This window comes from Klebsiella sp. GN_Kp190 (assembly GCF_040061795.1).
Lineage (GTDB): Bacteria > Pseudomonadota > Gammaproteobacteria > Enterobacterales > Enterobacteriaceae > Klebsiella > Klebsiella michiganensis.
The window spans coordinates 56,214-113,884 of the sequence record NZ_JBEAFN010000005.1 but is presented as its reverse complement, the minus strand read 5'-3'; the positions used below and the strand labels follow the sequence as shown (position 1 = coordinate 113,884).

Here is a 57,671-nt window from a genome sequence, read left to right as displayed (position 1 = left end):
TAACCTTCGGATCGCTGCCTGTCCCGTGCCCGTAAGTTTTTTTGATCGACGCGGCCACCATTTTCACCAGTTGGCCATAGGGGCCACTGTGTGAACGTTTGACGATGCTTTCGCTGGCAGCATCACCGAAGCCTGTCTCTATCACCCCCGGCTCGACGATCGTGACCTTAATCCCAAATCCGGCGACCTCCAGGCGCAGGCAGTCTGACCATCCTTCGAGCGCGTGTTTTGTGGCGTGGTACCAGGCACCAAGGATGCTGTACATCTTCCCTCCCATCGAGGAGATGTTGACAATATGCCCGCTACGTCTGGCCCGCATTGCAGGGAGCAGTAGCTGCGTCAGCCGTGCGGCACCAAAGAGGTTAACCTCAAATTGATAGCGTGCTTCATCAATACCGATCTCTTCTACGGGTCCATACAGGCCAAAGCCTGCATTATTGATCAGGACATCCACTCCCCCGGTTTGCGACAGAATGGCGTTTACACAGGAGACAATCTCCTCATCCCTGGCTATATCCATCCGTAACGGCTGTGCGCCAAGTTCGGCCAGATCGGCCATTTTATCGATGCTACGGGCGGCAACATATACCTGGTAACCATCCTGAATCAGGCGACGGGCAATAGCTTTGCCCATCCCTGACGATGCGCCGGTGACCAGCGCGGTTTTCTTTTCCGGAGCGAACATAAGGACCTCGTTTCATGGACTGGCTACAGTTTGCCTGCAGACAGGCTCTTTTCATCTGGCCTTATGCGCCAGTACGCTTGCTAACGGCGCCATTCGCTTCAGATCAGAAAGGAAGCCGCCTTTTGTGGAAACGACAGGAGGTAACGCGATTCTTATGGCAAGTTGGTGCTTAACAACCGCGTCATCTCGTTTGTTTAACCTGAGGAGTTCTTTCCATTAAGACGCATGCTCCCTCTGACGGTTTCCGGCGTCTGTCCGGTCCAGGCCATAAATGCGCGATAGAAGGAGTTTGGATCTTCAAAGCCAAGCAGGAATGCAATCTCATAGCCGGAGAGATGGGTATGACTCAGATAGTGCCGCGCCAGGTTCTCCCGGCAAATATTGACCAATGTACGAAAATTTCCTCCCTCACTTTCAAGTCTGCGCTGAAGCGTACGTTTGCTCATACCGAGACGCTCCGCCGTTTTCTCAATAGTGGCTTCGTTACCGGGAAGAAGCTCAAGAAGTACCGCCTGTACGCGTTCAGTTGTTGAGGCCGTTTCATCTAACGTGCTGAGACGGCGGCGCAGCTCTGGTTCAAATATTTGCCACATTCCTTCGTTCACCGTTAAAAACGGGCGGAGGGCATCAGCGGCGGAAAAGCTGATGGCCGGTTTTTCTCCATACGCTACGGCGGTACCGAAAAAGCGGGTAAGGTGGCCGTCCTGTATTCTGGCGGGAAGCTGAGGGAGCGTGACTTTCACTGCTGTGACCGGTTCGCGAGTGGCAAGTTTTAGCAGCCGCAGTAAGAAAGCAAGTTCTGCTATCTGCAGGGACGGAGGAATGTTTGTCGCTGACAGCCAGCGCGGTGAAACGGTAAGGATGCCGCTGTGTTCTACAACTATTTCCAGAACCATTGGGGCAATGAGTTGCTTATATCTGGCCAGTCGCTGAACTGCCTGCATCATGTTGGTGCTGCATAGTGCGGCGAAAAGCGGGGGATCAAAGATTTCAGCAGAGACTCTTTCTACCAGTGGTAAGGGAAAAGCAGGATCGTTTGTTTCTACCTCAAGGGCGCGCCAGAAACGAATATACTCCTCGATATTAAGGCCGCGCTCTGTCCTCGAAAACGTGTCGTCGGGCAATCCTGCTTTGCGTAGTAGATGTTGAGGCTCTAAACCCGCATCTTTTAGCAGCGCTTTCCAGCCGATATTGAGAGAGAAAGTACGGTTATGTGCCATTGTCAGGTTTCCGCAGGATGAGTGTTGTCAGGGAGCGAATCTTTTCCCGGAGAAGAGCATAACGTTTCAATCCTGGCGGTAACATTCATAAAGCGCCACAATTGTGGCAAATCACGCCAAATGAGAGGCGGCTGTACACCTTCCCGGGGTCATCGGGTCATCCCTGGGCGGCCTCTCCAGCCTGGGCCCTGGATTCATTCGCGTTACCAGCTCGCCAGCTGGCGAACATCGTGGCGTGAAAATAAAGCTTGCTATCAATCGCCATCTGTGTGATCAATAGCAAGTTGATTTACTACACAGATGCGGTAATAAACGGTTTAGCGAAGCAGTTCTCATCTCAAGCGTTATCCATAGATAATCCTTCTTTAGACTCTCCTTATCGTGATTAATTAAGCTCTGTGACGCGAATAATGTTAAAGTTTTTTGAACCTGCGACAACGATGACGGTCTAAACCCGAGTAGACAGGCTCAGAAGCTGGCGCAAACGGTGATAGTGAAGGAAAGTCCTTGTATCTCCCGTTTAGCGTGAAAAGTGCATAAGAGATAGCGTTATCCCAAAGCACACGATTATTTTATTGAAATCTACCGAACATTACGTGCCCTCGGGCAAACTAAGAAATTAACAACATTAAAAAATCGCTGGTGCAGTAATAGAGTTCAGTCTGAAGTGCGCTTCAGATGTTTCTATAAGAAGTAATGACAATGATGTCATTGTTATTCTCACCATTCAGAGCAGCGTTTTTACGCTGTGACAGAAAAGCCGGGAAGGCGTTTTCTGTGAAATATGGCTAAATGTCCCTGCGGTAGAGAATGTTGTAGCAAAAAGAGGCTAACATCATGATTGACCACATTCATTTCAGATGCCCATGCTGTCATGGGTCACAGTACAGAACATCCACCTACGATGTTTCTGAAAAAAATCCGTTTGGCGCGAAATGCATTTTTTGTAAATCCGCAATGATTACATTTGATAACATCGCACCGCATATTTCCAGAAACTCGGCATCGCTGGCGTTACGGAAGTAAGAAAAGGTCCCGAAAAGGGCCTTTGATATCTGCAAATACCCTAAATAATTCGAGTTGCTTAAAGGCGGCCAGGGCGTGAGCTTCAAGAAGCATAGATAACGCCTTATCCCGGCGGCCCGTAAGGGCGAGGCTCATGGATGAACCGAGTAAACACATAAGCCGCTTGAAGTATGACGGGTATAGTAAGCATTATTACCATTTTGATCGGGCTGCCTGCGGGCAGCTTTTTAGTTTGTTTAAATTTAAATCACGCCGTACTTTTCTTCTCTTTGCCGATGTGCGTCAATGCGCAGCTACGCAATTCTTACGGAAATCTTGTTGCGTTCTATAATTCTTAAACCAGAACTAATCAGGTATTTCTATGCATATACTACCGCCCGTCCGTCCGGAAGAGAGTATCCAGCGCTTAACGGCGCTCCTGACGCCAATTGCTGAAAAAATGGTCGTTGTGCCGCGGAAACGCATGACCTGGACGCATAAAAATCAACCGCAGTTGTTCCTTTTCCTTGACGGCGAGCTCTCCATACTCCGGGCCTCGGACGGTCTGTTGATTGTCACGGTTTACCACCCACACCTGTTTGGTATTGCCGAGATGATCCAGCCGGTACGCGGCCATCAGCTGCGTGCGGAAACCGAATCGACAATACTGCGCGTTGATGCGCAAAAAGCGATGGAAACCTTTCGCCAGCACGGCGTTTGGGAAGACGTCGCCTCACTGTTGTCGTACCACACGGCTTATCTTTTCTATCGCGACGCGCTCGTCGTACAGCAGCGAACCTACGCCGTTATCCGCAATCATTTGCAGGAAATGGGCCAGCTACCCGAAGAGACCCGGATGCGGGTCTCTATCCTGGATTATATCCAGGAACGTACGCACTTATCACGCAGCAGTGTATTAAACGTGTTGTCGGCGTTAAAAAGTGGTAATTATATTGCTTTTAAACGGGGAGGGTATTTGACGGGGGTGAATAAATTACCCGAGCGTTTTTAGCGCTGGCAGTTTGTCCAAAATTAAATAATAAAACGATTATCAGCGCGACGTTAATATTCTATTGTAGGCCCACTTAACTTTTGACGATGACATTTATTCGACAACGGGTCGACAATGGGATGATTATGAAGAAGACGCTTATTACGTTAATTATTGCTCATACTTTTACGGCGACTGCCGCTTTTGCTGCTGCGGAGACAGGGACCTGGTACGCGGGGTCTAAATTTGGCTGGTCGCACTACGGCGACTCCAGCACCGATCGGCAAGTCGATGTTGACCGTGATAACGTCGGCGGCGGTGTGTTTACCGGCTATCAGATTAACCCCTGGCTGGCGGTTGAAGGTGGATATGACTATTTAGGGAATATGGGCATCAATGGTCGCCATGGCGCAGCCGGTTCGCAAATGAAAAGTCAGGGGCTACAGCTTTCGTTGAAGGCCAGCTACAGCCTGACCAGCGACTGGGATCTGTACGGCCGGGCCGGCCTGATGGGCTACCGTGCGGAATCCGATGTGAATGGAAAAAATCGATTTGATACGGGCGTGCGTCCGGTGCTGGCTTTCGGTACCGAATATGCCTTTAATGACAGATGGTCGGGGCGCCTGGAGTACCAGTGGGTCAACAATGTGGGTAACGAAAACCAAATTGGCGTGAGCAGCGATGTGAGCTCCATGATGGCCGGCATTAGCTACCGCTTTGGGCAATAAACGCATCGTACTGGAAGAGTCTCCTTTGAATAAAAGGGGCTCTTTATCTGCTAATGGTATACCTATGGTCATAATTACAGTATAGAACTGGTAGCCACAGGACCCAATAAAGTGTGATCGTGATCAACATTGATAATCGCCAATGCCTTTAAATATGATACAGGGAAAATAAATGTAATATATTAATGGTGATTTTATGGCAATTAAGGATTTTTTTAAACAGACCACACCTGGACGCCGTCGTTATGGCGTAGCGTTATTTGTCGGGGTAGTGGCAGGGATTATGTCGGCATTTGTTAAATGGGGCGCTGAAGTTCCTTTACCACCGCGTACTTTCTCCGGTGGCAGAGATGAATTTAACCCACCTTATCTTTTCTTACGCGACTATCTGGGCATTGACCCGACGCATACGGTTTATACTTTTTCCGAACACATCATCAATCCGGTGATGGTTACGCATATTATATTCTCATTGGTATTTGCCGTTGGCTATTGTGTCGTCGCGGAGGTCTTTCCGAAAGTTAAATTATGGCAGGGGGTATGGGCCGGGATTGTCGCAACTATCGCCGTACACTGGATTTCCTTTCCGTTACTGGGCCTGACCCCCTCTTTATTGAATATTCCTGCCGATGAATATGTTTCGGAACTGGTGGGGCATATTTTTTGGTTCTGGGCCATTGAGATGATTCGTCGCGATCTTCGCAACCGCATCACCCACGAACCGGACGCTGAAGTGCCTCTTGACGCGCCGTTCAGATAATTAATCCCCACAGAGCCCGCGATCTCGCGGGTTGTGTGGGGCGGGACGTAGAGATCAGGACAGAGATGAAGGCATTGTATTCAGCGCGAAGTTGAGGATCTTCTCGCCATCAAATGAGGCATAGGGCAAGCTTTCAATCACGGCAATTTCTTGTGGTAAATGCAGTGCGCTAATAAATTGTTCAACCTTATACTGGATATGCGGCGCAACCAGTACGCCATCATAGGCAGGCGCGACGCTAAAGAAATTTTCAACCCCAACGGCGCTGATTAATAAATCTAATTGCCGATCGTCAGCAATTTTTTGCATTTTGCGGGCAATAATCCCTGCCGTTTCGCCAAACAGACAGCATATTAATAGTTTTTTCACGATTTAACCCTCGGTGAGATAGCGAAGCTACACTATTCCTCCTTTACTCACGAAAATGCGCGATGTATCAATATTTGAGGTTAATTTCTGCGGATATTTTTATTATGATGGAGAGCATCACAGATGCGAAAAACGTATGCCTCTGTGATGCTGTGAATGGCAGGGATGACTCTCAGGCTACCTTTTTTTACGTGAAATCAGGAAGCGATCGCCGGCTCGCGTGAGCTTCGTTCCATTTGTACAGTACTCGATAGCAAAATTAAAAAACTCATCAGAGTCGAGCTCGAAATCCAGTTCGAGTTTAATGGCGTCGCCGGACTGCAGAAGCTGCTTTGCCTGTTCCAGATTGCTGGCTTTTACTGTTCCCATCTCTTCACCTCGTTTTAGTGCTGGTGGCGTCCGGGGGCTATCCTACAGGCTTTGTTTTACGAACGCGTGACACGGCTTATTATTTGCGCTTTCTGCCGTTCGCCAGCCGTTGCCATCGCTATGGATAAGCCGATAGCGATGGTCCGGGGTTCAATCTCAGTCGACGTTATTGAAGTAGTCCCGCGCCGCCGCCTCAACGTTCTTTGCCTCAATGCCCGTTTTCTCGGTGATTGAGGCAATAAACGGTTTGAACTTCTCCGTCATCACATGACCTCCGTCCCAATGAGCGACATAAAAACGGCACTGATAACGATAAAAGTGGAGAGTTTTGTCTCCTAACGTGTAATACATATGAATCTCCGGTTCAGTATGTCGGGTGGACAACAACAAGCGATGAGCAAAGCACGCATCAACGGATTCTATCCTCCTCCCAATTTGCGGAAATTTCCAGCATGCCGTACAAAACCATCTGGAATACGTAGGGAGAGGCATTCTCCAGCCCCGTGCTATGCAACGCCTTACGCAAAATTCAGCGCAACTTCAACGGCTTCACGCCAATCTCCGACAGGCGACTTGAAAAACTCAGATGAACTATCGATACTGTATAAAAACACAGTATTATAACGGGTGAATCTATTATGTTGTTCTATGAACCGGTTGAGTTGCGTCAGATTGTGTCGATTCCGCTGTTTAGCGACCTTGTCCCATGCGGTTTTCCCAGCCCTGCGCAGGATTATATTGAGAAGGGAATCGATCTCAATGAGCTTTGTATCAGCCATCCCGCGGCAACCTATTTTGTTATGGCGACAGGCACCTCAATGGTGGATGCCGGCATTTATGAAGGTACGCTGCTGGTGGTGGATCGCGGCCTGAAAGCGAAACATGGGGATATCATCATTGCCTCAGTCGACGGTGAATACACGGTTAAGCGTCTTTGTACGCACCCCATCATGCAGCTCTTGCCGATGAACCCGGATTTTCCGCCAATTGTGCTGCGCAACGACGGTGAAGCGCTGGAGATTTTTGGCGTTGTCACTTTCAGCATCAACAGGCTCCGCTGATGTTTGCCCTGGTCGATGTGAATTCATTTTACGCCAGCTGTGAAATAGCCTTTCGCCCTGACTTACGCGGGCATCCGGTGGTGGTGTTAAGCAATAACGATGGCTGCGTCATCGCCAGAAACCACGAGGCGAAACTGCTGGAAATTCCAATGGGCGCGCCGTATTTCAAAGTGAAATCACAGTTTGAACGTCATCAGGTAGCGGTGTTTAGCAGCAACTATGCCCTTTATGGCGATATGTCCCATCGCGTCATGACGATTCTCGAAGAACTGGCGCCCGCGGTGTATCAATATTCCATTGATGAAGCGTTCGTAAATTTGACCGGGATCCATCGTTCTGAGGAGCTTGAGGCATTTGGTCGCCACGTGCGTAGTACATTACTCCAGAGTACCGGCTTGACGGTAGGGGTCGGGATCGGGCCGACGAAAACCCTGGCCAAGCTGGCGAATTATGCGGCCAAAAGGTGGCCAAAATTCGAGGGCGTTGTTGATCTCTCATTGCCGGCCAGGCAGAGAAAACTGCTGGAGAAGGTTGCCGTCGGTGAAATCTGGGGAGTGGGGCGACGCATTGCGAAAAAGCTCAATGACATGGGGATTACGACGGCTCTTCAGCTGGCCGAGACGCCCGCTCCGCTGATCAGAAAACATTTCAGCGTTGTAATGGAGCGCACCGTGCGGGAGCTGAGAGGCGAGTCGTGCCTTGAACTGGAAGAGTATATGCCGACTAAACAGCAAATTATCTGCTCGCGTTCCTTTAGTCAGAAGGTAATTGAATACGGGGCGATGCGCGAAGCCGTCTGCAGCCATGCGGTCCGCGCCGCCGAGAAGCTGCGCGCGGAGCACCAGTACTGCCGCTATGTTTCGGTCTTTGTGAAGACCAGTCCGTTCGCCGGTCATGAAGTCTATTACAGCAAAGACGCCGGCACGAAAATTCACATCCCGACGCAGGATAGCCGGGATATCGTCGCTGCGGCGTTAAAATGCCTGGATACTATCTGGCGGGAGGGATGCCGATATCAAAAGTGCGGCGTGATGCTGGGCGATTTCTTTAGCCAGGGGGTGGCGCAGTTAGGCCTGTTTGACGACTATCAGCCGCGAGCGAATAGCGAACAGCTGATGACGGTGCTTGATTTAGTGAACCGACGTGAAAAAGGCCAGCTCTGGTTTGCCGGGCAGGGAATCGAGCGCAGCTGGGAGATGAAACGGCATATGCTGTCGCCAGCCTACACCACCCGATTCAGCGATTTGCTGCGGGTGAAATTGTAGGCTGGTATGAAAGGGAGTGGTTATCCGGAGCAGCGCTCCGGACGACAAACCGTCAAACATATCGCGCAGCGCTTATTGCAGGCCCGCCAGTTCATCGGCGGTCAGCGCTAAAGTTTGCGTTGTTCCGCTTTCGGCAGACTGCGCTGCGGCTTCCAGTACCGCCATGACGGCGAGCGCTTCTAAGGGCGATACCGGGTTGCTGATTTTGCCGGTCAGCGCATCGCGGACGTGAATATAGTACTGGCGCTGATCGCCTCGTGGCGCGCTGATTTCACTGGCGCGCAGGTTGGCATCAAACACCACCAGGCTATCGTCGTCTTCGCCCCAGCTTTCGCTGCCCGGGACCACGCCCGCCAGCAGCTGGCTCTCCTGCTGGTCAGCGCGTTGTTTGACAACGCTACCTTTATCACCATGGACGGTAAAGCGGGATACGCCGCCCGCGACCAGCATGCTGCAGTGCAGAACCACTTTGTGCTGCGGATAGTTCAGCACCACGTGCGCCCAGTCGTTGATTTCCGCGCCTTCACGCAGGGTGGCGATATTCCCCTGCACCGACTGCGGCAGGCCGAACAGCTGCAGGGTCTGGTCGATCAGATGCGGACCTAAATCAAACCACAGGCCGCTGCCCGGTACGTTCTGCTCCCGCCAGCGGACGCGCACTTCCGGGCGGAATCGATCGAAATGGGATTCAAAATGTTTAACTTTGCCGATGAGCCCCTGTTCGATAACCTGCTTCACGCCCAGATAATCGCTGTCCCAGCGGCGGTTATGGAATACCGACAATACCCGCTGTTTCTCTTCCGCGAGGGCAATTAGTTCGCGAGCCTCCTGCATATCGAGGGTAAAGGGTTTGTCGACGACAACGTGCTTGCCGGCGTGTAAAGCCAGACGGGCAAGCGGAGCATGGGTTGCGTTAGGGGAGGCGATAACCACCAGATCGACATCCGGATGCTGGATGGCCTCTTCAGGCGATGCGATGACGGTGACGTCTGGCAGGTCACGTTTCACTTTCTCTTCATCACGCGAGGCGACAATCGCCAGATTCAGGCCGTCGACGGACTGGATCAGCGGGGCGTGAAAAGTTTTGCCGACGAAGCCGTAGCCAATCAGGGCAATATTAATGTTCTTACCGGTAGTCATAAGCATCTCCGCGTTATTAAGCATCAGCGATATGGAGCTGTATTGAGTCGTTATCCTTCAGTTCGTCCCAGGGGCGATCGAGGAAAAGCTGATGGATGTCGGCGAGTCCGGCAACCAGCCAGGGCTCGCAGTGATTCAGTTTCATATGATCGGCAACCAGCCAATGTTCCGCGCTGGCCGCCAGCATGGCGCGCTTGACTTCAGCATCCGCCTCCTGACTGGCGCTGAGGCCGAGGTCGGCGTGGAGCGCGCAGGTGCCGAGAACAGCGATATCCGCCCGATAGCGTTCCAGCAGCGAAACCGTAGCGCTACCGGCAAACAGGCGCTGCTGCATATCCCATTTCCCCCCCAGCAAAATAAGCTGAATATCCGCACGGGTGCTGAAGTGCTGGGCAATATCTAAAGAGGGGGTGATGACCGTCATTGGACCCTGTATCTGGGTGGCGACGGCCAGCACGGTGCTCCCGGCGTCAAGAAACAGCGTGGATCCGCCGGGGATCTTCTCCGCCACCATTTTACCTAAGCGCTTCTTGGTATCCGGTAGCAGGGTGTTCCTGTTCTGCCGATTCATGGCGGAGAGATTGAGCGCGATAGCGCCGCCGTGGTTTTTCTGGGCGAGCCCCTGTTTTTCGAGGTCGCTAAGATCGCGGCGCAGCGTATCTGCAGAAACCTGCAGTCTGTCTACCAGCTCACTGATCGTGATCTGGCCTTTTTCACTAAGGATCTCAATGAGATATTTTTGCCTGGCCGTTTTATGCATCGTTTGAACCCGCAAAATGCTGCAATAACTTGCATAATACAGCATTTTGCGGAAAAAGAAATCTTCACAACGCGCGGCCGCGGGGATGAGTTAATGAAGACTTTTATACGGGATGGCTCGATCAAGGGCTGAAATCACCGTTTGAATCCACGTGACGTCGAGGCGATAAGTCGGGATTGCAGAAAAAGACAAGCGATGAATAGTCTAAAATGATACCGAGAAATAACTTGAGTTAATGAGTGTGTTTATATCAAAATTCACTATCAGCAGCGATAGCGCTGGTTTTTGCTAGCGCTTCGTCGTGAGCTGGACTTGCTGGCGACGGTCCGGTTGGCAGAAATATAATTCATATGGATGGCATGACGTTTTCTCACTATTTCCGTTTGGGTTGAATGCTGAAAATATTAATCCCGGATGGGCACCTCGAAGTTAATTGGTGAGGGGAATGCCCGTCACGCCAGATAGCTATTTTACTTAAAGTTCGTTGAGTGCCCGTTCTCAGGTCAAAAAATAATGTTTATTTATATCGTGTTTTTTAAAACGACGATAGCTGTACTGTGCGTATCGTTAGCTATCTGGATAATACTTGATTTACTTTCGTCAGCAGGCTAAATCGATGTTGAATATTGTTATTAAAAATAATAACCAGTTCTTTAATTTGGGATTTCATTTTTTATTGCAAGCGCTCTTCCCGGAATACTCGTTCTCTACACAGGTCACCGCATCGCTTAACGAAGAGCTCGTGCGTGATGCAGACGTCGTCGTACTGGATTTATGTCGCGGAGAAGAGTTCGTATGTCATCCAGAGTTGTTAAATCGTAAACCGGGATTGCTGATCGGCGTGGTTGCCAGGCTAAATCATCGAGGGAGAGGCGCTTTGCCGCTCTGCTTGAAGGAGATAGTTTTTGTTGGGCGCGATGAGAAGCTCTCTCAGGTTATTGCGAAAATTAAACTTTCATGGGTTCTGACGCCTCCGTCAGCAAAAGAAAAGCTGGCGCTCCGGTGCGATAGTTGCCCGCAGAGGACGCTTTCCCCGCAGCAGAGAATCATCGCGGCGGCAATTTATCAGGGGTTAACGGTGAACACGATTGCCAGAAAGCTATCGCTTTGCAATAAAACGGTTTTTGCCCACAAGCGTCTCATTATGTCTAAATTCGATCTACGCAATGATTTAGACCTCGTACTATTGCTGCGTCATCTGGATAACGCACGCCGGGTTGCGAAAGATAATTCTTAAACTTGCAAACCGGCAAGATCGCTCTATTCTTATTTTGCTTACTAAAATGGAGGAAAAAGCAATGTGTACTAATTTGCATGACAACGCTCGTCAATACGCAGAAGAGAAAAAATGAACGGCTCCTGCTAGCCTGCCTTCCCGTCAGCCCAGCGTCTGGCGGCAGGTGATAATGCAGGCTAGACACCGTATTGCAAAGTTCATCAGCAACCCGCCGCCGGCGGGTTCTTTTTTTCAGCCCTCCCGCTTTTCGCCAGTGAATTCAGCAGCATGCCCTGATTAGCTCTTGCGTAACCGTCGCGTAAGGCTAGACTACGGAAATGTGCATGAGTTAACGGAGGTCCAGTGGACGCCATTAAGGGATCGGAACTGAACGTGCCGGATGCCGTTTTTGCATGGGTGTTCGACGGGCAGGGCGGCGTAAAGCCGTTGGTCGACAGTGACACCATTGATAAAGAGCATCCTTGTTGGCTGCATCTCAACTATACCCATGTGGATAGCGCGGAATGGCTGGCATCGACGCCGCTGCTGCCCAATAACGTGCGTGACGCGTTGGCCGGGGAGAGCACTCGTCCGCGAGTGACGAGGATTGGCGATGGGGCGTTAATCACGCTGCGCTGCATCAATGGCAGTACCGATGAGCGCCCGGACCAGCTGGTCGCGATGCGTCTTTATATGGATGAGCGCTTGATTGTCTCCACCCGGCAGCGCAAAGTCCTGGCGCTCGACGATGTACTCGGTGATTTGCGCGAGGGCAACGGTCCGGTTGACGGCGGCGGCTGGCTGGTGGAGGTCTGCGATGCGCTGACCGATCACGCCAGCGAGTTTATCGAGCAGCTTCACGACCGGATTATCGATCTGGAAGATGATTTATTGGATCAGCAGGTTCCGCCGCGCGGTTTCCTGGCGCTGTTGCGTAAACAGCTTATCGTCATGCGCCGCTATATGGCGCCGCAGCGCGATGTGTATGCCAGATTGGCCAGCGAGCGTCTGCCGTGGATGACGGACGATCATCGGCGCCGGATGCAGGACATTGCCGAACGTCTGGGGCGAGGTCTGGATGAGATTGATAGCTGCATCGCCCGCACGGCGATTATGAGCGATGAGATCGCGCAGATTATGCAGGAGTCGCTATCGCGAAGAACCTATACGATGTCGTTGATGGCCATGGTTTTTCTGCCCAGTACCTTTTTAACCGGTCTCTTTGGCGTCAACCTCGGCGGCATTCCCGGCAATAGCTGGCATATGGGTTTTGCCATTTTCTGCCTAATGTTAGTCGTTCTCATTGGGGGTGTTACATGGTGGTTGCATCGTAGTAAATGGCTGTAAAGAATCGTCTTTTGTCGCGATGATGATGGTGAAAACCCGGCAATGTTTGAGCGAAATCAATAAACCATCTACCCATTCAGGGCAATATCTCTCTCGCAGGTGAATGCAACGTCAAGCGATGGGCGTTGCGCTCCATATTGTCTTACTTCCTTTTTTGAATTACTGCATAGCACAATTGATTCGTACGACGCCGACTTTAATGAGTCGGCTTTTTTTTGCGCTCTGTTTCTCAGCTTCTACGCTTAACGGGTGTACCCGCCCACAACCGGGAGTCAATATGCGTAATGAACAGCTGAACTCAATTCCCATTCCGCCGGAACCCAACGATCCGGTACCGGTCCACGATCCCAAACCTCGCCCGCGCCCGTTACCCGACCCGCCGCCTGACGATGAGCCGATTAAATTGTCGCATCGGGAGCGGAGATCTGCGACGATACGCGCCAGCAGATTGTCCGCCCCTAAATGTAATGCGAGAAATAATTGTGACCGCTTTTTCAACTCTGAATGTTTTGCCCGCCGCCCAGCTAACTAACCTGAATGAACTGGGGTATCTTTCGATGACCCCGGTTCAGGCCGCGGCTTTGCCGGCGATTCTTGCGGGTAAAGATGTCCGCGTGCAGGCAAAAACCGGCAGCGGTAAAACGGCGGCATTCGGCCTCGGGCTACTTCAGCACGTTGACGCCTCGCTGTTCCAGACGCAGTCGCTGGTGCTGTGCCCAACCCGCGAGCTGGCGGATCAGGTCGCCGGCGAGCTGCGTCGGCTGGCGCGCTTCATGGCGAATATCAAAATTTTAACCCTCTGCGGCGGCCAGCCCTTTGGCGCCCAGCGCGATTCGCTACAGCATGCGCCGCATATTATCGTTGCTACGCCGGGGCGGTTGCTCGATCACCTGCAAAAGGGCACCGTATCGTTAGATGCCCTACAAACGCTGGTGATGGACGAAGCGGACCGCATGCTGGATATGGGCTTTAGCGATGCCATTGATGAAGTGATCCGCTTTGCGCCGGCTTCGCGCCAGACGCTGCTGTTTTCCGCTACGTGGCCGGAAGCGATAGCGGCAATCAGCGGCCGCGTACAAAACAACCCGCAGACTATTGAAATTGACGCCGTTGATGCACTGCCGGCTATCGAGCAGCAGTTTTTTGAAACCTCGCAACACGGCAAAATCGCGCTGCTGCAAAAGCTGTTGAGCCAGCATCAGCCCGCCTCCTGCGTGGTGTTCTGCAACACCAAAAAAGATTGTCAGGCCGTCTGCGACTCGCTAAACGCCGCCGGGCAAAGCGCGCTATCGCTGCATGGCGACCTTGAACAGCGCGATCGCGACCAGACGCTGGTGCGCTTTGCTAACGGGAGCGCGCGCGTGCTGGTGGCGACCGATGTTGCTGCGCGCGGGTTAGATATCAAGTCGCTTGAGCTGGTGGTGAACTATGAACTGGCCTGGGATCCAGAGGTTCATGTACACCGTATTGGTCGTACCGCCCGCGCCGGTGAAAGCGGCCTGGCGATTAGCCTCTGTGCGCCGGAAGAGGCGCAGCGTGCAAATATCCTTGCCGAAATGCTGCAAATGAAGCTCAACTGGATGAGTGGGCCGACGAATAGCAGCGTTGTGCCACTGCAGGCAGAGATGGCCACGCTATGCATTGATGGCGGCAAAAAAGCGAAGATGCGCGCGGGCGATGTGCTGGGGGCGTTGACCGGTGATATCGGTCTTGAGGGCGCAGATATCGGTAAAATCGCCGTTCATCCGGCGCATGTCTACGTTGCCGTGCGTCAGGGCGTCGCGCATAAAGCGTTTAAGCAGCTACAAAACGGGAAAATTAAAGGTAAAGCCTGCCGGGTTCGTTTGCTGAAATAAGCGCGGAAAAGGCGTCTCAGGCGCGTGCCTGAGACGCAAAGACGTTATTTTACTTCCACAACGTTCAGGCGCAGCTCATCCAGCTGCGCGTCATCTTCATCCGGCTGCCAGCCGGCCGGCTGCATCGGAATCTCTTCACGATCGAACGCCAGATCGCCGCCGTCAACGACCGCAGAGCCGTGCTGAATGCCTTTAAAGTCGAACAGGTTGACGTCGCTGAGATGGGAAGGCACCACGTTCTGCATCGCGCTAAACATCGTTTCGATGCGCCCTGGATAGCGTTTGTCCCAGTCACGCAGCATGTCGGCAATGACCTGGCGCTGGAGGTTGGGCTGCGAGCCGCACAGGTTGCACGGAATAATCGGAAAACCTTTCGCCTGGGAGAAACGCTCAATATCTTTTTCCCTGCAGTAGGCCAGCGGGCGAATCACGATATGTTTACCGTCATCGCTCATCAGCTTCGGCGGCATCCCTTTCATCTTCCCGCCGTAGAACATATTCAGAAACAGAGTCTGCAGGATGTCGTCGCGGTGGTGGCCGAGGGCGATTTTGGTCGCGCCCAGCTCAGAAGCGGTGCGGTAAAGAATGCCGCGGCGCAGACGTGAGCAGAGCGAACAGGTGGTTTTACCTTCCGGGATTTTTTCTTTAACAATGCCGTAGGTATTTTCTTCAACAATCTTGTATTCAACGCCCAACTGCTCAAGATATTCCGGCAGGATATGTTCGGGGAAGCCCGGCTGTTTTTGATCGAGGTTGACCGCCACCAGGGAGAAGGAAATTGGCGCGCTTTTCTGCAAGTTGCGCAAAATCTCCAGCATGGTGTAGCTGTCTTTACCGCCGGAGAGGCAAACCATGATGCGGTCGCCTTCTTCAATCATATTAAAATCAGCGATCGCCTCGCCGACGTTACGGCGCAGGCGCTTCTGCAATTTGTCGATATTGTATTTTTCTTTCTTTGTAACTTGCTGATTATCAAGCATTATAAACGTTCTCTGAAACGAAAAGGCATGTAAGGGGCAAAGTTAACTTCACGGTGCAAGCCCGGCGTCAGGCATTGATAGCCGAACGCCGTTCATTTCAACCATCCCTGTACTGTCGACTTTGAACACCATTTATTGCGTTTTCATGCCCCATCTGGTTAACAATGGTTAGCACCGGCTTACAGCAGCCAGCAGGCAAAAGTATGTCGCGTATGGTACGGATTCCGACGACGAATGCCAGCGCGTTTTACGGCGGCTTTCCATCTGCTAACGATAGTGCGGCGAGTTTTGGCCTCAATCCCCCCTCCGGGCAGAAAGACAAACGTCGTTTTCAGGCTCGCCAGCGTCACACGCCCGGTGATGGAGAGTATCTGGTAAAAGGGTGCGAGAATTTATTGTTCGCGATAATCAAAAAGCGTTGGCAAGGTACCTCGCTTTTTTTTAAAGCAGGGGCCTTGTTCCTGCTTTTGCCATAATCCGCCAGGATCGCGATATAATTATTTGCATCCTGATAATTACACAGCGAAGGTATTTGGCGCAGGTGAATAACAGCGGTAAAGTTTGAGTAAAAATAACCTGATGCACACTGATTCCCTACAACGCCAGAGCAGTTAGATTTTTTCCTGATAATAATCTGAATATGTGCCTGCTCAATGGGGTTTTTCCTTGCAAAACGAAGCGCTTATCCAGCCCACATTCTTATTTCTCGGATTATGAATAAGGCAATTACAAAAATTGACAGTTGCCTGATGTTTTTATGAGATTTAAACTTTCACTGCAACTTATGGATTAACTTTGATTATGGGAATAAAAATGAAAAAAAGTACCGTTGCAGTAATGATGATAGCGACTCTTTCAGGATCAGCTTATGCCGAGTCAATGCAGCTAAGCCCAAATTTTTCTGCGGAAAGTTTTACTGTATCGACGTCTGCAGGGATGCTGAGTGGGAAATCACAGGAGAGAGTTTATGACGCGGATACGGGACGAAAGGTCAGTCAACTTGACTGGAAAATAAAGAATGTCGCCATTGTGAAAGGTGATGTCTCATGGGATGCCTACTCCTTTTTGACGCTGACCGCCCGCGGCTGGACGTCGTTGGCTTCAGGCTCAGGACATATGGATGACTATGACTGGATGAACGATAACCAGTCCGGTTGGACAGATCATTCATCTCATCCCAGCACCAATGTCAATTATGCCAATGAATACGATCTCAGCGTGCAGGGCTGGCTTTTCCAGGACGACAATTATAAAGCGGGCGTAATTGCGGGTTATCAGGAAACGCGTTTCAGCTGGACGGCTACCGGAGGTTCTTACAATTATGATAACGGTGCGACGACTGGCAATTTTCCGACCGGTGAGCGTGGGATAGGATACAGCCAGAGATTCTCCATGCCCTATATCGGTCTCGCGGGTCAATATCGTATCAATGACTTTGAGTTTAATGCCTTGTTTAAATTCAGTGATTGGGTCAGAGCTCATGATAACGACGAACACTATATGCGTGAGTTGACCTTTCGCGAGAAATCAACTAATTCGCGTTATTATGGTACATCGGTTGATGCCGGGTATTACATCACGCCTCATGCCAAAGTTTTTACTGAATTCACCTATAGTAAATATGAAGAGGGTAAGGGAGGCACTCAGATTATTGATACCTATAGCGGTGAATCAGCTTCAATTGGAGGAGATGCTGCCGGCATTGCAAATAAAAACTATACCATCACAGCCGGACTTCAATATCGATTCTAAATCATTACCGCCCGTGGATATAGCAAGCAAAACTCGCTAATCCCGGAGCGCGCGATAATCAGTATGGAGTGTCTCCCGCTCTGAGGGCACTCCATTATCCACGGCCATATCACCCGAATGCTTCAGAGGATGGATTGTGGCAAGCACAAAGGGATCGCCCAGGAATTGCTAAAAACCGAAGGTAAATGCAAGGTGCTTATCCTCGTGTGCCGGCATTTCATTTATCTCCTAGTATGCTCTACCTGTGGCGCAAAATCCGCCACGAACAAAGATACGATTCACGAATGCATCAGGTAACCTTCAGGTAGGGGCGCGAAAAGATGAGTTTGTCCGGGCAAAGAGAAGGCAATTGAACCGAAAGGGAAATGGGCAGGCAATGATGATGCCTGCCGCCGGCAATTATTTAGCGCAATAGACGCGCGCTTCACGCGGAGTATAAATACCCAGGGTGACAAAACCCAGCAGGCCGTTGACAAAAGTCTGCTGCACTTCAGTACGGACTACTTTGTCGGCGCCGCCGCAGACTTTGGCAGCATCAATTTGCTTCGACTGGCCAATGCCGCTGACAAAGAAGTGGTGAGTGGTGACCTGCTGAGGTTGAACGGTGACGCCAGGATTTACCGAGAAGCTCTGCTGGGCGCAACCAGAAATAGCGGCTGCGGCGAAAACTACCATAATTAACTTTTTCATTTCATCCCTATAATTGTTGTAAAACATACCCATGTTCGGGCAAAGGTTTTATACAGCAAAATGAAAAAGACACAACGTACTAATTTTAATAGTACCAGGTAAATGATTCCCCTATCTGCGATGCTGCGGGTACGGCCCAGTGCTCAGATTGCGGAAAAAAAGCCCGCACAGCGGCGGGCAGAGTAGGTTTACCGCACGACCAGCACCGAACATTCCGCATGGCGGACAACGGCGGCGGCGTTAGAGCCCAGCAGATAGGTGGTGATATCGGGACGGTGCGAAGAGATAATCACCAGATCCGCGGGGAGAGACTTCGCCATAGCAAGGATTTTATCTTTTGGCGAGCCTTCCGAAACGTGTAAATGGACACGGTCTTCGGGAATAGTAAACTTTTTCACAATCTCTTTCAGCCGCGATTCCGATTCGGCTTTGAGGTCATCCATCGCCGGCAGCTCTGCGGTGTAAGCCATTCCCAGCGAAGCGTAATAGGGAAGGGAGGGAATGACGGTCAGGAAATGCACCTCGGCATCATCGATTCTGGCTTCAGCTTCAACATGCTTGATAACGCGATCGGTTAATTCTGTATCGGAAATATCGATGGGCACAAGAATCATTCTGTTCATAAAACCTCCTGTTTAAGTAACCACTTAAAGTGTAGGCCATCCAGTTGATTATTGTACATTGAGCGCAATCACACTTTCGCCATCAGGCACGGCGGCGTTCAGTAAATTTTCCTTTGATCACGCCGTCGTAAAAACGGCCTTTAGAAACCACCTGGAGAAAGTCGCGGAAAATGCGCGGCGGGACGCCGAGATACTGTAGGGTTTTGTTATCGCGAAAACGAATTTCAAGAATACCGGAGGACTCATCGTAGGCGATGGAATGGATACGGGATGATTTCACGGGATGATGGTGCATGGCGGGCGTCCTCTACGGCTACGGCGGTTCCTGGTAGCAATATAACATTCATCGGTCGATTATTTTAAAGCAATTGATATATTGTTTTGCTTTGAATGCAGTCGATGGCCGGGAGGGGAAGAGAAAGCCCGCCGTTGCCAGCGGGCCCGCTGATTAGAACTGGTAAACCAGGCCTAAAGCAACCACGTCATCGGTAGAGATGCCGTTGTTGGAATAGAAGCTATCGTCTTCGTCCAGCAGGTTGATTTTGTAATCAACGTAGGTGGACATATTACGGTTGAAGTAATAAGTCGCACCAATGTCAGCATATTTAACCAGATCTTTGTCGCCATCGGTTTTGCTCAAATCTTTACCTTTAGACATCAGGAAAGAGACCGCCGGACGCAGACCAAAGTCGAACTGATACTGCGCAGTCACTTCAAAGTTCTGGGTTTTATTGGCGACGCCGTTGCCGTTACCGTATGGCGTCATGTTGCGGGTTTCGGAATACATGGTCGCCAGGTAAATATTGTTGGCATCATATTTCAGGCCGGTAGTCCATGCTTCCGCTTTATCGCCCTGTGCGGTAGTTCGGGTCATCTGATCGTTGGTACGGTCAGAAGAGGTGTAGGCGGCGGCAGCGCTGATACCCATACCGAAATCATAAGAAGTTGACAGACCAAAACCGTCGCCGTTGGCGTTACGTACGCTGCGATCGCCGTTGTTGGTGCCTTCGCCGCTGCCTGCGTTTTCATTTTTACCCTGATACTGCAGGGCGAAGTTCAGGCCGTTAACCAGACCGAAGAAGTCATTGTTACGGTAGGTCGCTACGCCGTTAGCGCGGCCGGTCATAAAGTTATCGGCCTGGGTGTAGGAGTCGCCGCCGAACTCTGGCAGCATATCGGTCCAGCCTTCTACGTCGTACAGTACGCCGTAGTTACGGCCATAGTCGAATGAACCGTAGTTAGCGAATTTTAGACCCGCAAACGCCAGACGGGTCCAGGACTGGTTGTCGGCGCCTTCGGTGTTGTTCGCCTGAACGTTATATTCCCACTGACCGTAGCCGGTCAGCTGATCGTTAATCTGAGTTTCGCCTTTGAAGCCAAGACGGACGTAGGATTGATCGCCATCTTTAGATGAATCATCGGAGAAATAATGCAGACCATCTACCTTGCCATAGAGGTCCAGTTTATTTCCGTCTTTATTATAAATCTCAGCAGAGTGAGCAGCGCCAGCAGCTAACAATGCCGGGATAACGAGGGCCAGTACTTTTCTTTTCATTTAGACAATCCTTTAACGGTTTTTGTTTTAGCTTCCTCCTGGGAAGTGAACTCATGCTAAATGAGCAAATTAAGATATGGTAAATATCAATTGTTACGATATGAGTAAAATCTAAAATAAATAATTCAACTGAAATGGTGATAATTATAATGAATGATTTTGTGAAATACATACAAAATAAAAATTATACACGGTGATTTTAATATCGTATTATCCGCCCGTTATATGCCTTTTATTGTCATCTAAGAATTTATGTTGCCCTCCGTTCCTGAGAATGGTTTTTATTGAGCGGTAAAATGACAAGCCCGAATGAATATTCGGGCTTTTTTTATGGGTGGCTAAAAAAGCGTCAGTAAATTAGCTTTCGGTTGCCGGTTTTTCCACCTTACCGGCCAGCTGGGCAAGGAAGTCATAGCGTTTTTGTAAATCCGCCGTCGCATCCTTCCACAGCTGTTCCGCGACTTCCGGCTGCTGCGCGTTAAGGCGGCGGAAGCGCTGCTCGTTCAGGAGCGTTTCTGCCAGCGCGTCTGACGGCGGACGGGAGTCCAGCGCCAGCGGAAGTTTACCTTCATCGGCGCGACGTGGGTCAAAGCGATACAGCGGCCAGAATCCGGTCGCGGTCAGCTGACGCATCTGATCGTGGCTCAGCGCCAGATCGTAACCGTGTTCTTCGCAAGGGCTGTAGGCAATAATCAGCGACGGGCCCGGATACGCTTCCGCTTCCTGAATCGCTTTTACCGTCTGGTTCAGCTGCGCGCCAAGGGAAATCTGCGCGACGTAAACGTGGCCGTACATCATCATGCTGACGCCGAGGTCTTTGCGCGCCTTGCGCTTACCGTGTTCGCCAAACTTGGTGACCGCCCCCAGCGGGGTGGCTTTTGATGCCTGGCCGCCGGTGTTGGAATAGCATTGGGTATCGAGCACCAGAATATTGACGTTTTCGGTCAGGCTCAGCACGTGGTCAAGACCGCCGAAGCCGATATCGTAGGCCCAGCCATCGCCACCGATTAGCCAGATCGATTTCTCGACCAGTGCGTCGGCGTCGGTTAGCAGCTCTTTCGCGTCGGCTTCATTTGCCAGAACCTTACGCAGCTCGGCCACCTGTTCGCGGCGTACTTCAGGCGTTGCTTCCGCGTGCAGCGCGTCGTTAAGCGCGGGCGGAAGTTTATCGGCGAACTGCGACAGCAGACGCATTACGCGCTGACGGTGCTGATCGACGGTGAGGCGGAAACCGAGACCAAACTCGGCGTTATCCTCGAACAGCGAGTTAGCCCACGCCGGCCCGCGGCCGTTGGCATCGGTGGTGTAGGGCGTGGAAGGCAGGTTGCCGCCGTAAATCGATGAACAACCGGTGGCGTTGGCAATCAGCATCCGGTCGCCGTAGAGCTGAGTCAGCAGCTTGATATACGGCGTTTCGCCGCAGCCGGAGCAGGCGCCGGAGTATTCGAACAGCGGGCTGATCAGCTGCGAGGTGCGGATATCGATACGCTCCAGCTTGCTGCGGTCCATTTCCGGCAGATTGAGGAAGTAGTCATAATTCACTTTCTCTTCTTCAACATGTTCAAGGCGCGACATCATATTGATGGCCTTGATTTCCGGGTTCTGCCTGTCTTTGGCCGGACAAACCTCGACGCAGAGATTACAGCCGGTGCAATCTTCAGGCGCGACCTGCAGAACGTACTTCTGGCCGCGCATATCGCGGGATTTAACGTCCAGAGAATGCAGGCTGGCCGGGGCATTTTCCATCGCGTCCGGGGAGACCACTTTCGCGCGGATTGCCGAGTGCGGGCAGGCGGCCACGCAGTGGTTACACTGGGTGCAAAGTTCTTCCTTCCAGATAGGGATCTCTTCGGCGATATTGCGTTTTTCCCAGCGGGTGGTGCCCATCGGCCAGGTACCGTCCGGCGGCAGGGCGGAGACCGGAAGCGCATCGCCGAGCCCGGCCAGCATGGCGGCGGTCACGGTTTTGACGAAATCCGGCGCGGCGTCGGAGACGACCGGCGGGCGGTTCGGGCTGTTGGCATCGACCTGCTGCAGCGGCACTTCCGCCAGCGACTCGCGGGCCAGGGCCAGCGCCTGCCAGTTGCGTTCGACCAGCTCCTGACCTTTGCTGCTGTAGCTTTTAGCAATCGCGCCCTGCAGCTCCGCCAGCGCGCTATCGCCCGGCAGGATCTGCGTCAGATGGAAAAAGGCCATCTGCATGACGGTGTTGATACGCGCTCCAAGGCTACACTCGCGGGCGATTTTTGCCGCGTTAACGATATAAAACCGCGCTTTTTTCTGATTCAGCGTAGCCTGGACTTCCTGCGGCAGACGCGACCAGACCTCTTCGGCGCCGTAAGGCGTGTTGAGCAGGAAAATACCGCCGGGCTTCAGGCGTTCAACCATCTGATACTTGTCGATAAACTGCAGCTGGTGGCAGCCGACGAAATCGGCCTGCGAAATCAGATAGGAAGAACGAATCGGCTTCTCGCTAACGCGCAGATGGGAAACCGTCAGGCCGCCGGCCTTTTTCGAATCATAGACGAAATAGCCCTGCGAGAACCACGGCGTCGAGTTACCGATAATCTTGATATTGTTTTTGGTGGCCGAGACGCTACCGTCGCTGCCGAGCCCGTAAAACAGGGCTTCCAGCTTCGCCTCCGACGGCAGCGTGTTTTCTACCAGCGGCAGCGAAAGATTGGTGACGTCATCGTAGATGCCGACGGTAAAGCGCGGCTTGGGTTTAGCGGCGCTCAGTTCGTTGAATATCGCCAGGACGCACTCCGGCCCGAACTCTTTTGAAGAGAGACCGTAGCGGCCGCCAATGGTACGCGGCAGGGTTTCTCGCTCGCCGCGGTTGAAGGCTTCCGCCAGCGCGGTCATCACGTCGAGATACAGCGGCTCAGCCTGGGCGCCCGGTTCCTTGGTGCGGTCAAGCACCGCTACGGCGCGGGCGCTTACCGGCAGCGCTTCCAGCAGGTGGGCAGCGGAGAAGGGGCGGTAAAGACGAACTTTCAGTACACCGACTTTTTCACCGCGGCTCAGCAGTTCATCAACCACTTCCTCACAGGTGCCGATTGCGGACCCCATAATCACGATAACGCGCTCGGCCTGCGGATGGCCGTAGAACTCAAACGGTTTGTACTGACGCCCGGTGGCGGCGGCAAAATCGTTCATCGCCGTTTCAACGTGCGCGTAAACCGCGTCGTACCACGGGTTAGTCGCTTCACGTGACTGGAAGTAGGTATCCGGATTCGCTGAGGTGCCGCGGATTACCGGATGTTCGGGGTTCAGGGCGCGCTGGCGATGTTCATCGATTTTATCCTGCGGCAGCAGGCTGAGAAGGGTATCGTCCGCCAGCGGGGCGATTTTGTTGATTTCGTGCGAGGTGCGGAAACCATCAAAGAAATGAATAAATGGCACCCGGCTTTGCAGCGTGGCGATATGCGAAATCAGCGCAAAATCCTGGGCTTCCTGGACGCTGCTGGCGCAGAGCATCGCGCAGCCGGTCTGACGCACGGCCATGACGTCCGAGTGATCGCCGAATATGGAGAGCGCGTGGGTTGCCACGGTGCGGGCGGCGACGTGCAGAACAAACGGCATCAACTGGCCGGCCAGTTTGTACAGCGTCGGGATCATCAGCAGTAAACCCTGCGATGAAGTAAAAGAGGTCGAGAGGGCGCCGGTTTGCAGCGCGCCGTGCACGGCGCCGATTGCCCCGGCTTCCGACTGCATTTCGACGACGCGGGGAACATCGCCCCAGACGTTTTTCAGCCCGTTGCCCGCCCAGGCGTCCGCCTGCTCCGCCATCGTGGAACTGGGCGTGATCGGGTAGATGGCGATAACTTCACTGGTGCGAAACGCGACTGAAGCAACCGCGCCATTACCGTCGATAGTGATCATATCAATACTCACATTGCTAAATTTTTGATAAAAAAAGTTTTTATGCCCATTGATACACGCTGAGCACTCGCTGAGCTCTTCTGCGAAACCGCTATCGGCGCGATTCCACCGGTAGCGGATAAGTTCGTATCTCACCTGCCTGGTAACGGGGTTGCGTTACCTGCATCGCTACGGGCAGGGTGACCGGGTTTGTGAATCACTGTTTAAGTATAGACCCCAGAGGAACATGATTTTTTGATCTCCAGTAGCGACAAAATCCATAGTTCAGATAAATTAATTCAAGGTATTACATAGGTGCCTACGTATGAACGACACCCTACACCAAAATCAGTGGCGTCATTTTTCCATAAGTAGCAGTGTGGCGAATTTCGCCAGTCAAAGCCTCCTGACCGACAACACTGTCTTAATTACCTGTAGGTAATTTATTCGAGTTTTGCTATATTTTAGATACCTGATGGTAAATGGCGTTAGAATCATTGCGATGGATAAATACGAAATCAGACGACAGCGCTTGCTCTATATCCGTGATAATTTATGCGGCGGTAAGGCTGTTGATGTGGCCCGAACCCTTGGACGGGAGCCTTCTTACGTCTCAAGGATGCTCTACCCCGAAGGCAAAAAGCAAAAGAAAAGGATAGCTGACGAGATGGTCGAACTTATTGAATCTTCGTTCAATCTGCCCCGTGGATGGATGGACGGTATCACCGGTAATATTGATATCGAGCGAGAACCGGTAGAGGATTCGCCGCAGATGCCATATGTCATTGAGGTTCTGGATGCCCAGGCCAGCGCAGGGCCGGGCTGCATTGTCTCCAGTGAGGTTGATGAAACGGTGAATAGCATCACCTATGACTCTGCCGGCGCGCTGCGGCTTTTTGGTAACCGGCCCGCAGAGCATATCAAGGTGATCACGGTCTCCGGCGATAGCATGTCCGGCACCATTGAGACCGGTGACTACATTTTTGTCGATGTCTCGAAAGACTACTTTGAAGGTGACGGCATTTATGTCTTTTCTTTTAAAGGCGCGGTGCTGGTGAAACGTCTTCAGTTCACGGCGGATGGGCTGCTCGTTCACTCGGATAACAGCAAATATGCGGACTGGACGATTGGCGAAAGCCATGAACAGTATCTGAAGATCATTGGTCGCGTGATTTATAGCCACAGCGTTAAACGCTTTGTTTAAAGGCGTTCATTGCCGCGCAGCTTCGCCATCCTGTTTCTGTCATAAACCCTGAGCTCAGCCATAAGCATTACCCGGGTATGCCACCTGTACGCCGGGCATACCTGCGGCTTCTCACCCCCCAATCCTGTGACCCGCTGTTCAACACTACCCGCCTCGGACCTTTTCAGCTGTTTTTACGCGTCAGGCCACTATTTTTTCAAAAATATTTTCAATATTTTCAATTGGTTAATTTGTTTTTTCGATAAAGTATACCTATGGGTATTTATTTTTAAATAACCCTGAGGTATTCTTTTGTCATCAGCTTGATAGACAGCACTATCCGGATGATGAAATACAACGATTCATAACTGAATCTACGTGGCTGAAAAGCCAGCGCCATGGCGCAGTGCGCTTTGGGGTGAAGCCATTGGCAAGGATCCGATTGCCGAAGGCATTCCGCCAAAGCCCATTAAAGGAGACCGCAATGTCCCGTAAAACCGCGTTTAATGGCTCCGCTGCGGGCCGACGTCGCGCGCAGCGCTCCCACTTACAAAATCCGCAAACGCTCAGTTCAGATCTTATCCATCGGCCCACTCCGTCCCGCGCTCAGATTCAGGCAAAAGGGAAGCACCATACGCCTGAACGTATTGAGGACGCATTGCCGATTAAATTTGTGGCACAGGATATTTTTTGGCAGCGCGAGGAATATAAACGGCAAATTGAGCGAGCGACCATCATTTATCAGCAAGAATTTGCACACCAGTATGCGCAGCCAGGAACCTGGCTCTTCCAGAGGGCAATTTATGCGCTTGGTTTGCAAAAAAGAAAGAAAGTAACGGCGAGGTAACGCCTTAGTGCCAGGAAAAATGACCCTGCGCTTCGTTATTTACCATCATAACTCATAGTGAAAGAAGGGAGGGTATATGTCCGATCCTGTTTCCGGTACGTCGATAATTGTTGCTGGTGGATTAATGGGCGCTGGTATGTTTGGCCTGGTGACAGGTATTGATTATGGCGTTGTTTTTGGGGCTTTTGCTGGCGCGGTATTTTATGTTGCGACGGCGGTTAATATCACGCGCTTTAGACTCGTCGCCTATTTTATGACTTCTTTTATTGTCGGCGTTTTGGGTTCCGGGTTAATTGGTACGAAGCTGGCTATCTGGACCGGATACAATGAACGACCTTTAGACGCGTTAGGCGCCGTGCTGATATCCGCGCTGATTATTAAGATACTCACGTTCCTGAATAATCAAGAACTAACCGACCTCTACAAAATACTAACCCGCAACAATAGTGGGCGCCCGAATGGGAAATGAACTTCCCGCGCTGCTTAATGCCGTTCTCTGCGCTTTGATCACCCTAACCTTAATGTTTTATCGGCGCGCCCGGTACAGAAGGTATCGACCATGGATATCGTATACGGCTTATTTACTGGTAATCACCTATGCCAGCATACCGTTTCGTTATCTCTTCGGCTTGTATACGTCGACCCACTGGTTGGTTGTTACCGTGAATTTTTTTGTCTTTATTGCCGTGTTCCTGGTGAGGGGGAATATTGCGCATTTAATCGATAAATGAGGAATAAATGAATAAAGATGAGATTTTTAATGCCATTCTGGAAAAGGAGGGCGGTTATGTAAATCATCCTGATGATAAAGGAGGTCCGACAAACTGGGGGATTACTCAAGTCACCGCACGGGCTCATGGTTATGATGGCGATATGCAAAAACTGACGCGCCAACAGGCGCTGGATATTCTCAACGCTGACTACTGGATTGCGCCCCGGTTCGATCATGTTGCTGAAATATCTACCGCGATCGCTGAAAAACTGTGTGACGCCGGGGTCAATATGGGGCCTGTTCTGCCGGGTAAGTGGCTTCAACGCTGGTTAAACGCTTTTAATCATCGTGGGGTACTTTATCCGGATCTTATAACCGATGGTGTTATTGGCCCCAGGACCTTAAATGCCTTGAGCCATTATGTTATTCGAAGAGGCAGTGAAGGGGAGCTTGTACTGCTACGGGCATTAAACTGTAGCCAGGGGCAGTATTATCTGGAGTTAGCAGAAAAAAGTGAGGCTAATAAATCATTTATATATGGTTGGTTAAGGGCTCGGATAGCTATGTAATTTTCTGTTTTATTAATCTAATTCGTTCAGTAACTGAAATCTGGAGAAAGTGAATATGTATACATCTAATGATTTAACCCTCTCAATGTTTTACTCATCTGCCATTGCTGAGGAAACTGGTAATAAAGTCGCAACGCTCACCGTTCAAACCATGGGGCCATCAGCGGAAATTTTACAAATCAGTAAGTTGCACTGTATTACTGATGAAAATAAAGCGAAACGTTATAGTATTGGCGAGCAGTTTATTGCTAATGGCTCCGACTCTCTTCTCGCCGCTATTGAAACCTGGTGGCGTGATAATTCTGCGGCTCTCATTGAAGAGTTAATGATTGAAGTTATGGATTTTATTTTGAGTAATGTTAACCAAAATGCAACCTGGATCGGCCAGTATGGTATGAAAATTTTTGAAAATGAGCCGGCCGCAAAACGTATCCCTGATAGCGTATTACAGAACGGCAGTCACACAAATTCCTGAAAAGTGATGTGGTGTTAAAGCGTAATCACTATGGCGCAACAATAAGTCATAATTAAACAAGCTATTCGCATTGATAAAATGCATTCAAATATTTAAATATCAATAATGGAGATATTATTATGGGTTTTGCTCTGCCTAATGGCTCAACCGTTTTTGTTGGTTCCGGTCTTGGTTCTCCCGTATCTGTGAGTACGGTTTCCAATGCTGAAGGTGCGGTATTTACCGTTGCTGAAAATCATAACCTTAAGGTTGATGATGTCGTGCTGATTTCTTCGGGTTGGGGTGTAATCGATGGTTTAGTTGCCAGAATCACCGCACAAACAACAAATAGCGTAACCATTTCGGTCATTAACTCCAGCGACCGGAATTTTTTCCCGGCTCATGCCGGTGGCGGGAAATTACAGAAAATCACGGAGTGGACTGAGATTCCACAGATTACGGAAGTCGCGCAGTCGGGTGGTGAACAGCAGTATGCACAGGTACAGTTTCTGGCAGACGATCGCCAGCGTAATATTGGCACCTTTAAGGCGGCTAAAAGCCAAACCTTTACCTTAGCGCATGATGCTTCTTTACCGATCTATAAAGTATTGGGCATGGCGGATCGCTACGGCCAGGTGTTACCGCTACGCATGTTTGTGCCTAATGCGAAGGAGTATCGCTATTGGTCCGGCGTTCCGTCATTTGATCCGCAACCAGTGACCGCGGTGAATAGCGTTGAAACTGTACAAGTCGCGTTTTCCATTCACTCTCGGGATATTACTTTCTATAAATCGGAAGATTAATCGTTCTCCTTATCTGTGGAACATAAATTAAATTCAACTGGGCTCCTGCGGGAGCCTTTTTTAAGGGTATTTATGAGCGCTATTTTCAAATTACAACCTAACCCTGTTTTTAAAGCTGATGTTGCTATTCCTCGTGCCGGTGAAGAAGACGGAGTGCTGAATTTTACGTTTAAGCATCGGCCAATAAAAGAACTGGCAGAGCTAGAAGATATTGACGAAAAAACGGTCTGTGATTTCTTACTGGAGATCGTCGACGGCTGGGCATTATCTGAACCCTGTACGAGAGAAAATATGGGCGTGCTGGTAGATAACTATCCGGGGGCCGTTAAAGCAATAATGGCTACTTATTATCAGGAGCTGACGGGAAATCGCGAAAAAAACTGATTGCGGTTGCCTCTGCATTCTATACGCCTGAACCATCAGCGGATGAGCTAAGCGCATTCGGTCTGACAGCCGAAGACTATGACGATATTGTCATCAACGTCTGGCCCGATATCTGGCCTGCGTTTGTGGTCTTTCGCACGGCCAGCACGCAGTGGCGCACCAGTCCAGGAGGGGTTATCGGTCTGGACTACAGTGTCCTCGCATGGCTCATGAGGGTTTATGATATAGCTGATGAGGTAACCGCAATAAACGATATTCAGGTAATGGAACGGGTGGCCTTGAATATCCTGAATAAACTACAGAACTAGCCTGGGTTTTAGCAGAAGTATGTTCACATTATTAATCAATGTAAACCAGATAAGTAGTTGGTTTATTCTTTCAGGAGATAATCAATGGCGGGTGATACAACAATAACACTGCGCATGAATAACAGTGAACTGGAAAAAAGCAATCAGCTTCTGGATAAATATCAACAGAAAGTAACTGTCGCCAGCCGTAAAAGTGAAGAGTTTAATAAGACTTTTCGTGCTGCAACAGATATCCAGAAAAAGCATACGGATGGCCTGAAAAGGTTAATACAGACGTTACCCCTTCCTCCAGCCAGAATGGGACCCATACTTCAGGATATGGTAAAGAAATCTGAGGATGAGACCTACAATATAACGTCAGGCTCTAAAAGTTACTGGGATTCACTGGCAGGAATAGGTAGCCCTCCAAAAGAAGAACTGGGTAATACGCCAAAAGTTTTTCGCCCAGGCGCAAATATGGAAGAGCGTTCTGACGATGATACGGAAAAAGGGGGGAAGAGCGATTGGCTCGGCGGTTTAATGGCAGGAGCCAAAGAGGCGTGGGATAAATTCCTTAAGGATGGAGAAAACGTTCATGGCAAGCTTAAGGATTTAGCTAAAGACGCCTTCAGCTCAATGGGAAACTCGCTGGTGGAATATATAACCACAGGAAAGGCGAATTTTAGTGATTTCCTGATGACCTTTCTGAAAGGGACGCTGAAGATGCTTAGCCAATTATTGTTGGTAAAAGCCATGCAGGCTTCCTTTAACGCGATGTCGAATTCCGGCATTGGCTGGGTAGCATCCATCGGTAAAGTTTTCACGGGCCACTCCGATGGAGGCTATACCGGAGACGGGGGTAAATATGAGCCGAGAGGGATTGTTCATGGCGGCGAATTTGTTTTTACCAAAGAGGCGACCTCGGCGATAGGGATTGGCAACCTTTACGCCATGATGCGCGGTGCGCAGGGGTATGCGGGCGGCGGCTATGTGGGAACGGCATCAATGCAGGGACTGGGTTCTTCAGGCGCAGGGCCACTGACCATTCAGACCTCAGTACTTATTCAGAATCAGGGCTCAGAACCGCAGGCGGCCGACAATAACGGCGCGTTAAATCGCGCCTGGCAGCAGACGATAGACCGTTCCGTTCGCGCTGGCGTGGCAAATGAATTGAGGCCTGGTGGCCTTATCTGGAATGCAAACCACGCACGTTAATTTTTTGATTCCCGGAGAAGATATGGCAATAGAAACCTTTACCTGGCGAACGCAAATACAAGCGGGTTTGCAGGGGGATTTTAATTTCACCGTTCGCGAGGCTCGTTTTGGCGACGGATATCAGCAGATCGTCGGCGATGGTCTACATTTTGAAAAACAAAGCTGGCCAGTGACCTTGACCGGAGAAAAGGAAGAGATATTAGCCGTGCTTGAATTTATGCGGCGTCATGTAACGAAGTCGTTTATCTGGGATACCCCTGCGGGGGAATCCGGGCTTTATCGTGTTAGCGCCGATTCACTAAAACTTTCGCCATTATCGAGTCAGATAATGACGGTAACCGCCACATTTAACCAGGCATATGCACCATGATTACAGCTGATTATCAAAAACTTGAACCCGGGAGTGAAATACGTTTACTGGAAATTGATGGCAGCGTCTTTGGCATGGATGATGTCTTATATTTCCACGGGCACAGTATCGCCCATAGCGAAGCTGAAATCCAGGCTGCTGGAGGGGACGAAACGCGTTTGCCTGCAAAATCCATTTGGTGGCAGGGCAATGAATATATGCCATGGCCTTGTATTATTGACGGGATTGAATCCTCTACCAGCGGTCGGGACGCGCAACCATCGCTGAAGGTGGCAAATATTGATGCTTCGATTACCGCGCTGTGCTTGTATTACGATGACCTGGTTCAGGCGAAAGTCACCATTCACGATACGCTGGCAAAATATCTCGACGCACGTAATTTCCCTGAAGGTAATGCGAGAGCCGACCCCACGCAGGAAAAACGAAAAGTCTTCTTTATTGATGCCAAAAGTGAGGAGACCAATGAAGCGATTGAGTTCACTCTTGCCAGTCCAATGGATTTGCAAGGAATAATGATCCCAACGCGTCAGCTGCATTCTATCTGTACCTGGTGTATCAGGAATAAATACCGCAGCGGCGATGGTTGTGATTATACAGGTCAGCGATATTTTGATAACAATAATACACCTGTTACCGATCCGGCGCTGGATGTTTGTAACGGCACTTTGTCGGCCTGTAAATTACGCTTTGGCGAAGACAATGAGCTGCCTTTTGGTGGTTTTCCCGGCACATCTTTAATTCGGAGCTAACATGCGCCAGAAAGTTATCAGGACTATTCAGGTGCATGCTCAGGAGCAATATCCTCGAGAATGCTGCGGTGCGATTGCCCAAAGGGGGCGGGTAGAGCGCTATTTCCCCTGTCGTAATATTGCCGATGCCCCACAGGAGCATTTTGTTCTTGCGCCGGAGGATTATGCACGGGTAGAGGATTGGGGCACCGTAACGGGGATCGTCCACAGTCACCCCGACGCGACGACCCAGCCAAGCGAGTTGGATAAGGCTCAGTGTGACGCGATGTTGTTACCCTGGCATATTTTCAGCTGGCCGGAAGGCGATTTTCGTACCATTTATCCGCGAGGAGAATTGCCGCTGCTGGAACGTCCGTTCGTGCTTGGCCATTATGATTGCTGGGGACTGGTAATGAGCTATTTTCGCCAGCAGCATAATGTTGAGTTGACGGATTATCGTGTGGATTATCCGTGGTGGGAAGATGGCTACCCTGATAACTTTTATCATGATTGTTGGTATGAATGTGGCTTTCGCGAGTTTGATGGCCCGCCGCAGCCGGGAGATATGATTATCATGCAGGTACAGGCAAATAAGTGGAATCATGCGGGTATTCTCCTTGAGGGAAATATGCTGCTGCATCACCTGTATGGTCATTTAAGCCAGCGAGTGCCGTATGGGGGATACTGGCAGGAAAGAACGGTGAAAGTTTTGCGCTATCATATTAATGATAATGCGTTGACTAATGAAAAAATCTGAAAGACGTTGGGATTTTAAATCACCCGATATGAAATGCGTTAGCAAGTGAATGTGATTCAACATCAGAGGGCTGGACTTGCTCTCGAGTCAACTCAGCGTACGATATTATCAATGGCGGAATAGATGCTTATGATTTATTCATAATGTCTGCTGCAGATGGAGTATTTATGCAAGAACATATGGTCAGAATAGAGTTGGGCGGTATTCTTGGTAAGAAATTTGGCAAATCTCATTGTCGGATGGTGGCAACGGCATCTGAAGCGATAAGGGCTTTATGTTGTACTATCAATGGATTTGAAAAATTCATGAACAACAGCAAAGCTATGGGATTAACCTATGCTGTTTTTAAAGGAAAGAAAAATATTAGCGAGGATGATATTCCTTTCCCCATCAACGATAAAGTAATACGAATTGTTCCTGTCGTTATTGGTAGTAAAAAAGCTGGCGTGCTACAGACGATATTAGGTGTTGCATTGATCGCGGTCGCTTCAATCGCCACTATGGGCACTGGAGGGATATTCGCCGCGATTGCTGCCGGCTCCGGGTGGGGAAGTGCCGCAATGCTGGGGGCCTCAATGGTACTTGGTGGTGTTCTTCAGATGCTTTCTCCTCAGGTTCCAGGTTTAGCCAGTCAACAATCTCCTGAAAATAAAGCCTCCTACGCATTTGGCGGGGTCACGAACACCACCGCTCAGGGATATCCGGTACCGTTGTTATACGGCAAGCGGCTTATCGGCGGGGCAATTATTTCAGCGGGAATTTATGTAGAAGACCAGCAGTAAAATATCCGGCTTCTCTCATTTCAGACCACCTTTGAGGTGGTTTTTTTATGGACAAAATATCTATGACACAGCATCTCATTAAAGGTTGTAAGGGCGGGAGTTCAAGCCCGCGTACCCCAACGGAACAGCCTGATGATTTACAGTCTGTTGCGAAAGCAAAAATTCTCATTGCGCTGGGCGAGGGTGAATTTGCCGGTGCGCTTACCGCAAAAGATATTTACCTTGATGGTACGCCGCTGGAAAATTCCGACGGCTCGCAAAATTTTAGCGGTGTCGCCTGGGAGTTTCGACCGGGAACTCAGGCACAGAATTACATCCAGGGGATCCCCGGTTCAGAAAATGAAATTAACGTAGGAGTGGAAGTCTCCAGCAAAACGGCCTGGTCCCGCTCTTTTAGTAATACCCAGCTTTCCGCCGTCCGCCTGCGCTTAAAATGGCCATCTTTACTGAAACAGGAAGATAATGGCGATCTGGTAGGGAACGCCGTCAGCTATGCCGTTGATTTGCAAACCGATGGTGGTAGCTGGCAGACGGTGCTGGAGAGTGCGGTAAGCGGAAAGACCACTTCCGGCTATGAACGATGCCACCGCATTGATCTCCCCCGGGCGACGACGGGTTGGGTTTTGCGCCTGCGTAAGGTCACGGAAGACGCAAATACCTCAAAAACTGGCGATGTTATGATGCTGCAAAGTTATGCTGAGGTGCTTGATGCAAAACTACGCTATCCCAACACGGCCCTGCTTTACGTTGAATTTGACTCTCGTCAGTTTAATGGCTCTATTCCAAAAATTGCCTGCAGTCCTCGCGGGCGGGTGATCCGCGTTCCTGATAACTATGACCCGGAGACCCGCCAATATTCAGGCATCTGGACCGGAGCATTCAAATGGGCGTGGACGGATAACCCGGCCTGGATTTTTTACGATCTGATCGTCAGCGATCGTTTTGGCCTGGGGAATCGTCTTACCTCAGAAAATATTGATAAATGGACGTTGTATCAGGTAGCACGATATTGCGATGAACCCGTCCCCGATGGTAAAGGTGGGGAGGGTACCGAGCCGCGCTATTTATGTAACGTCTATGTTCAGGATCGCAACGATGCCTATACGGTGTTACGCGATTTTGCGGCCATTTTCCGTGGCATGACCTGCTGGAGTGGCGATCGGGTGATTGCTCTGGCGGATATGCCTCGTGATATTGATTACACCTATACCAGGGCTAACGTCATCAATGGTCGTTTTCACTATGCCAGCAGCAGTAGCAAAACGCGCTATACCAACGCGCTCGTCTCATGGTCTGATCCAGAGAATGAGTATGCGGATGCGATGGAGCCGGTTTTTGAGCAGCCGCTGGTCGCCCGCTATGGATTTAATCAGCTAGAACTTACGGCGATTGGCTGTACCCGTCAGTCGGAGGCCAACCGTAAAGGGCGTTGGGGAATTCTGACCAACAATAAAGATCGCGTAGTGACTTTTTCAGTCGGACTGGACGGTAATATTCCACAACCCGGCTATATCATTGCGGTGGCGGACGAAATGCTGGCGGGAAAAGTCAACGGTGGCCGTACCCGCGAAGTGGATGGCTGCGTTATTACGCTCGATCGTAAAACGGAAGCGAAAGCCGGGGACCGTCTGTTATTGAACCTGCCATCGGGGGGGACGCAAGGCCGAACCATTGAGAGCGTCGATGGACACGTCGTCACCGTCACCGCTGAATATGCCGAAAGACCTGAACCGGAATGCGTATGGGCCATTGAGTCTGACTCTCTGAGGGTCCAGCAATATCGTGTTGTGGGTGTTAAAGATAATAACGATAGCACCTTTGCAATTTCCGCAGCCGCTCACGATCCGGATAAATACGCCAGGATTGATTCCGGTGCGATTATTGATAGTCGGCCAATCAGCGTTATTCCTCCAGGGAAGCAAAGCGCGCCAGCTAATATCGTTGTTGAGTCTTATTCCGTGGTTAATCAGGGGATTAGCGTTGAAACGCTGCAGGTTCACTGGACGGCAGTACAGAATGCCATTGCTTATGAAGCACAGTGGCGCCGCAATGAAGGCAACTGGATAAACGTGCCCCGGAGTTCCGTTGCCTCGTTTGATGTCAGCGGAATTTATGCCGGCCGATACATCGTAAGGGTGCGCGCTATCAATGCCGCGGAAGTGTCGAGCGGCTGGGCATATTCGCAAGAGAAAACGCTGACCGGCAAAATCGGCCTGCCTTCGGCACCTGTTTCGCTGACCACAACATCCCTTCTGCATGGCGTTCAACTAAACTGGGCGTTCCCGGAGGGAAGTGGCGATACGCAAAAAACCGAGCTGCAGTACAGCCCAAATCCAACCGGCAACGGCGCGATGGCGCTTTCTGACGTAACGTATCCGGGAAACTCGTATCAGCAGATGGGCCTGCAGATTGCGGCGACGTTCTGGTACCGGGCACGCATTGTCGATCGCCTTGGTAACGAAAGTCCGTGGACCGTCTGGGTGCAGGGGATGGCCAGCGACGATATCGGGGAGTATTACGACAAGCTGACCGATGCAATTAAGGACACCGAAGCCTGGCAAGAATCTCAGCGGGATATGGAGGAAACCCACAAAACGCTGACGGAAACCGCTGATGCCATCCGTGAAGAGGTCGAGCAGCAGGTTAACGAAATAAACCAGAGCATTAATGAGACCGCCGGGGGGATCCGTAAGCAGGTTGATGGGCAGATAGCGACGGTCAATAAGTCGATGACAGAGAATATTGACCTCGTTAATCAGACCCTCAATGACGCCATCTCGACAGTAAACAAAAGCATCAACGATGCTGTGAGTGATATTAATACTTCCGTCGACCAGCAGATAGCAGATGTCAATAAAGCCCTGACTGCGGGGGACTCGGCGTTAAAATCCCAGCTGCAGACGGTTGAAAACGGCCTGAAACAGTCCATTGCTCAGGCAAATACGGGCTGGGATAAAGCGGTAAAACAGGAGACCGCTGACCGCATTGCGGACGTCAACGCGAAAGCGGCGCAGGCGGCAGACCAGCTGCTCAATGAAAAAAATGAGCGGGTGGCCGCCATCGATAATCTGCAGACAATTATTCAGGATGGGGACGAGTCACTGGCGCGTCAGATCGCTGAAATCTCTGCCGGTAGTGGGCAGCAGTTTGATTCATTCAGTATCTGGTACTTCGATAAAGACAATGAAGGGTGGACCGAGGACGATGGCGGTCAGGTGCCGATGCAAATCACGGACGAAGGCTGGCTGAAAGCATCGAACAGCACGGCCTCCTGCCGTTCGCCAAACGGGCAAAAAATCCCGGGTTCCTCCTATCGCACCGTCATGCTGCGTATTAAGCGTGTGGGTAATCCGGCATGGAAAGGGCGGCTTTACTGGATTGGTACAGAGGAAACCGGCTGGAGTGATGCCCGCTCGGTGACTATCGCCGAGCAGGAGTTTGATGGTGAGGGTATCAGCGTGGTGGCCATTTCCGACGTGAACTGGAACGCGTCCGGCACGGTTCGCCGTTTTCGTCTCGATCTGGCCCAGGGGCAGAATGCCGACAACTATTTTCTGATCCACTGGATATCCGTTGGGCGCCCGGCGCCGGCAGCAAGTACGGCGGCCCTGCGTAATGAGGAGATGGCGCGGACGCAAGCGGATGAGGTAGAGGCGCTGAAACGTTCCACGCTGGCGGCTCAGATCAGGGGAACCTCTGACAGTAACAGCCTTGCAGACCTGCGTTCCGGCCTGCTGTATCAGGAGATGAACGCGCGTATCACCGCCGATAAAGCAGAGGTGACGGCCAGAGAATCGCTGCAGGCGCAGTTCAACGACAATAAATCCTCGGTGGCGGAGGAACTGAGCTCCCTGACGACAGCGCAGAGCGCGCAGTCCAGCAAAATTAGCGGTCTTGAAACCAGTCTGGGTAAAAAAGCCGACGCAACCGCGCTCCAGACGCTGACGCAAAAGGTCGAACAGCAGGGCACCACGTTAACCAGCCAGGGAAATACGCTGACCTCGCTGTCTAACCGCGTCGGGAAAACGGAATCGGGCGTGGCCGCAAACAGCAATGCCATTACGGGCCTGCAGTCCAGCGTCAGCCAGCAGGATAAAACGCTGACCAGCCAGAGCAGCGCGATCGCAAAGCTGCAGAACGACCTGACCACGACGAATGCCAGCGTCAGTAAAAAGGCTGATGCCAGTGCGGTCACTGCCTTAACCAATCGGGTGACCGGGACGGAAGGAAACCTGGCCACGCAGTCTGGCCAATTGACAATGCTGAAAAACTCCCTGGCTGAGGGGAGCCTGGTCAGCAATGGCGGAATGAATGTTGATTTATCCTTCTGGGAAAACTCCGGTACCGGTTCGGCGTTCACTTATGATTCGGGTGAAAAAGCCCTGAAAACCACGACTGGCTCCATTCGCGTCGCCAACGTCACGCGTATCCCCGTTGAGGCAGGACTGACTCTCACGGTCTCTTTTGAGTACCGGACTTCGGAAACGGTTAACAGCGTATCGTCTGACACCGTCGGTGTGATAGCGGATTTAGGCAATCCGATCGCCTGGTTATCGTCTATATCGCCGTGGCTGAGTGGGGTAACGACCAGCTGGCAGACGAAAACCGTGGAACTGACCATTCCGGCCAATTTTACCGGGCGTTACGTTTACCTGCGATTTGCCGCCGGGGGCTGGACACCGTCAAACAGTGCACGTCTGTATATCCGTAAAGTCGACGTCTTTTCATCGACCGGGGTGTCAAAGAAAGCGAATGCATCGGCGGTAACAGACCTGACCAGCCGGGTCGACTCGGCGGAAGGGAAACTGGTCAGCCAGAGCCAGGCGATCGCAAAGCTACAGAATGACCTGACAACGACCAACGCCACAGTAAGTAAAAAGGCGGATCAAAGCGCTCTGACGTCACTGACCGGACGAGTGGAGAAGACGGAAAGCGGCCTGACTGCAGCGAATGGTAACATTACTTCCCTGACCAGCGCGATTGGTGCTGCAAAAGCTGCAGGGGATGATTATATTCCTAACCCGGCGCTTGAACCTTCCTACGACCGCATGGGTTATGACGTCGTTTCAGCCACTGCTGCCGGTGTACCTGTAGATTGCCCGTTTGCGTATGTGGTTCGCCTGGCCGGTCGCGACCATGTACCTAAAATCAACAATGTTGCGGTGACTCCGGGTGATGTTTTCGAGATGTCGGCGGTGGTTGCTTGTGGAACCGGGCAGGCGGATTTTAATCTCTATATCGCTAATGCCACTTCAGCGACAGGTGGTATCAAAGCGAGACTTTCCGGCGGGAATACCAAAGTCACCGCAGCGTGGAAACGCGTGACATGGCGCTTTACGGTGCCGGCCGATACGAATTTTATGCGTCCCTTCCTGCAGGTTAATCAGAGTTCACCCTTTGGTACGGTCTGGTATGCGGCAGACTGGCATCTGCGCAACGTTACTGCAGCGCAGAGTGCACAGAAAACCGCTGATGCAACAGCAAAAGCGGTGGACTCCCTGACGACAACAGTCTCTGTGCAGGGCGATACGCTGAGCAGCATCGGTAGCCGGACCACGGCGCTGGAAAACGGTCTGTCAACGACGAATGCCAGCGTCAGTAAAAAAGCGGATGCGAGCGCGCTGCAATTGTTGCAGAACACAGTCACCGAACAGGGCAAGACGCTGACCAGCCAGGGCAGCAGTCTGACGAAGCTGGATAACAGCCTGAAGGAAACTGTCGCGGCTGTTGATGCCACAAAAGCTGATGCCGATGCTTCCCGGGCGATAGTTGGAAATCTGTTAACAAATCCGTCTTTTGAACGAGGTAACGATGGTTACAGCGGCTGGCAATCAGCGACGTCAATACTCACAGCTTCTTCGCCGCATAGTGGCACCCAAATTCTTAAAGTGGTTCCAGGCAGCAGTGTCGTCTCGTTGCTTCAGAAGATTTCGTTTACCAAAGATCGCACCTACAAAATAGGTATCTTCACGCGTGTTTCAGGTGGAACAACAATGCCGTCAGGCACCGCTGGCAACAATAAGCTGCGTATTGGTGATTCTGACGGGCCACTGAAGGAGGTTCAGTTTAACCCCGCGACGCTGCCCACGAGTTCTGTCTGGCAGGAAATTTCGGGCACATGGAAAGCCACGAAAACCGCAGTCCTTGACGTCTCGCTCATGGTGCTGCTGGCGACGGGAGAGCAGTATTTTGATGATTTCTATCTGGTAGATGTGACTGATGAAACCAATATTGCGGTCAGCGCCACCGCCATCAGCAACCTGACAAACCGGGCCAGTAGCGCTGAAGGAAAGCTTGAGAGCCAGAGTCAGTCCATCACAAAACTGCAAAACGGACTTGCCACTGCCGACCAGAACATCGAGAAAAAAGCCGATGCTTCAGCCGTCGCTTCGTTAGGCAACCGGGTTACTGAAGCTGAAGAGAAGCTGACGAGTCAAAGTAACAGTATTACCCAGCTAGAAGCTTCACTCGATAGCGCTCGCGATACCGGTGAGAATCTGGTTGAAAACTATGATTTCAGAAACCAATTAAATGCGTGGAATCTGCAGAATGCCGGGCGCATTGTGTGGGGAGCATCAAACGGGGAGGGTGCTCCCGGTGTGATAATCACGCATACGGGTGACGCAAGTAATCCTGGATTAATGTCGAATAACGCTAAATGGTTCCCGGTAAGTTCATCACGCCGGTTCCGTTTTAAGGTACGTGCAAAATTAATCTCAGGTTCAGGTGGGATTTTATGCCGCATCTTTAATTCGAAGACCGCTGGTACTTACACCCAGACGCAGGCTGTTGTAACCAGAAAAGATGGTTTTGAAACGCTTACGGTAGATATACCCGCGTTGCCGGCCACCACCACAGACGCAAGGATTGCTTTTTATGTATATCCGTCCGCGACAGTTGTTGCCGTCGACAGCATTGCCGTTTATGACGTTACCGATGAAACCGTGGGTTCGGCCAATGCCAGCGCAATCAGTGATTTGACAACACGGGTGACCAGTGCTGAGGCGGGAATGACCTCTCAGGGAGCGGCTATTACAAAGCTGCAGAATGATCTGTCAACCACCAATGCGAATGTTAATAAGAAGGCTGATGCTACTGCATTAAACGCGTTATCTAATCGTGTAACGCAGACTGAAAAGGATATCAACAGCCAGGCTGACAGCATTACCAGCCTGAACAGCACGCTGAATATTAACGCCCGCAAAGGCTCAAACCCGTGGCTGGACGGAACGTTTGAAACTTATGACGTTAATCAGAACCTGGGTGGGTCTGCGCGAGTTATTAGCGGAGTCAGCTACTCGGGCGGCAAATGCATGCGCGTGACGCGTGCACCGAACACTACCGGTAACAGCGACGACCTAATCGGTTCACGCCTTGCCATTCGCGACGCGGCAGTATTCAGGGTTGAGTTCTGGGCGATGATGCCATCCGGTGAAACCCCCTCAGGCGGCTGGGTCACCGTGGTCGGCCTCAACGTGCAAAATGATGCGGGCGCAAACTCATGGCTGGGAGCTGCTAATGTCAGCGAAACAGCGCTGGCCGGTCGTGACAAATGGGTTAAATTTTCCGGGTATGCAAAAGCCACCGCGAAAGGTGCAACCCGTGCCGTTGTTTGGATCTCTACGCGCGGGGCGAACGGCAGCAACACGCCGGGTTATAATCTGTTTATCGACGACATGGTTATTACAGATGTAACCGACGCTTACAATGCGCAGAGCACGGCAGACGCGACCGCCTCAGCTGTTGATTCCCTGACGACGCAAGTCTCTCAGCAGGGCGATATCCTGACGAGTGTCGGAAGCCGGACCACCATGCTGGAAAACGGGCTGAATACGACAAACGGCAACGTCAACAAAAAGGCCGATGCTACCGCCCTGCAGACGCTCCAGAATACCGTGACGGAACAGGGCAAAACGCTGGCCAGTCAGGGTAGCAGCCTGACGCAGTTGAATAACTCCCTGAATGATGCCACGGCCAGCCTGGCTGCTGATGGTAAAATTCCCGGCAACCTGATTTCCAACGGTTCATTTGAACGCGGCCAGGAGGCTTTCACAGGATGGGGAAGCGTCGGGTCCGTTATCAGTGCACAATCGCCCAACTACGGCAGCAAAATAGCGATGTGTGGTGTGGGCCTGGCCGGGATCTCTCAGAAAGTACCGGTCGTCAAAGGCAACACATATAAAATCGGTGTGTTTGCCCGTGCGCAGGGCGGTTCGGTCATGAGTGACCAGGGTAATAACAAACTGCGTATTGGTCAGTCGTCCCTGTTGTACGATCGCCAGTTCAACACCGCGAACCTTCCAACCAGTTCATCATGGATTGAATTGACCGGAACATGGAAGGCGACGGTAGACGGGATGGTCGATGTGGCGATCTACTCCTCCCTGAAGTCTGGCGCGCAGTATTTTGACGACTTCTATTTTGTTGATGTTACAGATGAAGTAAATATCGCAGCCAATGCCGGGGCCATCAGTAGCCTGACCACGCGCGTGACGAGCGCTGAAGGGAAGCTGACTAGCCAGGGTAGCAGTATCACGGAGTTGACGAACGACCTGACTACCACCATTAACAACGTTAATAACAAAGCGGATGCCGCCGCGTTGGCTGCTCTGACCAACCGGGTGACGAGTGCTGAAGGAAAGCTGGAGAGCCAGAGCAGCAGCGTCACGTCGCTGAATAATAGTATTGCGGCCACTCAGTCGGATGCCGACGCAGCAAAAGCGATTCCGGGAAATATGCTGGCGAATAACTCATTCGAGCGCAGTTTTGACGGATGGGTGAACTCAGGCTGGAGCATACTGGCGGCGCAGAACCCTAAGTCCGGAAAGTACATTATCCAGGCGACAAAGACATCCAGCGGCTCTACGGCCTGCGATCAGAACGTAAACCTGATTGCGGGGCATACATACCGCATTGGCGCGTGGGTGCGCAAGTCGGGTGACTTTGCGGTCAGCAATGCCAGTAATACTAAAATCAGCATCCGTAATAGCTCAGGGCCGCTGAAAGATATTCCGATAACAACCAGCATCGGAACCGGCTGGACGGAGATCTTTGGGGACTATAAACCGTCCTCCGATGCTGCACTGACTATTTCCCTGCGTTCCAGCCTGTCGGCCGGTTATCTGTATGCAGATGATGTATTTTGCATTGATGTCAGCGATCAAGTGGCAAATACAGCGAACGCTTCGGCACTTACTGCCCTGAATACACAGGTCAAAATTGACGGAGGAAATATTGAGGCTAATACCCGGGAGCTTAAAAGCCTGAAAGCTGATTTAGGGACCAAAGCGACGGCCAGTGCAGTGAGCGATCTGAACGCCAATGTGCAGGAAATCGACGGTACATTAAAGGCTAGCGTAGAGAAGGTAGATGGCCTGGATATAACGGTCGGAGAACTGAAGGGTAAAGTTAAGACCCAGGGAGAGACGATAGCGGATTCGGAAGGCAAAATTAACTCGATGTACTCAATTAAAGTTGAGACAAAAGGTGATAAGAGAGTTGGCGCAGGGATGGTATTAGCCAGTGATGGTTCGACAAGTGACATCATTTTTAATGCTGATCGTTTCTCTATTTTTAATGCCATCAGCAAAACCGCCGTGCCGGTGATGATTGCGGAAGGTAACGAGTTGTATATTGATTCGGCGCGAATTAAAAACGGCACGATTGATATTGCCAAAATCACAGATCGACTTTCCTCTACTAATTATGTGGCCGGATGGAGAGGCTGGAGTATTACCAAGAGCGGAAGTAGTGAATTCAATAACGTTGTGGTTCGCGGTGAAATTCAGGCTGATACAGGTACTTTAAATAATGTAGTTATTAATGAGAGTTGTAATATCCTGGGAACCGTAAGGGCTAATAAGATTATTGGAGATGTTGGCTCATGGGCAATCAATATTGCTCAGCACCGCTCCCGTCGAATTGCGAAAGCACAATGGGCCTGGTTCGATTTGCTTGCTGTTGATCGCCAGCCGTTCGAGCAACGAGTGCAGCTTTTAGGCGCGCTTCGCCAGGACGACTCAATTAATATTACGGGTGGAGGTAAATTAACGGCAGGTATGGAGTACAAGAGTTATGAAGGTGGCTCGTTGAGTATGGGTAAACTAGGGTACTGTATTCTCATGCTGGGTACCGGTGATACTTCAGGTGGTGGTCCCATGACCTGTGCGCTCTCTATTGATGGCGTTTTATATAAGCAGGAAAATGGGAGTATGGAAATTCAGTCAATGGACTTCATCGTTCCGCCAGGTACCGGCCAGACTGTTGTGCGTTATGGGTACTATCTGGACAGAAACGGTGGTATGACGGGCGTAATCTTGTCACGTTTTCACGCGTTTGTTATGCGTAATTCAAATATTATTCGAGGCGTTTCAAGTGATTAAAAGGCTAAGCTCTGTTCTAAGGTGATGATTTACCAGACCACGGATTGCGCAGTGAGTTAAATTTAATAGCCTGAAATACAAACCGAAACGGCGCCCTCATCATGGATGACATAGTGAGGGCGCTTTGCGTTCTGAAACTGAGGATGAATAAAAGCGACCAAAAAATTTGCTAATAAATGTTAATACAGCGCATAAATACGTACTTCGCCTCTCGACGCGGCGCGCTGAGCTGCCTATTATCCTTAGGCTTGTTCATTTTAAGATGTATCTGAGGGGAGAGAAGATGCGAGCTGCGTTTTTAGTGGGATGTGCTGCGCTGTTACTGTCGGCGTGTAGTAGCAATGATGAACCTGTTCAGCAGGCAACGGCGGCGCACGTGTCGCCGGGAATGCGTGCCGCGATGAGCAGCTCCGGCCAGGCAAACTGCGCCATGGTTGGCGGCTCGTTATCGGTCGCCCGCCAGCTTGATGGCTCCGCTATCGGCATGTGCGCATTGCCGAACGGCAAGCGCTGCAGCGAGCAGGCGCTGGCAGGCGGAAGCTGCGGTAACTATTAATTCATCAGGTCGGCGAGCTTATACACCAGCGTCTGGTCGGCGGTCGCCAGCGTTAGCTGCGTTTCCGTCAGGTCGACCTGCGCGCCTTCGCGCAGCATTTTGCTCAGCGTGGCGTCCAGCGCGTTCAGCTGCGAGTCTGTGCAGAGCATGCGGGTCATCGCCAGCTCTTCAACCTTCAGCTCGCCGTCCGAGACTTTGCCCGTGCCGCTGAAGCGGTTGCACATATTACCTGAAACAGACATCTTGCCCGTAATGGGCATTTTTTCGCCGAAGCTCAGCTCCTGCGGCTTATCCGCGGCATTCAGCGGCTGCCCGTTAACGCTGGTCAGCACAAAACGGTGATGCTGAAGCTGTTCCGCTCTGGTTGACACCTTGCTGTTATAAACGCAGCCCGATAGCAACATTCCCGCCGCCAGCAGCGCAGCAAACTTGTTCATTTAGTCTCCATAAATATTTATCGTATTAATAAATGAAGGGAATTGTAACTTTATCGCAGGCGATTACTGTGGGGATTATCTGAATGTGCCCCCCGCAGAGGAGGAGCACAAAAGGGAAAGGAATATCAGACCAGCGCGTTAGGGCAGGTTTCGCCAGCATCCACCTGACGCAGGTTGTCGAGGGTGGTTTGTGAAATGCTGATCAGCGCTTCCGCGGTCAGAAACGCCTGGTGACCGGTAAAAAGGACGTTATGGCAGGCGGAGAGACGGCGGAACACATCATCCTGAATCACGTCATTAGACTTATCTTCAAAGAACAGATCGCGTTCGTTCTCATATACGTCCATCCCCAGCGCGCCAATTTTCTGATGCTTCAGGGCGTCGATCGCTGCCTGAGAATCGATGAGCGCGCCGCGGCTGGTGTTGATGATCATCACCCCGTCTTTCATGCGATCGAACGCGGCATGGTTCAGCAAATGGTAGTTTTCATCGGTCAGCGGGCAGTGCAGGGAAATAACGTCAGACTCCCGGTACAGGGTTTCAAGATCGACATACTCCACGCCCATATCCAGCGCGGCGGCGCTTGGGTAGGGATCAAATGCCAGCAGACGCATACCGAAGCCTTTCAGAATGCGCAGCGCGGCGACGCCGATTTTACCGGTACCGATAACGCCGGCGGTTTTACCGTGCATGGTGAAACCGGTTAGTCCTTCAAGGGAGAAGTTCGCATCGCGGGTGCGCTGATAGGCGCGATGAATGCGGCGGTTTAGCGACATCATCATGCCGATCGCGTGCTCTGCGACCGCTTCCGGTGAGTAGGCGGGGACGCGCACCACGCGCAGGCCCAGCTCTTTCGCGGCATCGAGATCAACGTTGTTGAACCCCGCGCAGCGCAGCGCGATGTACTTCACGCCGTGGGCTTTCAGTTCTTCGAGTACCGGGCGGCTACCGTCATCGTTTACGAAGATGCACACCGCTTCACAGCCGTTGGCGGTTTTGGCGGTCTTTTCGGTTAGCAGGAAGTCAAAAAATTCCAGTTCAAAGCCGTATGCATCATTGACGTGCTGCAGATACTTCTTGTCGTACTGTTTCGTACTGTATACAGCGATTTTCATAAGACTTTTCTCCAGTGATAATACCGTCACGGTAGCATAATTAAAATAATCTTACAAATGTTAAAAACTAGTTTAATCAGCAGGTTATAGTATTAATTCTAGAGCATATCGTAGAGTTAAGAAATCTCTTTAAAAGACAATACGTTTCATTAAAAGTTGAGGCTCAGCGCCCCTGGCGCCAGCAGGACCAGCGGCCAGAGTAAACCTGAACTGACGTTAGCGAGCTGAAACTGCCAGAGAGAGGTCCCGCTGGCGCCGGTGACCAGCGGCACGGTGGCGCGCAGCGGAGAGAGAAAGCGGCTAAAAAAGACCGCCCACGCGCCGTGGCGGCGCAGGAACAGCTGGCCGCGAGCGAGGCGTTCGGCATTAAGCCAGCGGATACGATGCAGATGGTGCCGGTAGCGGTAGCCCGTCAGCCACGAGAGCCAGAATCCGCCGATGGCGCCGAGGCTGGCGCTCATCCACATTAACAAAAAATGGCCGACGCTGGCCGATGCCAGGGTACCGAACAGCAGCAGTCCGGAGGTGCCGGGGATCAGCAGCGAGATAACGGCGCAAGATTTCGTGAACGTCAGCAGGAAAACCATCAGCAATACCAATGAATAGCGGCTCTGAGCGTATTCCATCAGCGAGATAATTAAGTCCACAGCACCATCCGTTTACGTTCGCAGGTGTGAACCAGTGTCGCAGGCGAAAACTAAACCCCGGTTAAATAGCCGGCTGGTGAATCACATAGCGGCGACTACGCTTAAACGGGATGGAAACTTTAACTCACAGGTCGAACGTGCCACAATAGCGGCCTCTCGGCTTTTACTTATTTCGAATCAGGATATTAGCTGCCCATGAAGGGTAAATATAAAGCCGCCATCGCGCTATTATTAGCCCTCGTGCTGCTACCGCTGGCTTTGCTATTAACGCTCACCCACTGGGTGCCCACGCTGGCAGGTATCTGGCTACCGGCGGGAACCCGAATCTCACTTAATGAAAGCCCGCGACTGACGCGCTCCGCGCTGCGTATTCCGGATCTGCGCTACCTGGTCGGCGACTGCGAAATCGCGCGCGTCGCCAATGCCTCGCTCTCGCGTCCCAGCCGCTGGCGTTTACATATCAGCGAGCTGGATATAAACAGCGCCTGCCTGAACAAGCTCCCGGAAAGCGAAGCCGCGCCGGGGGCGCCGAAAACCCTCGCCGAATGGCAATCAATGCTCCCTTACAGCTGGCTGACGATTGACAATCTGCGCCTGTCGCCGTGGGAGAAATGGCAGGGGCGGCTGGTGATGTCGCTAACGCCGCAGCAGCAGGATATCGGCTATGCCGGTAAAGAGGTTACCCTCCAGGCGCGGCTGCGCGGCCAGGTGCTGACGGTCAGCGATTTTTCCGCGCGTCTGGTGGAAGACCAGGCGCCGGTGAAGCTGGTGGGCGAGTTTCAGATGCCGCTGGTGCCGGACGGTTTGCCGGTCGACGGCCACCTGTTCAGCACCTTTGAATTTCCACAAACCCCCGGTCTTGTCGATGCCGAGCTGGAGTGGCAGAAGAACCGCGGGCAGCTGCTGGTCACGCCGCGCGGTGAAGTGGAGCCGATGCTTGACCTGCCGTGGGAAATCACCCCGGATCGTATCGTCATCAGCGATGGCCGCTGGCACACCGAATACGCGGGCAACGCCTTGAGCGGCCGGGTTGCGCTTTCGCTGGGCAACTGGCAGCAGGGCACCGAGCAGATGCAGGTCAGCGGGCGTCTTAACGTGCTCACTCAGGGCCAGGCCGGGAAGGGCAACGCCGTGCTGAATATCGGCCCCGGTAAGCTGAGCATGGACAGCAGCGACATGCCGCTACAGCTGACCGGCGAGGCCAAGCTCGGCGATCTGATTTTTTATGCCCGACTGCCCGCGCAGCTGAGCGGGCCGCTTACCGCGCCGGTGCTCAATTTTCACCCCGGCGCGCTGCTGCGTTCGCGCGGGCGGGTCATCGATTCGTTGAATATCGATGAAATCCGCTGGCCTCTGGCGGGCGTTAAAGTGACGCAACAGGGCGTTGATGGTCGCTTGCAGGCTATTCTACGGGCCCATGAGCAGGAGATGGGGGATTTTATCCTGCATCTTGATGGCCAGGCCGACAACTTTATGCCCGACCGCGGCCGCTGGCAGTGGCGCTACTGGGGCGATGGCCATTTCACCCCGATGCAGGCGCGCTGGGATGTTAAAGGCGCGGGCGAATGGGTTGATAGCGCCATTGTGCTCAACAGCCTGTCGACCGGCTTCGATAAGCTGCAGTATGGATCCATGCTGGTGAGTACCCCGCGCCTGACGCTGGAAAAACCGATCCACTGGCTGCGCGATGAGCAGCATCCTAAACTGACCGGCGCGCTGTCGCTGGATGCCGGGAAAACCACCTTCAGCGGCGGCAGCGAACTGCCGCCGTCAACGCTTAAGTTCAACATTGATGGCCGCGATCCGACCCGGTTCCGGTTCAGCGGCTCCCTGCATGCGCAAAAAATTGGCCCCGTGCGCGTGACCGGGCGCTGGGACGGCGAACGTCTGCGCGGCGAGGCGTGGTGGCCAAAACAGTCGCTGACCGTTTTCCAGCCGTTGGTGCCGCCGGAGTGGAAGATGAACCTGCGTGAGGGAACGCTCTACGCGCAGGTGGCATTCTCTGCCGCCGCCGAACAGGGCTTCGAGGCGGGCGGTCACGGTGTGCTCAAAGACGGCAGCGCCTGGATGCCGGATAACCAGATCAACGGCGTCGATTTTGTGCTGCCGTTCCGCTTTAGCGACGCCACCTGGCAGCTTGGCACCCGCCATCCGGTATCGCTGCGCATCGGCGAAGTCGTCAACCAGTTCACCGCGCGCAATCTGACGGCGGATCTCCAGGGCGCCTGGCCCTGGAGTGAAGACGCACCTTTACAGTTAAGCAACGTCAGCGTCGATATTCTCGGCGGCAATCTGACCATGCAGCAGCTGCGGATGCCGCAGCACGATCCGGCGCTGCTGCGTCTGCAAAACATCTCCAGCAGCGAGTTAATTAGCGCGATTAAAGTGAAGCAGTTCGCCGTGTCCGGCCCGTTTAACGGCGCGCTGCCGCTGTGGCTGGATAACGATAAATGGATTATCAAGGACGGCTGGTTCAGCAATCCGGGGCCGATGACGATGCGTCTTGATAAAGACACCGCTGACGCGCTGGTGGCCGACAACGTCTCCGCCGGGGCGGCCATTAACTGGCTGCGCTATATGGAAGTGGCCACCTCGTGGACGCGGATCAACCTCGATAACCTCGGCGTACTGACGCTGAAGGCGACGATTAGCGGCACCAGCCGGGTAGAAGGCAAAAGCAATACGGTGCACTTAAACTACTCCCATGAAGAGAATATTTTTGACCTGTGGCGCAGCTTGCGTTTCGGCGACAATCTGCAGGCGTGGCTGGAGCAGAACGCCAGGCTGCCCGCGCCGCGCTGTCAGGACAGTCATACCTGTAAGGAACAACAATAATGATCAAACTATTCGCCGCCTTTCTGGCCACCGCGCTGCTGGCGGGCTGTACGCCGCGTATTGAAATCGCGGCATCGAAAGAGCCGATCACCATCAATATGAACGTCAAAATTGAGCATGAAATTCATATCAAGCTGGATAAAGACGTTGAGAATCTGCTCAAATCGCGTAGCGATCTGTTCTGAGGCGATGATGAGAATACGACTGATAACCGCCGCGCTGGCGCTGGTGCTGTTCAGCGCTCAGGCGCAGGCCCTGACCCTGAATGAGGCTCGCCAGCAGGGGCGGGTTGGCGAAACCCTCAACGGCTATCTTGAACCGCTGCGTCAGGATAAAGAAACCCTTGAGCTGGTGAAACAGATCAACGCCGCCCGCAGCGACAGCTATCAGCAGCTGGCGGATGACAATAATCTACCGGTGGATCAGGTGGCGAAAATGGCCGGTCAGAAGCTGGTCGCCAGGGCGCAGCCGGGCGAGTACGTGAAGGGCCTTAACGGCAAATGGCTGAAAAAATAGCTATCGGCAGCGCTTGCGATACTCCCCCGGCGAGACGCCGAAGCGCTGCTTAAAGGCGGTGGAAAAATGGCTATGATCGCTGAAGCCCCAGCTGTAGCCGATCCCCGCCAGCTTTTCGTCATCATGGGCGCTTTGCAGCGCGCGGGCGCACAAATCGAGCCGACGATTCTTGATATATTGCGCCACCACCAGCCCCTTTTCCGCAAACAGCCGATAGAGGCTGCGCACCGACATGCCGGTTTCGCTGGCCAGCCACTCCGGGCGCAGATGTTCCGCCTGAATCGACTCATCGATTAACGCCATGATTTTCTGAAACTGCTTATCGCGCCGGGAAGGCTGGGCCTCCTGATGATGCAGCATCGGGCGCAGCAGGCAGACGATGGCCTCCAGCGCCGCTTTGCTTTCGCTGGCCGAGAGTTCAGGGCTGTTCATGCTTTCATGCAGCAGGCGCTGGCTGAGCTGGACCATCGGCAGGCTTTTCGCCAGCCGGGTAGCGATGCTGATTTCACTGCCGCGCAGCTGTTGCTCCAGCAGCGATCTTGGCAGCAGCAGGGAGGCCTGACGCGAGGTTTGCTGCCAGATAATTGAACAGGGACGAGACGCGTCAATCAGGGTGATATCGCCGCTTTCCAGCATCGCCTGGCGGCCATCCTGCTCGATCGTTGCCTGGCCCGCGAGCTGGAAGACGGTATAAAACCAGGCGTCGTTATCGCGCTGGATCTCTTGTCGGGTGCGGTAAAGATTAATGCCGCAGGCGGTCACCGTGCTGACTTTCAGGTCGCCGGCATAGCTGGCGTCGATCTCACCGTGGAAATTATCAGCCAGCGGACGGGCGGCAAACTGCCCGCAGACCTGATTGATTTTTGCTAACCAATGCTGGTAGTTCTGCCCACGATTTGCCGTACTCATCGCGCATCCCTTGTAATAATAATGTTTTTGCATTGTTGCACTTATGATGCCGGAGGCAAGGGTCAACGGCGGAGTATATGAAAGAACTATTACCTGCTGCACATTTTCTGTCCGCCTCATCAACTTAATTGCGGCGCCTGTCACAGCGGCAACAGCGAATGTCACAGAGAAAAAAGCGTGAATCGCGACCCCGGCATAAACTGAAACCACTATCCGTGAACAATAAGGAAGGGGTATGTCCACATCACAGGTCGCGCTACTCGCCAGCGTGCAGCAGTTTTTAGACAGACAGCATGGGTTGTATCTCGACGGTGCGCAGCAGGCGGCAGAGAGCGAAAAGCGCTTAACCGTCTGGGATCCGGCCACCGGTCAGGCTATCGCCAGCACCGCGGATGCTAACGCCGCGGATGTCGATCGGGCGGTGATGTCCGCCTGGCGCGCTTTCGTTTCCCGCAGCTGGGCAGGGCGGACGCCCGCCGACCGCGAACGGATCCTGCTGCGCTTCGCCGATCTGGTGGAGCAGCACGGCGAGGAGCTGGCGCAGCTGGAGACCCTTGAACAGGGGAAATCGATTAACATTTCCCGCGCCTTTGAAGTGGGCTGCACGCTGAACTGGATGCGCTATACCGCCGGACTGACCACTAAAATCAGCGGCCGCACCCTCGACGTATCGATCCCCTTCCCGCAGGGCGCACGCTATCAGGCGTGGACCAAAAAAGAGCCGGTGGGCGTGGTGGCCGGGATCGTGCCGTGGAATTTCCCGTTGATGATCGGCATGTGGAAAGTGATGCCCGCGCTGGCGGCTGGCTGCTCGATCGTCATTAAGCCGTCGGAAACCACGCCGCTGACCCTGCTGCGGGTAGCGGAACTGGCAACCGAGGCCGGCGTGCCGGGCGGCGTTTTTAACGTGGTGACCGGCAGCGGCGCCGGGTGCGGCGCGGCGCTGACCTCGCATCCTCAGGTCGCCAAGGTGAGCTTTACCGGATCGACCGCTACCGGTAAACAGATTGCCCGCGTGGCCGCTGACCGCCTTACCCGGGTCACGCTGGAGCTGGGCGGCAAGAACCCGGCCATCGTGCTGAAAGATGCCGATCCGCAGTGGGTTATTGAGGGATTAATGACCGGTAGCTTTCTGAATCAGGGGCAGGTGTGCGCCGCCAGTTCGCGAATTTATATCGAAGCGCCGCTGTTCGATACGCTGGTGAGCGGCTTTGAGCAGGCGGTGAAGTCGCTACAGGTCGGGCCCGGTATGCTTGAGAGCAGCCAGATTAACCCGGTAGTGTCGCAGGCGCACTGCGCAAAAGTGGCGGCCTATCTTGATGAAGCCCGTCAGCAGAAGGCAGAGCTGATTAGCGGTAACGTGGGGCCGAATGCGCAGGGCTACTATATTGCGCCAACGCTGGTGATTAATCCCGACGCCGGGCTGCGCCTTAGCCGGGAAGAGGTTTTCGGTCCGGTGGTGAACCTGGTACGCGTGGCCGACGGGGAAGAGGCGCTGCGCCTGGCCAACGACAGCGATTTTGGCCTGACCGCCAGCGTCTGGACCCGCGACCTGAGCCAGGCGCTGAGCTATACCGATCGCCTGCAGGCGGGGACGGTGTGGGTCAACAGCCATACGCTGATCGACGCCAACCTGCCGTTCGGCGGCATGAAGCAGTCCGGTACCGGCCGCGATTTCGGCCCCGACTGGCTGGACGACTGGTGCGAAACAAAGTCGGTTTGCGTGCGCTACTAGCCGCCTTTTCCCCGGTGGCGGCTGGCGCCTTACCGGGGCTACAAGCGCGTAACTTGCGGATTCTGTCGCCAGTCCTGCGGCAAAATCCGCGCCTCGATACCTCAAATCCGGCTTATCTCCGTATGCCCGGTGGCGCCTTTCTCCGGGAGTAAACCGTCACTCCAGCAAGGACGGGTCGGCGTCGATCATCATCTGCTTCATCTCTGCAAAATGCTGGCGTGAAAAGTCGGCGATCCCCTCCCAGTCCTGCGCGGTTTTCTCCGCCACCGCATCGGAGAGCACTTTCAGCGGCTGCCCCGTTGACCAGGCGGTCACCAGAATCTGGCAGGCGCGCTCCAGAGTCCAGATATCATCGAAAGCCTCGCCAATCGACGGTGCGGTCACCAGTACGCCGTGGTTGCCCATCAGCAGCCGGCGCTTGTCGGCCAGCAGCGACGCCAGACGCGCGCCTTCCGCCGTGGTGTCCGCCATGCCGCCGTACAACCTATCGACGGCTACCCGATTGAAATAGCGCGCCGTGTTCTGATCGATCGGCGGGATATGCGGCGTCTCGAGGCAAGCAACGCTGGTGGTATACACCGGATGCAGGTGCAGTACCACCCGCACCTCCGGCAGGCGCTGGTGGATCTGCCCGTGAATCGCCCACGCCGTGGCGTCCACGTCCGCTCGCCGGGCGCAGGCTTCATCATCGGCGTCCAGCAGCAGCAGGTCGCTGGCGCGGATGCGCGAAAAGTGTTTCCACTTCGGATTCAGCAGGAATTTTTTGCCGTCCGCCGAGATGGCCGCGCTAAAGTGGTTGGCCACCGCTTCGTGCATCCCGAGATGGGCGATGATGCGAAAGGTCGCCGCCAGGTCGATACGCGTCTGTTCTTCATAAGAGCGGGCCATATGATTACTCCGCTTTCGGCATCAGGGTCTGCAGATCCTCTGGCGTCGGGGCCTGGAAGTTATATTTCTTCAGCAGCGCGGCGTATTCCGGCGTCGCGCTGTATTTCTTCAGCCCTTCCTCCAGCGCGGTTTTCACTTCGCTATTGCCCTTTTTCACCCCAAAGCCGTTGAGCACCGGATAGATCAAGGTTTCGGAAGAGATGGTCACCCGATCGCCAAGCTTGTCGATCACGCCGCGCGCCACCGCCGCATCGGTGATTTGTGCCTCAACCGCCCGCGAGAGCAGCGCCTGGGTGGTTTGCGGGTCTGTGGTGTATTCACTGAGCGCTATCGGCTTCAGGCCCTTTTTCACGCAGTAGTCGGCAGAGAGCTTTTGCAGCTGCGCCAGCCATGACGTCGCCCCCATTGAACCAATTTTGTGGCCGCAAAACGCTTCCGGCGTTTTCGGCTGATACTCGCTGCCTTTTAGCGCGAGGATCGCTTCGCCGCTTTTCAGATAGGGCACCATATCGATAACCTTCAGACGCTCGGCGGTGATGTACATCGACGAGTTGGTGATATCGAAGCGTCCCCCCTGCAAGCCCGGAATCAAATTCGGAAACCGGGTATCAATATTCACCGCCTCGCGGCCCATGGTTTTCGCCAGCCCGGCAAGAAACTCGATATCGAACCCGGCGGGCTTGTTGTTTTCCATATATTCATACGGGAAAAAGGTCATATCCGAACCGGCGGTGATTTTCCCCGGCTGCTGGAAGGCCTGAGCGCTAAAGGACGACAGGGCGCCGGCGGTGCAAAGGAGCAGGGCAGCAGGGCGGAAAGCTTTAAAACGTTTCATACAACCTCCAGAGAGTGGGCAAATTACATGCTGGCGCGATCGGTACCGGCCTGCTGGACGAAAAAGGATGCGCCGCGCGGTTTTTGCGGCAGGCGTAAATGATTCACGGTACTGCGCACCAGGCCGCTCTCTTCCCCGGCAACCATCTGCCCGGCGTGCGCGCTGGGCAGCGGATTTTCGCCGTACGGCAGGGCATCTTCCGCCGCGTAGACGCTGATAAACAGCGTCCGCGGCAGGTCGGTTTCATTGGGGCTGGAGGCGTGGAGCAGACGAGTATGCATAAAGCACACCGATCCCGCCGGGCCAAAACAGGCCTGCGGCTGCTGGCAGTGGGTCGCTTCAACCTCCCGATCCACGGCGCCGGTAAAACGATCGTTTTGCCAGTGGGACCACAGCGGTCCCCGATGGCTTCCCGGCACCACGTTGAGCGGACCGTTCTCCGGCGTCACTTCGCTGACCATCAGCAGGGCGGTGATGATGTCGTCATTGCTGTGGGGGGTAAACAGAAAATCCTGGTGCCATTTCACCTGCGTGGCGGTGTGCGGCAGCTTGGAGTTGATTTTGCTGTGATGGAAGCGGGTCCCGCTGCCGCCGATCAGCTGGCCGGCAATCGCCGCCATTCTCGAATCAAGCGCGGCGTGGCGGTAGGCGGCGGAAATCTCCGTGGGGGAACTCACACGGCGCAGCGACGGATGATGGGGCGCGTGGTCGCTTTCGAGGTCGAAACGCGGCCGACCGTCCAGGGTTTCGCCCCACACCTCACTATGCTGTCGGCTCTCTTCGACCCAGGCGTCGAAATCGGCCTGCAGCAGCGCGACTTCCTCGGCGGAAAGCACCTCTTCGACAACCAGAAAACCCTGCTGATGAAACTGTTCGATTTGCCACTGCGCGATCATATTTTTCTCCTTTCGGGAACGGAGGCGTTAAGCCAAAGAGACATCTTTCAGGAAGGCGTCCACGCGCGGATGCTGGCCGTCGCGCATTGCCTGAGGCGTGTCGTCGCAGACCACGCGTCCTTTTTCCATAAACACAATTCGATCGGAAACCTTAAAGGCGAAGTTCATTTCATGGGTGACGATCACCATGGTGATGCCTTCATGGGCCAGCGATTCGATAACCTGCAGAACCTCGTTAACTTTTTCCGGATCCAGCGCCGAGGTGGGCTCATCGAACAGCATAATTTGTGGGCGCATCATCAGGGCGCGAGCAATCGCTACCCGCTGCTGCTGGCCGCCGGAAAGCTGATGCGGATATTTCCACGCGTGTTCCAGCATGCCGACTTTATGCAGCAGTTCGCAGGCGTGCTGCTTCAGCTCGCCTTCGCTGGCCAGATGGTGATAGCGCGGCGCCAGCAGCAGGTTGCCGAGTACGGTCAGGTGGGGGAACAGGTTGAAGCTCTGGAAGACCATGCCGATATTCTGGCGATGCTCGCTGTTTTCCATAAAACGCGGCTTCTGCTGCCCCTGGCGGTCAAGGTGAATAAAAGGCTGGCCGTTGATTTTGATCTCGCCGTTATCAATCTGCTCAAGGCCGTTCAGCAGGCGGATCAGCGTGGTTTTACCGGAGCCGGACGGGCCGATGACGGAGACCACTTCGCCGGGCTGAATTTGCAGGCTGACGGCGCCCAGCACTTCGACATTGTTATAGGCTTTATGCAGCTTTGACGCCTGCAGCGCCGGTTCCTGCGCGACGCTAACGCTGCGGGCCATTACCGGACGCCGCGCGGTGGCCAACTGCTGCATTTCTTCATCCACCGGTCGCGTGGTCTTACGCTGGGTGACGTCGAGCCAGGTCTCGAGGCGCTTAAGCAGGAAATCAAACACCGTGACGATCAGGATGTAGTAAAACGCCACCGCCGCCATGGTCTCCATGACGAGGAAATTCTGCGAATAGAGGCGCTGGCCGACCATTAAGATCTCGGTCAGGGAGATAACCGACACCAGCGAGCTGAGCTTGACGATGGCGATATACTCATTAGCCAGCGCCGGCAGGGCGACGCGCAGCGCCTGCGGGATCACCACACGCCACTGGGTGCCAGCATAGCGCAGCCCGAGCGCGCGGGCGGCTTCGCTCTGTCCTTTGGGAATCGACAGCAGTCCGCCGCGATGAATTTCAGCAATATAGGCGGCTTCGCTCAGCACCATCGCCAGCAGTCCGGCCCAGAACGGGTCGTTCAGCACCGGGGCGAAGGAGGGTAGCGCCTGCGGCATGTTGTAGACAAAAATCAGCAGCACCAGCAGCGGCATGCTGCGAAACAGCCAGATATAGAGGCGGGCAGGCGCGTTAAACAGCTTGCGCGGCGACTGTTTGGCCAGCGCCAGAATAAACCCCAGCACAATACTGAAAGCCCAGGTCAGCAAACTTAATTTGATGACGGTCCAGGTGGCCTGCCAGAAATCGATATCGCTGAGCAGGCTTAACATATAGTTCCAGTTAAACGTCATGGGCTATTTCACTCGCCATAATTAACGGAAATTAAGGCGATTCCCCTGTTCTAAAATGGGGAGCCGCCGGCGTTCATCTTGCCATGACACTATGCTGGCACTCTTCGACCGGTGGCAATTAGTAAATTTTTGGCCTTTAAGTTTAAAAAAACTATACAGCTATATTAACCTCAGGGAATTTAACGCAATTAATGAGAAACAGTATTGAAACAACTTAAAAACAATCACCCTTATTTTTAAACCTGATTTTTCGTAAAATGACAATTTGTGCAATATTGGGGCGCGCCGCGGGCGAATAAGGTGCAGGGCGATGCTTTATGGTGCAATACGCGAAATCAGGCAAAAAAAGAGGGCGGGTTATTAAATAGAAACGGCGGCTATTTGCCGACGAGGTAAAGCGCAAACGGCATGGCACGATGCTTGCAGGCTGCTTATCGTAAAACTAAGCCCGTTCGTAATAAGACAATATTTTATCAATGGTGAAGCGATGAACCGATTTACCCTCAAACAGCTTAAATATTTCGTGACGGTGGTGGAAACGGAGAGTATCGCTGAGGCTTCCCGTCAGCTGCACATTGCCCAGCCGTCGATCTCTATTGCGATTAAAAACCTCGAAAGTACCTTCGACCAGCAGCTGTTTATTCGTCACCATGCGCAGGGCGTATCCCTGACCTCAAGCGGGCGGCGCTTCTACGATAAAGCCAAAGAGCTGCTGCGGCTGTCGTATGAGTTTGAGCAGAACTCGCGGGCGGATAAAGAGCTGGTATCCGGGACTATTTCCGTCGGCTGCTTTGAATCCGTCGCGCCGCTGTATATGCCAAAACTGGTAGCGGGATTTAAAAAAATGTATCCCGAAATTACTCTCCAGCTCTACGACGGCGAACAGCATGAACTGATGCACGGTCTGCACCGCGGACGCTTCGATCTGGCGCTGGTCTACGACCTGGAACTGGGTCACTCCATTCATAAAGAGCTGCTGAACGCCCCGCATAAACCCTATGCTTTGCTGCCCGCTTCTCATCCGCTGGCGCAGAAAAAATGCGTC

Annotated in this window: 52 protein-coding genes and 2 pseudogenes (2 of these 54 cut by a window edge); 32 read left to right on the top strand and 22 right to left on the bottom strand. The window is 52.8% G+C overall.

Going from position 1 to position 57,671, the window contains the following annotated elements; translation table 11 throughout:
* Both ABLU67_RS02540 and ABLU67_RS02535 read right to left on the bottom strand, forming a co-directional pair.
* A protein-coding gene (locus ABLU67_RS02540; protein ID WP_048263679.1) for an oxidoreductase crosses the window boundary here: on the bottom strand, positions 1-685 show its 5' portion. It extends 146 nt beyond the left edge of the window; 685 of the gene's 831 nt are visible here — the first part of the coding sequence; the start codon lies at positions 683-685; the stop codon falls past the left edge of the window.
* Positions 686-879: 194 nt separating this feature from the next.
* On the bottom strand, positions 880-1,905 hold the full coding sequence (locus ABLU67_RS02535) for an AraC family transcriptional regulator (protein ID WP_025107986.1): 1,026 nt from the start codon (positions 1,903-1,905) through the stop codon (positions 880-882).
* An 837-nt stretch (positions 1,906-2,742) separates the two neighbouring features.
* Between ABLU67_RS02535 and ABLU67_RS02530 the strand changes: the two genes are divergently transcribed.
* From ABLU67_RS02530 to ABLU67_RS02515, 4 genes are all read left to right on the top strand, one after another.
* Entirely contained in the window at positions 2,743-2,931 is a 189-nt protein-coding gene (locus tag ABLU67_RS02530; protein ID WP_071532263.1) for a cold-shock protein, read from the top strand.
* A gap of 361 nt (positions 2,932-3,292) precedes the next feature.
* Positions 3,293-3,922, top strand: coding sequence for a winged helix-turn-helix transcriptional regulator (locus ABLU67_RS02525; RefSeq protein WP_154918961.1), 630 nt, complete (start codon positions 3,293-3,295; stop codon positions 3,920-3,922).
* A 125-nt stretch (positions 3,923-4,047) separates the two neighbouring features.
* Positions 4,048-4,629, top strand: coding sequence for an outer membrane beta-barrel protein (locus ABLU67_RS02520; RefSeq protein ID WP_049071981.1), 582 nt, complete (start codon positions 4,048-4,050; stop codon positions 4,627-4,629).
* Between the two features lie 196 nt (positions 4,630-4,825).
* Positions 4,826-5,389, top strand: coding sequence for a DUF1440 domain-containing protein (locus tag ABLU67_RS02515; protein ID WP_348836121.1), 564 nt, complete (start codon positions 4,826-4,828; stop codon positions 5,387-5,389).
* A 54-nt stretch (positions 5,390-5,443) separates the two neighbouring features.
* On the opposite strand, the gene ABLU67_RS02510 is transcribed toward ABLU67_RS02515, so the two are convergent.
* The 3 genes from ABLU67_RS02510 to ABLU67_RS02500 form a co-directional block, all read right to left on the bottom strand.
* Positions 5,444-5,758 carry a PTS cellobiose transporter subunit IIB gene (locus ABLU67_RS02510; protein WP_004850294.1) on the bottom strand — a complete coding sequence of 105 codons (315 nt, stop codon included), beginning with the start codon at positions 5,756-5,758 and terminating at the stop codon, positions 5,444-5,446.
* Between the two features lie 177 nt (positions 5,759-5,935).
* A complete protein-coding gene (locus ABLU67_RS02505) occupies positions 5,936-6,127 on the bottom strand; it encodes a hypothetical protein (protein WP_004850297.1) in 192 nt (63 codons plus the stop codon).
* A gap of 156 nt (positions 6,128-6,283) precedes the next feature.
* Positions 6,284-6,478 (bottom strand): hypothetical protein, encoded by a 195-nt coding sequence (locus tag ABLU67_RS02500; protein WP_014229113.1) that lies wholly within the window; start codon positions 6,476-6,478, stop codon positions 6,284-6,286.
* A gap of 287 nt (positions 6,479-6,765) precedes the next feature.
* On the opposite strand from ABLU67_RS02500, the gene umuD reads away from it, so the two are divergent.
* Both umuD and umuC read left to right on the top strand, forming a co-directional pair.
* On the top strand, positions 6,766-7,188 hold the full coding sequence (gene umuD / locus ABLU67_RS02495; protein ID WP_025107983.1) for a translesion error-prone DNA polymerase V autoproteolytic subunit: 423 nt from the start codon (positions 6,766-6,768) through the stop codon (positions 7,186-7,188).
* Positions 7,188-8,453 (top strand): translesion error-prone DNA polymerase V subunit UmuC, encoded by a 1,266-nt coding sequence (gene umuC / locus ABLU67_RS02490; RefSeq protein ID WP_348852140.1) that lies wholly within the window; start codon positions 7,188-7,190, stop codon positions 8,451-8,453. The genes umuD and umuC overlap by 1 nt, the downstream gene beginning before the upstream one ends.
* A 72-nt stretch (positions 8,454-8,525) precedes the next feature.
* Here the strand turns inward: umuC and ABLU67_RS02485 are convergent, their stop codons facing one another.
* Positions 8,526-9,617 (bottom strand): oxidoreductase, encoded by a 1,092-nt coding sequence (locus ABLU67_RS02485; protein WP_170912124.1) that lies wholly within the window; start codon positions 9,615-9,617, stop codon positions 8,526-8,528.
* Entirely contained in the window at positions 9,610-10,353 is a 744-nt protein-coding gene (locus ABLU67_RS02480) for a DeoR/GlpR family DNA-binding transcription regulator (RefSeq protein ID WP_025107980.1), read from the bottom strand. Before ABLU67_RS02480 ends, ABLU67_RS02485 begins: the two co-directional genes overlap by 8 nt.
* A 616-nt stretch (positions 10,354-10,969) precedes the next feature.
* Here ABLU67_RS02480 and ABLU67_RS02475 point away from each other — a divergent pair.
* The 4 genes and pseudogenes from ABLU67_RS02475 to dbpA all read left to right on the top strand — a co-directional run bounded on the left by ABLU67_RS02475 (position 10,970) and on the right by dbpA (position 14,772).
* The gene (locus ABLU67_RS02475) at positions 10,970-11,590 is read left to right on the top strand and encodes a LuxR C-terminal-related transcriptional regulator (protein WP_025107979.1); all 621 of its coding nucleotides are present in this window, start codon (positions 10,970-10,972) and stop codon (positions 11,588-11,590) included.
* Between the two features lie 342 nt (positions 11,591-11,932).
* Positions 11,933-12,916 (top strand): zinc transporter ZntB, encoded by a 984-nt coding sequence (gene zntB, locus ABLU67_RS02470; protein WP_004850311.1) that lies wholly within the window; start codon positions 11,933-11,935, stop codon positions 12,914-12,916.
* 277 nt (positions 12,917-13,193) lie between these two features.
* Positions 13,194-13,358 (top strand): annotated as a pseudogene (locus tag ABLU67_RS02465) (hypothetical protein); the annotation flags it as partial.
* Between the two features lie 40 nt (positions 13,359-13,398).
* Positions 13,399-14,772 carry an ATP-dependent RNA helicase DbpA gene (gene dbpA, locus ABLU67_RS02460; protein ID WP_014229118.1) on the top strand — a complete coding sequence of 458 codons (1,374 nt, stop codon included), beginning with the start codon at positions 13,399-13,401 and terminating at the stop codon, positions 14,770-14,772.
* Between the two features lie 44 nt (positions 14,773-14,816).
* Here dbpA and ttcA read toward each other — a convergent pair whose 3' ends face one another.
* Both ttcA and ABLU67_RS02450 read right to left on the bottom strand, forming a co-directional pair.
* Positions 14,817-15,752, bottom strand: a complete 936-nt coding sequence (ttcA, locus tag ABLU67_RS02455; RefSeq protein WP_025107977.1) for a tRNA 2-thiocytidine(32) synthetase TtcA — start codon at positions 15,750-15,752, stop codon at positions 14,817-14,819.
* Positions 15,753-15,934: 182 nt separating this feature from the next.
* Positions 15,935-16,030 (bottom strand): annotated as a pseudogene (locus ABLU67_RS02450) (site-specific integrase); the annotation flags it as partial.
* Between the two features lie 535 nt (positions 16,031-16,565).
* On the opposite strand from ABLU67_RS02450, the gene ABLU67_RS02445 reads away from it, so the two are divergent.
* Complete coding sequence (locus ABLU67_RS02445; RefSeq protein WP_348852139.1) at positions 16,566-17,504, top strand: omptin family outer membrane protease; 939 nt, start codon at positions 16,566-16,568, stop codon at positions 17,502-17,504.
* 399 nt (positions 17,505-17,903) lie between these two features.
* On the opposite strand, the gene ABLU67_RS02440 is transcribed toward ABLU67_RS02445, so the two are convergent.
* The 5 genes from ABLU67_RS02440 to nifJ form a co-directional block, all read right to left on the bottom strand.
* Positions 17,904-18,194, bottom strand: a complete 291-nt coding sequence (locus ABLU67_RS02440; RefSeq protein ID WP_014229121.1) for a Bor family protein — start codon at positions 18,192-18,194, stop codon at positions 17,904-17,906.
* A gap of 188 nt (positions 18,195-18,382) precedes the next feature.
* On the bottom strand, positions 18,383-18,817 hold the full coding sequence (gene uspF / locus ABLU67_RS02435) for a universal stress protein UspF (protein ID WP_004101601.1): 435 nt from the start codon (positions 18,815-18,817) through the stop codon (positions 18,383-18,385).
* Positions 18,818-18,899: 82 nt separating this feature from the next.
* Positions 18,900-19,112, bottom strand: coding sequence for a KTSC domain-containing protein (locus ABLU67_RS02430; RefSeq protein ID WP_004850325.1), 213 nt, complete (start codon positions 19,110-19,112; stop codon positions 18,900-18,902).
* Between the two features lie 153 nt (positions 19,113-19,265).
* The gene (ompC, locus tag ABLU67_RS02425) at positions 19,266-20,372 is read right to left on the bottom strand and encodes a porin OmpC (protein ID WP_009652979.1); all 1,107 of its coding nucleotides are present in this window, start codon (positions 20,370-20,372) and stop codon (positions 19,266-19,268) included.
* A 357-nt stretch (positions 20,373-20,729) separates the two neighbouring features.
* A complete protein-coding gene (nifJ, locus tag ABLU67_RS02420) occupies positions 20,730-24,257 on the bottom strand; it encodes a pyruvate:ferredoxin (flavodoxin) oxidoreductase (RefSeq protein WP_038424419.1) in 3,528 nt (1,175 codons plus the stop codon).
* A 481-nt stretch (positions 24,258-24,738) separates the two neighbouring features.
* On the opposite strand from nifJ, the gene ABLU67_RS02415 reads away from it, so the two are divergent.
* From ABLU67_RS02415 to ABLU67_RS02340, 16 genes are all read left to right on the top strand, one after another.
* Complete coding sequence (locus ABLU67_RS02415; protein ID WP_046877232.1) at positions 24,739-25,440, top strand: S24 family peptidase; 702 nt, start codon at positions 24,739-24,741, stop codon at positions 25,438-25,440.
* Positions 25,441-25,903: 463 nt separating this feature from the next.
* A complete protein-coding gene (locus ABLU67_RS02410; RefSeq protein WP_014229124.1) occupies positions 25,904-26,266 on the top strand; it encodes a hypothetical protein in 363 nt (120 codons plus the stop codon).
* A gap of 76 nt (positions 26,267-26,342) precedes the next feature.
* The gene (locus tag ABLU67_RS02405) at positions 26,343-26,735 is read left to right on the top strand and encodes a phage holin family protein (RefSeq protein WP_025107970.1); all 393 of its coding nucleotides are present in this window, start codon (positions 26,343-26,345) and stop codon (positions 26,733-26,735) included.
* Positions 26,725-26,997, top strand: coding sequence for a phage holin family protein (locus tag ABLU67_RS02400; protein ID WP_032749344.1), 273 nt, complete (start codon positions 26,725-26,727; stop codon positions 26,995-26,997). Before ABLU67_RS02405 ends, ABLU67_RS02400 begins: the two co-directional genes overlap by 11 nt.
* 7 nt (positions 26,998-27,004) lie before the next feature.
* On the top strand, positions 27,005-27,547 hold the full coding sequence (locus ABLU67_RS02395) for a glycosyl hydrolase 108 family protein (RefSeq protein ID WP_004850338.1): 543 nt from the start codon (positions 27,005-27,007) through the stop codon (positions 27,545-27,547).
* 55 nt (positions 27,548-27,602) lie between these two features.
* Positions 27,603-28,022, top strand: coding sequence for a hypothetical protein (locus ABLU67_RS02390; RefSeq protein ID WP_348852138.1), 420 nt, complete (start codon positions 27,603-27,605; stop codon positions 28,020-28,022).
* A 119-nt stretch (positions 28,023-28,141) separates the two neighbouring features.
* The gene (locus ABLU67_RS02385; RefSeq protein WP_014229127.1) at positions 28,142-28,804 is read left to right on the top strand and encodes a phage tail protein; all 663 of its coding nucleotides are present in this window, start codon (positions 28,142-28,144) and stop codon (positions 28,802-28,804) included.
* A gap of 72 nt (positions 28,805-28,876) precedes the next feature.
* Positions 28,877-29,188, top strand: coding sequence for a phage tail assembly chaperone (locus tag ABLU67_RS02380; protein WP_004850345.1), 312 nt, complete (start codon positions 28,877-28,879; stop codon positions 29,186-29,188).
* Positions 29,185-29,496 carry a DUF1799 domain-containing protein gene (locus ABLU67_RS02375; protein ID WP_032749343.1) on the top strand — a complete coding sequence of 104 codons (312 nt, stop codon included), beginning with the start codon at positions 29,185-29,187 and terminating at the stop codon, positions 29,494-29,496. The genes ABLU67_RS02380 and ABLU67_RS02375 overlap by 4 nt, the downstream gene beginning before the upstream one ends.
* An 84-nt stretch (positions 29,497-29,580) precedes the next feature.
* Positions 29,581-30,690, top strand: coding sequence for a phage tail tape measure protein (locus ABLU67_RS02370; RefSeq protein ID WP_064358487.1), 1,110 nt, complete (start codon positions 29,581-29,583; stop codon positions 30,688-30,690).
* 22 nt (positions 30,691-30,712) lie between these two features.
* Positions 30,713-31,060 (top strand): phage tail protein, encoded by a 348-nt coding sequence (locus ABLU67_RS02365; RefSeq protein WP_025107966.1) that lies wholly within the window; start codon positions 30,713-30,715, stop codon positions 31,058-31,060.
* Entirely contained in the window at positions 31,057-31,809 is a 753-nt protein-coding gene (locus ABLU67_RS02360; protein ID WP_025107965.1) for a phage minor tail protein L, read from the top strand. The genes ABLU67_RS02365 and ABLU67_RS02360 overlap by 4 nt, the downstream gene beginning before the upstream one ends.
* Before the next feature lies 1 nt (position 31,810).
* Positions 31,811-32,545 (top strand): C40 family peptidase, encoded by a 735-nt coding sequence (locus tag ABLU67_RS02355; RefSeq protein WP_348852137.1) that lies wholly within the window; start codon positions 31,811-31,813, stop codon positions 32,543-32,545.
* 167 nt (positions 32,546-32,712) lie between these two features.
* Positions 32,713-33,327 (top strand): tail assembly protein, encoded by a 615-nt coding sequence (locus ABLU67_RS02350; RefSeq protein ID WP_004850357.1) that lies wholly within the window; start codon positions 32,713-32,715, stop codon positions 33,325-33,327.
* Positions 33,328-33,374: 47 nt separating this feature from the next.
* The gene (locus tag ABLU67_RS02345) at positions 33,375-43,709 is read left to right on the top strand and encodes a carbohydrate binding domain-containing protein (RefSeq protein WP_224384717.1); all 10,335 of its coding nucleotides are present in this window, start codon (positions 33,375-33,377) and stop codon (positions 43,707-43,709) included.
* A gap of 283 nt (positions 43,710-43,992) precedes the next feature.
* On the top strand, positions 43,993-44,265 hold the full coding sequence (locus tag ABLU67_RS02340) for a DUF333 domain-containing protein (protein ID WP_004101621.1): 273 nt from the start codon (positions 43,993-43,995) through the stop codon (positions 44,263-44,265).
* On the opposite strand, the gene hslJ is transcribed toward ABLU67_RS02340, so the two are convergent.
* The 3 genes from hslJ to ABLU67_RS02325 all read right to left on the bottom strand — a co-directional run bounded on the left by hslJ (position 44,262) and on the right by ABLU67_RS02325 (position 46,464).
* Positions 44,262-44,702 carry a heat shock protein HslJ gene (gene hslJ, locus ABLU67_RS02335; protein ID WP_014229134.1) on the bottom strand — a complete coding sequence of 147 codons (441 nt, stop codon included), beginning with the start codon at positions 44,700-44,702 and terminating at the stop codon, positions 44,262-44,264. The two genes, ABLU67_RS02340 and hslJ, sit on opposite strands and share 4 nt — an antisense overlap.
* A gap of 125 nt (positions 44,703-44,827) precedes the next feature.
* Positions 44,828-45,817, bottom strand: a complete 990-nt coding sequence (locus ABLU67_RS02330; RefSeq protein WP_004112629.1) for a 2-hydroxyacid dehydrogenase — start codon at positions 45,815-45,817, stop codon at positions 44,828-44,830.
* Between the two features lie 149 nt (positions 45,818-45,966).
* Positions 45,967-46,464, bottom strand: a complete 498-nt coding sequence (locus ABLU67_RS02325; protein WP_004850371.1) for a DedA family protein — start codon at positions 46,462-46,464, stop codon at positions 45,967-45,969.
* 195 nt (positions 46,465-46,659) lie between these two features.
* Between ABLU67_RS02325 and ABLU67_RS02320 the strand changes: the two genes are divergently transcribed.
* The 3 genes from ABLU67_RS02320 to ABLU67_RS02310 are packed head-to-tail and all read left to right on the top strand — an operon-like array spanning position 46,660 to position 49,815.
* A complete protein-coding gene (locus ABLU67_RS02320) occupies positions 46,660-49,299 on the top strand; it encodes a YdbH family protein (protein ID WP_348852136.1) in 2,640 nt (879 codons plus the stop codon).
* Entirely contained in the window at positions 49,299-49,484 is a 186-nt protein-coding gene (locus tag ABLU67_RS02315; protein WP_004121063.1) for a YnbE family lipoprotein, read from the top strand. Before ABLU67_RS02320 ends, ABLU67_RS02315 begins: the two co-directional genes overlap by 1 nt.
* A 7-nt stretch (positions 49,485-49,491) precedes the next feature.
* On the top strand, positions 49,492-49,815 hold the full coding sequence (locus ABLU67_RS02310; RefSeq protein WP_014838317.1) for a YdbL family protein: 324 nt from the start codon (positions 49,492-49,494) through the stop codon (positions 49,813-49,815).
* On the opposite strand, the gene feaR is transcribed toward ABLU67_RS02310, so the two are convergent.
* On the bottom strand, positions 49,816-50,724 hold the full coding sequence (gene feaR / locus ABLU67_RS02305) for a transcriptional regulator FeaR (RefSeq protein ID WP_025107961.1): 909 nt from the start codon (positions 50,722-50,724) through the stop codon (positions 49,816-49,818).
* Positions 50,725-50,959: 235 nt separating this feature from the next.
* Here feaR and ABLU67_RS02300 point away from each other — a divergent pair, with 235 nt between their 5' ends.
* On the top strand, positions 50,960-52,459 hold the full coding sequence (locus ABLU67_RS02300) for an aldehyde dehydrogenase family protein (protein ID WP_064375763.1): 1,500 nt from the start codon (positions 50,960-50,962) through the stop codon (positions 52,457-52,459).
* 156 nt (positions 52,460-52,615) lie between these two features.
* Here the strand turns inward: ABLU67_RS02300 and ABLU67_RS02295 are convergent, their stop codons facing one another.
* From ABLU67_RS02295 to ABLU67_RS02280, 4 genes are read right to left on the bottom strand one after another with little or no spacing between them, the layout of a single operon-like run.
* Positions 52,616-53,347 (bottom strand): class II aldolase and adducin N-terminal domain-containing protein, encoded by a 732-nt coding sequence (locus ABLU67_RS02295; RefSeq protein WP_032720803.1) that lies wholly within the window; start codon positions 53,345-53,347, stop codon positions 52,616-52,618.
* 4 nt (positions 53,348-53,351) lie between these two features.
* Positions 53,352-54,182, bottom strand: a complete 831-nt coding sequence (locus ABLU67_RS02290) for an ABC transporter substrate-binding protein (protein ID WP_047723808.1) — start codon at positions 54,180-54,182, stop codon at positions 53,352-53,354.
* Positions 54,183-54,205: 23 nt separating this feature from the next.
* Positions 54,206-55,078 (bottom strand): phytanoyl-CoA dioxygenase family protein, encoded by an 873-nt coding sequence (locus ABLU67_RS02285; RefSeq protein ID WP_004850399.1) that lies wholly within the window; start codon positions 55,076-55,078, stop codon positions 54,206-54,208.
* Between the two features lie 27 nt (positions 55,079-55,105).
* A complete protein-coding gene (locus ABLU67_RS02280; RefSeq protein ID WP_049079908.1) occupies positions 55,106-56,626 on the bottom strand; it encodes an amino acid ABC transporter permease/ATP-binding protein in 1,521 nt (506 codons plus the stop codon).
* A 487-nt stretch (positions 56,627-57,113) separates the two neighbouring features.
* Between ABLU67_RS02280 and ABLU67_RS02275 the strand changes: the two genes are divergently transcribed.
* A protein-coding gene (locus ABLU67_RS02275) for a LysR substrate-binding domain-containing protein (RefSeq protein ID WP_009653045.1) crosses the window boundary here: on the top strand, positions 57,114-57,671 show its 5' portion. Its footprint extends 360 nt past the window's final position; only the first 558 of its 918 coding nucleotides appear in the window; its start codon is at positions 57,114-57,116; its stop codon lies off the right edge, out of view.

What these genes read in the sequence shown, in the direction of transcription:
- ABLU67_RS02385 (WP_014229127.1), top strand. Translation starts at nt 28,142, where the DNA reads ATGGGTTTTGCTCTGCCTAATGGCTCAACCGTTTTTGTTGGTTCCGGT.
- ABLU67_RS02480 (WP_025107980.1), bottom strand. Translation starts at nt 10,353, where the DNA reads ATGCATAAAACGGCCAGGCAAAAATATCTCATTGAGATCCTTAGTGAA.
- ABLU67_RS02330 (WP_004112629.1), bottom strand. Translation starts at nt 45,817, where the DNA reads ATGAAAATCGCTGTATACAGTACGAAACAGTACGACAAGAAGTATCTG.
- ABLU67_RS02285 (WP_004850399.1), bottom strand. Translation starts at nt 55,078, where the DNA reads ATGATCGCGCAGTGGCAAATCGAACAGTTTCATCAGCAGGGTTTTCTG.
- ABLU67_RS02525 (WP_154918961.1), top strand. Translation starts at nt 3,293, where the DNA reads ATGCATATACTACCGCCCGTCCGTCCGGAAGAGAGTATCCAGCGCTTA.
- ttcA (WP_025107977.1), bottom strand. Translation starts at nt 15,752, where the DNA reads ATGCTTGATAATCAGCAAGTTACAAAGAAAGAAAAATACAATATCGAC.
- ABLU67_RS02350 (WP_004850357.1), top strand. Translation starts at nt 32,713, where the DNA reads ATGCAAGAACATATGGTCAGAATAGAGTTGGGCGGTATTCTTGGTAAG.
- umuD (WP_025107983.1), top strand. Translation starts at nt 6,766, where the DNA reads ATGTTGTTCTATGAACCGGTTGAGTTGCGTCAGATTGTGTCGATTCCG.
- feaR (WP_025107961.1), bottom strand. Translation starts at nt 50,724, where the DNA reads ATGAGTACGGCAAATCGTGGGCAGAACTACCAGCATTGGTTAGCAAAA.
- ABLU67_RS02415 (WP_046877232.1), top strand. Translation starts at nt 24,739, where the DNA reads ATGGATAAATACGAAATCAGACGACAGCGCTTGCTCTATATCCGTGAT.
- ABLU67_RS02400 (WP_032749344.1), top strand. Translation starts at nt 26,725, where the DNA reads ATGGGAAATGAACTTCCCGCGCTGCTTAATGCCGTTCTCTGCGCTTTG.
- ABLU67_RS02280 (WP_049079908.1), bottom strand. Translation starts at nt 56,626, where the DNA reads ATGACGTTTAACTGGAACTATATGTTAAGCCTGCTCAGCGATATCGAT.
- ABLU67_RS02315 (WP_004121063.1), top strand. Translation starts at nt 49,299, where the DNA reads ATGATCAAACTATTCGCCGCCTTTCTGGCCACCGCGCTGCTGGCGGGC.
- ABLU67_RS02360 (WP_025107965.1), top strand. Translation starts at nt 31,057, where the DNA reads ATGATTACAGCTGATTATCAAAAACTTGAACCCGGGAGTGAAATACGT.
- ABLU67_RS02390 (WP_348852138.1), top strand. Translation starts at nt 27,603, where the DNA reads ATGTATACATCTAATGATTTAACCCTCTCAATGTTTTACTCATCTGCC.
- ABLU67_RS02430 (WP_004850325.1), bottom strand. Translation starts at nt 19,112, where the DNA reads ATGCACCATCATCCCGTGAAATCATCCCGTATCCATTCCATCGCCTAC.
- ABLU67_RS02365 (WP_025107966.1), top strand. Translation starts at nt 30,713, where the DNA reads ATGGCAATAGAAACCTTTACCTGGCGAACGCAAATACAAGCGGGTTTG.
- ABLU67_RS02310 (WP_014838317.1), top strand. Translation starts at nt 49,492, where the DNA reads ATGAGAATACGACTGATAACCGCCGCGCTGGCGCTGGTGCTGTTCAGC.
- ABLU67_RS02445 (WP_348852139.1), top strand. Translation starts at nt 16,566, where the DNA reads ATGAAAAAAAGTACCGTTGCAGTAATGATGATAGCGACTCTTTCAGGA.
- ABLU67_RS02370 (WP_064358487.1), top strand. Translation starts at nt 29,581, where the DNA reads ATGGCGGGTGATACAACAATAACACTGCGCATGAATAACAGTGAACTG.
- ABLU67_RS02395 (WP_004850338.1), top strand. Translation starts at nt 27,005, where the DNA reads ATGAATAAAGATGAGATTTTTAATGCCATTCTGGAAAAGGAGGGCGGT.
- ABLU67_RS02405 (WP_025107970.1), top strand. Translation starts at nt 26,343, where the DNA reads ATGTCCGATCCTGTTTCCGGTACGTCGATAATTGTTGCTGGTGGATTA.
- ABLU67_RS02295 (WP_032720803.1), bottom strand. Translation starts at nt 53,347, where the DNA reads ATGGCCCGCTCTTATGAAGAACAGACGCGTATCGACCTGGCGGCGACC.
- ABLU67_RS02355 (WP_348852137.1), top strand. Translation starts at nt 31,811, where the DNA reads ATGCGCCAGAAAGTTATCAGGACTATTCAGGTGCATGCTCAGGAGCAA.
- ABLU67_RS02290 (WP_047723808.1), bottom strand. Translation starts at nt 54,182, where the DNA reads ATGAAACGTTTTAAAGCTTTCCGCCCTGCTGCCCTGCTCCTTTGCACC.
- uspF (WP_004101601.1), bottom strand. Translation starts at nt 18,817, where the DNA reads ATGAACAGAATGATTCTTGTGCCCATCGATATTTCCGATACAGAATTA.
- ABLU67_RS02345 (WP_224384717.1), top strand. Translation starts at nt 33,375, where the DNA reads ATGGACAAAATATCTATGACACAGCATCTCATTAAAGGTTGTAAGGGC.
- nifJ (WP_038424419.1), bottom strand. Translation starts at nt 24,257, where the DNA reads ATGATCACTATCGACGGTAATGGCGCGGTTGCTTCAGTCGCGTTTCGC.
- ABLU67_RS02320 (WP_348852136.1), top strand. Translation starts at nt 46,660, where the DNA reads ATGAAGGGTAAATATAAAGCCGCCATCGCGCTATTATTAGCCCTCGTG.
- ABLU67_RS02505 (WP_004850297.1), bottom strand. Translation starts at nt 6,127, where the DNA reads ATGGGAACAGTAAAAGCCAGCAATCTGGAACAGGCAAAGCAGCTTCTG.
- ABLU67_RS02520 (WP_049071981.1), top strand. Translation starts at nt 4,048, where the DNA reads ATGAAGAAGACGCTTATTACGTTAATTATTGCTCATACTTTTACGGCG.
- ABLU67_RS02380 (WP_004850345.1), top strand. Translation starts at nt 28,877, where the DNA reads ATGAGCGCTATTTTCAAATTACAACCTAACCCTGTTTTTAAAGCTGAT.
- ABLU67_RS02515 (WP_348836121.1), top strand. Translation starts at nt 4,826, where the DNA reads ATGGCAATTAAGGATTTTTTTAAACAGACCACACCTGGACGCCGTCGT.
- umuC (WP_348852140.1), top strand. Translation starts at nt 7,188, where the DNA reads ATGTTTGCCCTGGTCGATGTGAATTCATTTTACGCCAGCTGTGAAATA.
- ABLU67_RS02340 (WP_004101621.1), top strand. Translation starts at nt 43,993, where the DNA reads ATGCGAGCTGCGTTTTTAGTGGGATGTGCTGCGCTGTTACTGTCGGCG.
- ABLU67_RS02300 (WP_064375763.1), top strand. Translation starts at nt 50,960, where the DNA reads ATGTCCACATCACAGGTCGCGCTACTCGCCAGCGTGCAGCAGTTTTTA.
- ABLU67_RS02485 (WP_170912124.1), bottom strand. Translation starts at nt 9,617, where the DNA reads ATGCTTAATAACGCGGAGATGCTTATGACTACCGGTAAGAACATTAAT.
- ABLU67_RS02500 (WP_014229113.1), bottom strand. Translation starts at nt 6,478, where the DNA reads ATGTATTACACGTTAGGAGACAAAACTCTCCACTTTTATCGTTATCAG.
- ompC (WP_009652979.1), bottom strand. Translation starts at nt 20,372, where the DNA reads ATGAAAAGAAAAGTACTGGCCCTCGTTATCCCGGCATTGTTAGCTGCT.
- ABLU67_RS02410 (WP_014229124.1), top strand. Translation starts at nt 25,904, where the DNA reads ATGTCCCGTAAAACCGCGTTTAATGGCTCCGCTGCGGGCCGACGTCGC.
- ABLU67_RS02535 (WP_025107986.1), bottom strand. Translation starts at nt 1,905, where the DNA reads ATGGCACATAACCGTACTTTCTCTCTCAATATCGGCTGGAAAGCGCTG.
- ABLU67_RS02440 (WP_014229121.1), bottom strand. Translation starts at nt 18,194, where the DNA reads ATGAAAAAGTTAATTATGGTAGTTTTCGCCGCAGCCGCTATTTCTGGT.
- ABLU67_RS02475 (WP_025107979.1), top strand. Translation starts at nt 10,970, where the DNA reads ATGTTGAATATTGTTATTAAAAATAATAACCAGTTCTTTAATTTGGGA.
- hslJ (WP_014229134.1), bottom strand. Translation starts at nt 44,702, where the DNA reads ATGAACAAGTTTGCTGCGCTGCTGGCGGCGGGAATGTTGCTATCGGGC.
- ABLU67_RS02530 (WP_071532263.1), top strand. Translation starts at nt 2,743, where the DNA reads ATGATTGACCACATTCATTTCAGATGCCCATGCTGTCATGGGTCACAG.